This window comes from Rothia sp. HMSC061D12, from assembly GCF_001836735.1.
Taxonomy (GTDB): domain Bacteria; phylum Actinomycetota; class Actinomycetes; order Actinomycetales; family Micrococcaceae; genus Rothia.
Genome location: NZ_KV830305.1, coordinates 1039324 through 1096994, shown reverse-complemented (window position 1 = coordinate 1096994; position 57671 = coordinate 1039324). Strand labels below are relative to the sequence as shown.

Sequence of the window (57671 nt, the reverse complement as noted above, 5' to 3'; positions counted from 1 at the left end):
GACGACCCGTACGAGAACCTGGGCGCCCAGCTGGCGAAGGAAGTCGCCACCAAGACCAACGACGTAGCCGGTGACGGTACCACCACCGCAACCGTGCTCGCACAGGCACTGGTCAACGAGGGCCTGCGCAACGTCACCAGCGGTGCAGCACCCGCCGACGTCAAGCGCGGCATTGAGGCTGCTGTGGAGGCTGTCTCCGCACGCCTGCTCGAGAACGCACGCCCCGTGCAAGGCCCCGAGGTGGCGCACGTTGCCGCTATCTCCGCGCAGTCCGAGCAGATTGGTGAGCTGCTGGCTCGCGCCTTCGAGAAGGTCGGCCAGGACGGCGTCATCACCATCGAAGACGGCTCCTCCACCGAGATTGAGCTGGACATCACCGAAGGTATGCAGTTCGACAAGGGCTACCTCTCGCCCTCCTTCGTGACCGACGCTGAGCGCGGCGAAGCAGTGCTGGAGAACAGCCTCGTGCTGCTCTACCAGGGCAAGATTTCCACCATCGCAGAGATCATGCCCGTGCTCGAGAAGATCGTTCAGGCGAAGAAGCCGCTGACCATCATCGCTGAAGACGTTGACGGCGAGGCGCTCTCCGCACTGGTCGTGAACAAGCTGCGCGGCACCATCAACGTGGTGGCTCTGAAGGCTCCCGGTTTCGGTGACCGCCGCAAGGCAATCATGCAGGACCTGGCAATCCTGACCGGCGGTACCGTCGTGACTGGCGAGCTCGGCATTGACCTGCCGCAGGTCACCCTGGAGCACCTGGGTTCGGCACGCCGCGTGACCGTCACCAAGTCCCACACCACTATTGTGGACGGCGGCGGCGACCCCGAGGCAATCGAGGACCGCGTGCAGCAGCTTCGCCGCGAAATTGAGCGCGTGGATTCCGAATGGGACCGCGAGAAGCTCAAGGAGCGCCTGGCTAAGCTTGCCGGCGGCGTGGGCGTTATCAAGGTCGGTGCCGCAACCGAGGTTGAGGCGAAGGAACGCAAGCACCGCATCGAGGATGCAGTGTCCTCCACCCGTGCCGCTCTGGAAGAAGGCATCGTCTCCGGCGGCGGTTCCGCACTGGTTCACGCGCTGAAGGCACTGGACGGCATGGACCTGGGCAACCACGACGCAAACGTGGGTGTACAGATTGTTCGCCGCGCCCTGGTCCAGCCGCTGCGCTGGATCGCTGAGAATGCCGGCGAGGACGGCTACGTCATCGTCTCCAAGGTCTCCGAGCTGCCCGTGGGTCACGGCTACAACGCCAAGACCGGCGAGTATGGCGACCTGATTGAGGCCGGCGTGATTGACCCGGTGAAGGTGACCCGTTCGGCCCTGCAGAACGCCTCCTCCATCGCGGCTCTGGTGCTGACCACCGAGACCCTGGTGGTTGAGAAGCCCGAAGAAACTGAAGAAGACTAAATAGTGTGTGTGCCCGGTACTGCCCCTCCATCGTGGAGGCGGTACCGGGCACTCGCTGTCGGTAGGCTCGGGTGCGCTCGCGTTCGTGAGTGCGCTAGAACCTACCGGCGGCCTCCCGCTGAGGGGTGCTTACTATGAGTGCTTCTCAGCAAAGAAACCTTTAGCGGTTTACTATAGAAGGTAAGCTGCTCCCGTTTGCGCTCAAACCACCTTGTGGGGTGCGAGCAGGCGGGTCGTACCGCATCTTGACATACGCAACGTATAGGCTGAGCTTCTCACCGATGAAGCCAGCATCCGAAAGGTAGACAATGACCATTCCCACCGCTCTGTCCGAGGATCCCTTCGGCTTCACCGGCCTGACCTACGATGACGTGCTGCTGCTGCCCGGCAACACCGACGTCATTCCCTCCGATGCGGACACCTCCACCCGCCTGTCCAAGCGCATCACCCTGAACACCCCCATCATCTCCGCGGCAATGGACACCGTGACCGATTCCGCTATGGCAATCGCTATGGCACGTCTGGGCGGTATGGGTGTTATCCACCGCAACCTTTCCATCGAGGATCAGGCGGCACACGTTGACCGCGTGAAGCGCTCCGAGTCCGGCATGATTATCAACCCCGTCACCATCGGTGCTGACGCAACCATCGCTGAGTACGACGAGGTCTGCGGCTACTACAAGGTTTCCGGTCTGCCGGTTGTCAGCGAAGAGGGCGTGCTGGAAGGTATCATCACCAACCGCGATATCCGCTACATCTCCCGCTCCGACTACGACGGCATTCGCGTTCGCGACATCATGACCCCCATGCCGCTGGTCACCGCGCACCCCAGCGTCACCAAGGACGAAGCGTTCGCACTGCTGTCCCACAACAAGATTGAGCGTCTGCCCCTGGTCGACGACGCAGGCAAGCTCGCCGGTCTGATTACCCTGAAGGACTTCGTCAAGACCGAGCAGTACCCCAAGGCCACCAAGGACGAGGACGGCCGCCTGCGTGCCGGTGCCGCTATCGGTTTCTTCGGTGACGGCTACGAGCGTGCAATGACCCTGGTCGAGGCTGGCGTCGACGCACTGTTCGTGGATACCGCAAACGGTCACTCCCAGGGCGTGCTCGACATGATCGCCCGCCTGAAGAAGGACCCCGCCGCAGCACACGTGGACGTCATCGGTGGCCAGGCTGCAACCCGCCTGGGCGCACAGGCAATCATTGACGCTGGCGCTGACGGCGTGAAGGTTGGCGTTGGTCCCGGCTCCATCTGCACCACCCGCATTATCGCCGGTGTTGGCGTTCCCCAGGTGACCGCTATCAACGAGTCCGCTAAGGCAGCAATCCCGGCAGGCGTGCCGCTGATCGCTGACGGCGGTATGCAGCACTCCGGCGAGATTGGCAAGGCACTGGTTGCCGGCGCTGACTCCGTGATGCTCGGTTCCCTGCTGGCTGGTACCACCGAGTCTCCCGGCGAGCTGATCTTCATGAACGGTAAGCAGTACAAGGCATACCGCGGCATGGGTTCGCTCGGCGCAATGCAGACCCGCGGCCGCCACAAGTCCTTCTCCAAGGACCGTTACTTCCAGGCTGACGTCTCCAGCGAAGAGAAGCTGATTCCCGAGGGCATTGAGGGTCAGGTTCCCTTCCGCGGCCCGCTCTCCGCAGTGATTCACCAGCTCGAAGGCGGCCTGCGCCAGACCATGTTCTACGTCGGTTCCCGCACCATCGAGGAACTCAAGCACAAGGGTCAGTTCGTGCGCATCACCCCCGCAGGTCTGAAGGAATCGCACCCGCACGACATCATGATGACCGTTGAGGCACCGAACTATCGCCGCTAAAACGCATCACCAACGATGATTCGCCGCATGGTGTGCACACCATGCGCCGTTGAGCCCGCCCCATACCCGCTCGGGTATCGGGGCGGGCATCGGCGCGAATAACGCCCAGCGGCACCCCTCAAACCGAATTCGAAAGGATTCACCCCATGTCTGAAATTCAGATTGGCCTCTCCAAGAACGCCCGCCCCACCTACTCCCTGGATGATGTGGCGCTGGTGCCCACCCGCCGTACCCGCGACCGCCGTGATGTCGACACCTCCTGGCAGATTGATGCCTTCAAGTTTGACACCCCCATCATTGGTGCGCCCATGGACTCGGTCATGTCCCCGGCGACCGCTATTGCCCTGGGTAAGCTGGGCGGTCTGGGTGTGCTGAACCTCGAGGGCCTATGGACCCGCTACGAGGACCCGCAGCCGCTGCTCGACGAGATTGTTGAGCTGCCCGAGGCGGACCCCGCCTCCGCAACTACCCGCATGCAGCAGATTTACTCCGAGCCGATTAAGCCGGAACTGATTACTGCGCGCCTGGAAGAGATTCGTGACTCCGGCGTGGTCGTTGCAGGCTCCCTGAGCCCGCAGAACACCCAGGAGCACTACGAGACCGTAGTGAAGGCGGGCGTTGAGCTGTTCGTCATCCGCGGTGCGTCCGTCTCTGCTGAGCACATTTCCACCTCGCACGAGCCGCTGAACCTGAAGAAGTTCATCTACGAGCTGGACGTTCCCGTCATCGTCGGTGGCGTGGCTGGCTACTCGCAGGCTAAGCACCTGATGCGTACCGGCGCCGCCGGCGTGCTGGTGGGCTTCGGCGGCGGCTCCGCACAGACCACCCGCCAGGGCCTGGGCATCTCCGCACCGATGGCAACCGCTATCGCCGACGTCGCCGCTGCACGTTCCGACTACCTGGACGAGTCCGGTGGCCGCTACGTGCACGTGATTGCTGACGGCTCCCTGGGTCGCTCCGGCGACATGGTGAAGGCGCTCGCACTGGGTGCTGACGCTGTCATGCTGGGCGCTCCGCTGGCTCGCGCATCCGAGGCTCCCGGCCAGGGCTGGTACTGGGGCAACGAGGCGCACTCGCTGGACTTCCCGCGCGGCGTGCGCACCCCGCTGGGTGTTGTCGGCTCCCTGGAGGAGGTCCTGTACGGTCCTTCGCACCACGTGAACGGCACCAGCAACATTGTCGGTGCGCTCAAGCGCGCAATGGCTAACTGCGGTTACCTGGACCTGAAGAAGTTCCAGAAGGCTGACCTGACCGTGGTTCCTGCGTACCGCGGCTAATGTAGCTTCATGAATCACCGCCCGGTGGTTGGTGGGTTTATCCCTCCGACTACCGGGCGGTATTGTTTTGACGTGCTCTTTTAGGTAGGGGTTGAGTCACTGTCTTTGGGAGAATGGAATTTATGCCATGTTGTGAAACTTTCTCATTTTATAGTGACTGGGATTATATTTTCACTGTAGTGTATCTAATAAGGATATGGCTAAGGTCTATATTCTTTGAAAGAACTTCTGCAAAACTGCAAGTTCAATACCATATGGATATACCTATCGAAGGAGATTAGAAATGGGTATCTTCGCTCCCCCTGTTAAGAAGGTTCTTGCTGCTGCCGCGTTGAGCGTGACGGCCCTGACTGCCGTTCCTGCCGCAACTGTCCCGGCTGCGGCGACTGTTGTTGAGGTGCATGGTGGTACTTGGGACTATGGTTCGTCTATCTGGGGTGTGTGGTCTCGTTATTACCACAAAGAAGCACGGCATAGTGCAACCGTTTGGGGAAGTAACTGGGTTTACTCCGGATGTAAGAAGCCCTTTACCACTGCTAGGGCTTCGTCTGGTCATTCTTGGGACCACACTAACGAGGCTTACTATAACAACCATTGTTAGAGATGAGCGCGTTGGATGTTCTATAGCGTATTAGCAATATGGCCCTGCAAATGATGCAGGAAGCTAATATACAAAATATTTGGCGGGCCGTCTGAGTGAATCTATCAGGCGGTCCGCCCATATGACAGAAATGAATCCCCATGCTTAAGTGCCGATTCCGATTTGGCCGGTATGTATCGGCCCTCACCTCAGTTTATCTATGGGCGGCCCTCGCCTCCATTGTGTTCCCTTTCTTCATGCTTCTGAGTATCAACTCGGAGATGTCTCTTGGGCATACCCGTAACCTCCAGATTCCTTCAATCAGCGAAGGCGTAGATACTCGCAAATTTCTAGAGGATATGTGTCAGGAAGCGGAGAAGAACAGTATCGCTATAGCTCGTCGCACCCTTGATGTGTCAGATACTCGGCACGGTATCGTACTCGAATTCTGTGGTGCCGAAAATACTGTACGTGGGTGGGAACAAACAGGATACCCTTCCTATACCCCTGAAGACCGCGTTGAGGTCAAAAGGCTTAATCCGGGCAAGGTTGCAGAAGCGCGAGGTCTCTACAACCTTTATGGCGGTAGTGAGCAACAACGCGCCCAGCTACTCGCTACCCTGCGTGAAAATGGTGCGCATACAACGGAATACGATGTTCTCAATCTCCGAAGTATTGCAGGGTACTACATGGGAACCTCAGGCGGGTATGCCTTTATTGCAACATGCCTAGCCCTTAGTACGGCTCTGATTGGTGCCATATTCCGGCAGACGAAAAAAAGCGCGCGCCTGCGTCTGCATGGGGCATCCTTAAACCGTGTCTACGGTGCACAGCTGCTAGAGTCGGGGCCTGCTATTCTTTGTGGAATTCTGGGCCTCTATGCCCTTTTCTATACATTCCTCGCCCTGTACAATTCGTGGGCTTTTGCAGCTTTGACGCTGAAAGTTCAGCTTATCCTGTTGTGCTGGATGTTGGGCCTTATGCTTCTGCTGCATTATGTGGCTTGTGCACTTACTGTAGCTATACCTATTGGACAAGCCCTTAAAGGAAAGGTACCTACGCGTATTACCTATGCGGCTAGCTGGGCGTGCCGCTCTTTGGCGCTCATTCTTGTTGTTGCTACTCTAATCACTTTGGCTTACACGACTCAGCAAGTTCATGCACTCAATCAAGCCCGCCCCGCGGTGCTTCAGGGTAACGGATATAGTGTGTCCTTTAATGGTTTCCGGTATAAGACTAGTGACATCCAGAACCTTCAGGGCTGGAGTAAAGAACAAGTAGAATCTGATAACGTCATCCTCGCTAGTGCGGAGAACCCTGTCTATACATCCCCTGAATCGATTGAAGCTTATAGAGCCGGAAAGGATGAATCAGCCTCTCTGAAATCTGATCAGAGCTTGGGTCGTACCTTTCTGTACGTGAATCGTGAATACCTGGATAGTAATCCTGAATCCCTGCCAGCAGGTTTACCTCCTCTTGAAGACCTGGAAGGTCGTAGTGGTCTTAGCGTCTACTATCCCCAGGAATTGGAAAAGCACACTGATGATATAAGGCGCCTTGCTTCTAGTACTTTTGACTCGGCTGATAGCTCTTCTTCCTCGAATAATTTAGAAGCTTCACGTGCTGAGCTTTCGGAGTTGAGGGCATATGAGTCTGTAACGAGGTCCTATACATATGGTGACGGTACTAAAGCGAACTACTTTGTGCAGAACCCCATCATTGTGTATGTCCCGAAAACTGTGCTGACTGACAGAATGGAGATGCTCGTTGCCGCCTTCAGTCAGAACGGGGCATTTATTAAGGACCGGCAGAAAGCTCTTGAATCTCTGAAGGGTAGTGCAGCTCGAAGCTACGTAGGTGAAATTCTGCCGGTGAGCGAAAAATATTTTAGTCTCACAAGCAGGATGCAGAGCGAACAACGCATTAGCTTGTATGCGCTCATCATCCTTTCCGTTTTGTGTCTTGTGACCCTTCTGGAGTACGCACGTGTGTACTGCGCAGAACATCAGCAGCGTATCGCTCGTTCCTTTACCTACGGTATGCATCCGACCCGGACTTTCCGTGGGGTTCTCATTGGGGAGGCGGTTTTGACGATTCTTGTCATTAGCTATGGGGTCCTCCAACTAACGAGTTTGGCCCACGAGCAGTATCTCAATGCTGGGGCTGAGACTGCATCTGTTATTGCAGTACTGGCAACGGTACTCTTCACATCCACTGTTATTGTGTCGATTGGTATGAGTTTATGGGCCTTTGGCAGAGGCTACCGAGTTACTGTTGCCAATCATGCGCGAAAGGAAATGTACTGATGACGTCCATCTTAAAAACAGAAAATCTGCTGGCCGTAAGCGGGGGGTCTGTGCGTATTGCAGGACATCCTATTTTTGCTGATGTCCATATTGCCGTAGCTCCAGGACAGATGCTAGCCCTAACTGGTGCCTCAGGAAGTGGCAAGACCACTCTCCTTAACTGTCTAGGGACCCTGACCGACTTTACTGAAGGGGAATATACCTTCCAAGGAACAATGTTGAGCGGCTCATCATCGCGAACCCGCCGTCATTTCCGCCGTGATAGTCTAGGATATCTCTTCCAGAACTATGCCCTGGTAGAAGGGGAGAGTGTTGAAAAGAACGTCCTCGGACCGCTCGCGGTTATGCCGCGTTCGCAGCGTCCGAGCCGCAAAGAGCTAGAGTCCGTCCTCGCCCGGGTCGGTTTGTCTGGGCGAGAGAAGTCTCTTATCTACCAACTCTCGGGTGGTGAGCAGCAGCGCGTGGCGCTTGCTGGGCTTATGTTGAAGCAGCCATCCCTGATTCTGGCAGATGAGCCGACCGGCGCGCTGGACGCCGAGAACGAGGCGCAGGTACTTGATATTCTGCGGGAGCTGGTGAACGCCGGGGCCTGTGCCATTATTGCTACGCACAGCGATGCGGTGGCTGACTTCTGCGACCGGCGTATTGATATGTCTCAGTTCAAGGGATAAACGAAGAGAATTGTTTTTATAATGTACCGCCTGGCTATGGAGACGTTAACTCCGTTGCCGGGCGGTGCTTTCTTATATCGCTGTCTTGATGCGGTGGAATGACCGGCAAAGTGCGGAATAGTTCCCGCGCCGCGGGCATTCAACCCCACAACGCGATAGCGTAAAATAGATATATCCCCGCGCAAGTGCGCGGATTAGTACCAACACGTTGAGGTAATTTTCGTGACCAACTCTGTGAACCTGGACCAGCTCGAAGAGCGTCCCGTCCTGGTGGTAGATTACGGTGCACAGTACGCGCAGCTCATTGCTCGTCGCGTGCGTGAAGCCGGCATCTACTCCGAAATCGTCCCCCACTCCATGAGCACCGAGAAGATGCTCGCCAAGAACCCGGCAGCTATTGTGCTCTCCGGTGGCCCCTCCTCGGTCTACGCCGATGGCGCACCCAAGGGCGACAAAGCCCTGTTCGAAGCTGGCGTGCCGATCTTCGGTATCTGCTACGGCTTCCAGGTGATGGCCCAGACCCTCGGCGGCACCGTCGCCCAGACCGGTCTGCGCGAATACGGCGCAACCGACGCTGTGGTCTGCGCTGAGAACTCCTCCTTCCTCACCGGCACCCCCACCACCCAGAACGTGTGGATGTCTCACGGCGACTCCGTGACCGAAGCCCCCGAAGGCTTCGAGGTGCTGGCAAAGACCCCCGGCGCATCCGTGGCAGCATTCGTGGACGAGTCCCGTAAGCTCGGCGGCGTGCAGTGGCACCCCGAGGTGAAGCACTCCGACTACGGCCAGGTCGCCCTGGAGAACTTCCTCTACAATGTGGCAGGCCTGAAGCCCACCTGGTCCACCAACAACATTATTGAGGAGCAGGTCGCAAAGATCCGCGAGCAGGTCGGTAGCGACCGCGTCATCTGCGCGCTCTCCGGCGGCGTTGACTCCTCCGTGGCAGCTGCACTCGTGCACAAGGCTGTCGGAGACCAGCTCACCTGCTTCTTCATCGACCACGGTCTGCTCCGTGAAGGCGAGCGCGAACAGGTCGAGCAGGACTACGCAGCATCCATGGGCATTAAGGTCATCACCATTGACGAGTCGGAGCGTTTCCTCTCCGCACTCGAGGGTGTCACCGAGCCTGAGGCGAAGCGTAAGGCTATCGGCCGCGAGTTCATCCGCTCCTTCGAAGAGGCACAGCGTAAGCTGATCGCCGAAGCTGGCGAAGAGGGCGCAGACATCAAGTTCCTGGTTCAGGGCACCCTGTACCCGGACGTTGTTGAGTCCGGCGGCGGCGACGGCACCGCAAACATTAAGAGCCACCACAACGTGGGCGGCCTTCCCGACGACCTGACCTTCGAACTGGTTGAGCCGCTGCGCACCCTGTTCAAGGACGAGGTTCGCGCTATCGGTCGTGAGCTCGGCGTTCCCGAGAAGATCGTGGCACGTCAGCCGTTCCCCGGCCCCGGCCTGGGCATCCGCATTGTCGGCGAGGTTAACCGTGAGAACCTGGACACCCTGCGTGCCGCTGACGCTATCGTGCGTGAAGAGCTGACCGCAGCAGGTCAGGACGAGCACATCTGGCAGTGCCCCGTGGTTCTGCTGGCTGGCGTTCGCTCCGTGGGCGTTCAGGGTGACGGCCGTACTTACGGCCACCCGATTGTTCTGCGCCCGGTCTCTTCGGAAGACGCAATGACCGCTGACTGGTCGCGCCTGCCGTACGACCTGCTGGCTAAGATCTCGAACCGTATTACGAACGAGGTCAAGGACGTTAACCGAGTGGTGCTGGACGTTACCTCCAAGCCCCCGGGAACCATTGAGTGGGAGTAATAATCCTTGTGGGAGTAATCCCTACTTTGGGCTGCGTAGCTTTGTAGCTGAGAGCCCGTGAAGAAGCCGCCCGGTGCATCCGAATGTGGATGCGCCGGGCGGCTTCTGGCATCAAGTCGTGTAGAAAAGGGGAGGCGTTTTGGGGCGTATTAAAAAATCCTCATTTATTTTTTAAACGCGGGGTCTAAATAAAAGAAATGCATTCCAAAAATACCCGAAAAACTACGCCTAGAAATAAACCTTTTTAGTGTGGGTGATGCGGGTGACGAATCGAATCACGCCAATGAGCGCTCGACCCCAACCCAAAATGCAAAGCAAAAAACGTACCAAAACAGCAGAAGCCAAACGCGCACGCCATGTACACACCATAGGTCAGCATCACAAACTCAGAATCATGGCTCAGACCCGACGCCACAATCATCGTCAACGAAACAGCCAGAATGATAAGCCACGCAGCGCTCGCAGCCGCAATCACCCACGAGATAGCGCTCAACACCGGGTGAGGAACCCTAAACGTGCGCTCAGGGTCCTCAGAGGCGGGTACAGTCGCTACAGAAGCTGTAGCGGGGGCAGTAAGTGGAGCTGATGAACGCCACGGAATATGCGCATCAGCATGCTGACTGGAAACCTGCGCCGGACGCTGCGGGACGCCTCCAGCATCGGGAGGGGAAGAAAGATACGGTTGCTGCAATGCGGGCTCCTGGATGTGGGACCTTGCAAGAGAAGAAACAGCCTAGTTCCTACTTTCGCAAAAATGAGTATCGGCGATAGATTGAAAAAATAGAGTGAGTAATTATTCTTTCTATAATTCAAGACTAGAAGTGAACCGCATAAAAAACGAGAGCATCAGCAAATAAGATGCAATATGACGCGAAAATTTCGAAAAACACAACGAAAAAGCAGTAAACCTCAACCTGAAGGTTCAGGGTAGGGTTATTAGACAGGGACCTTAGCCGTAAAACAACGGCACAGACACAGCAACAGCGAAAGGAACGAGCATGGGAATCATCCTCCCACTCCTCTACTTAGGGGCAGGATTCGGGCTCGCAATGTTGCTACCCGAGCACTGGGGCAACCGCCTGAAAGAAAGCGCCTCCGCCCTGCTGACCCGCTGGATCATTCCCGCCGTCATCATCTACACCGTCGCCACCAGCCGCCCTGAGCTTTTCTTCGTTGCAGCCTCCACCATGGTGTTGATGCTCCTCGGAGTGCTCTGCGCCGGGCGTATCACCCGCGACCCCGTGCAGAAACTCGCCTTCGTCTATCTGAACGCGGGGCTCTTCGGCATCCCTGTGGTTGCCGGGTTCTGGGGTGAGGAAGCCGTGCGAGTCTACATCGGCGCGTATATCGGCAACTCCATCATGGGTAATATTCTGGGCACCTCGCTACTACGCGGCGGTTTAACAACAGATGCCGGGGAGCGCGCCGCCTCAAGTGCACGAGCCGCACAGAATTCACACACAACACAGGGTGCACGAGCCACTAGGAGCCGTGGCGGAACCCTCCGCACGGTGCTGCGGGGTCTGCGTACCAGCCCGCCCGTTATCGCCGTGGCAGTGGGTCTGCTCTGCCTACCCGCCGGCCCCTTCCTGAGCCAGCACGGGGCGGGCTTCTACCGGGTACTGACCTGGGTTTTCAGCTTTATCGGAATGATCGTTCTGGGCATGTGGCTCGGTGCCGCCAAACTGCACCGCACCGATTTGACCCGAGCTACCGGATGGGCTCTCCTCCGCGCTGTACTCGTGAGCGTCTACAGCGTCGGCGTGCTGGCACTCGCCCGCTGGGCACACGATACGGCGGGCGTGCACTTTGACCAGTTGCTCGCGCATCCGCAGGTGCTTTTTCTTCTGGCTGTTCTGCCGCCAGCAGCTAATATCGTCATTCTGGAAACCCACTACCGGCACGAAGGCACCGCAGCCCCCGTCATTGCCGCAGGGGCAGCCGTCAGCGTAGGAATGATAGCGCTCGCCGTGCCGATCCTGCAGCTCGTCTTCGCCAGCTAAGTAGAGCCGCCAGCTAAATAGAGCCAAGAAAGCACGCCGGGACCACAAAGGGGAGAACGCAGGAGACAACACAAAAGGAGGGCGGGGCATAAGCCTCACCCTCCTTCTGCTGTCTATCACCTTATCGGCACGCGGTAGCACTCAACGAGCTACAGCGCTTAGCGAACGATGTGGTACACCTTCGCCTCGTAGGGGCGCAGGGTCGAACCCGCGTCGTCCTTGTAGTTTGAGCTCACTAGCTCAACACGAGCACCAGCCTCACGAGCCTCAGAAAGTACCGCGAAGTCGCGTTCCTGCTCCTCGGCAGTGAAGTTCGAAACAACCAGCAAAGACTCGTTCGCGGGGCTGCCATCCGCACCACCGGTACGGGTGTACGCGTACACAGCCTCATCCTCGTTGTGCGGAACCTGAACCGAATCGACCGGAGCGAAGGCTGCGTAAACCATCAGATCCTTCAGCTTGCCGCGGCGCAGAGCCACCAGCTGCTGGTAGTGGTAGAAGATCGAATCCTCATCAGCCAGAACAGCCTCAGCGTTAATCGCCGGGTAGTTCGGGTTCACAGCAATCCACGGGGTCACACCCTCGGGGCTGAAACCACCGTTAGCGGAGGCATCCCACTGAACCGGGGTACGAGCGTTGTCGCGGCCCTTAATGTAAATCGCCTGCATCGCCTCTTCGTGGCTTAGACGCTTGTGGTCAACGTGCATGTCCTCGTAGAAGCGGATCGAGTCACCATCGCGGTAATCCTCAATCGAATCAAACTTCACGTTGGTCATGCCCAGCTCTTCACCCTGGTAAATGTACGGGGTGCCCTGCATGAAGTGCAGGGTGGTCGCCAGCTGCTTAGCGGACAGGGTGCGGAACTCATCCGAATCGTTACCGAAGCGGGAGACAACGCGCGGCTGGTCGTGGTTGTTCCAGTACAGCGAACCCCAGGCGTTACCCTCCAGGGTGGTCTGCCAGTCGTTCAGGATGCGCTTGAGCTCGGTCAGCTTGTACGGTGCGTAGGACCACTTGCCGCCCAGATTGCCGTTCGGGTCGTTATCCACGCCCATGTGATCGAAGTGGAAGATCATGTTCAGCTCACCGGTGTGGTAGCCAGCCCACAGCTTAGCGTCCTCGGGGCTGGTCGCGCTGGTCTCGCCCACGGTCATCACGTCGTAGCGGCTGAAGGTCTCGCGGGTCAGTTCCTTCATCCACGGGTGCACCATGGTGCCGTTCGTAATGACGAACGGAATCGAGGAGGTGTGCTTCTCAAAGTCGGTGGAGGGATCATCCGGGAAGCCCTCGGGCTTGGAGATGATGTTGATAGCGTCCAGGCGGAAGCCGTCAACGCCCTTGTCCAGCCACCAGCGAACCATGGAGTACAGGTCCTCGCGAACCTTCTCGTTCTCCCAGTTCAGGTCGGGCTGTTCCTTGAAGAAGATGTGCAGGTAGAACTGGCCGGTCGCCTCGTCCCACTCCCACGCCGGGCCACCGAACTCGGACGCCCAGTTGTTCGGAGGAATCGGGTTGCCGTCCTCGTCGAAGCCCTTCGGGTCCTTCCAGATGTAGTAGTCGCGGTAGGGGTTGTCCTTGGAGGAGCGGGACGCCTTGAACCAGGGGTGCTGGTCGGAGGTGTGGTTTGCGACCAGGTCCATGAGGATCTTGATGCCGTGCTTGTGGGCGGTCTCAAGCATCTCGTCGAAGTCTTCCATGGTGCCGAAGTCACTCATGATGGCGAAGTAATCGGAAATGTCGTAGCCGTTATCCACGTTCGGCGAGTCGAACACAGGGGAGAGCCAGATGACGTTGATACCCAGCTTAGCCAGGTAGGGCAGCTTCTCGGTGATACCCTTCAGGTCACCGATACCGTCGCCGTTCGCGTCGTTGAAGGAACGGGGGTACACCTGGTACACCACGGCTTCCTTCCACCACTGGCGGCCCTCGTAGGAGGGAACCTCGTATGCCTCGGAGTTGCTCATAATTGCCTTTCTGTACCGGCGGTTACGCCGAAGAGGGAAAAGGTGTCTGTGATTGAAGTATAGGGCGAAGGGGGACCGGAATGTCTGTTCCGGATCCCCCTCGCGCATTACATTTTTGGGGCGTGCCTACTCGGCGTTGCCGAAGAGGTAAACCTTCGCCTCGTAGGGGCGCAACAGGGTGCCCTCGTCGGTGAACTCGCGGTTCTCATCGCGATAGTTCGAGCTAATCAGCTTCGGGGTGTTCTCGATTGCCTTCAGCTCAGTCGGAGAGAGTGCCTGCGAGTTGGTCAGCACCACCGAATCCAGGTTGCCGCCCGCGTAGTTCAGCTGAACGGTGTCATCGGTGAAGTTCGCAACGACCAGCAGGGCGCGCTCGCCGGTTGCGGCGGCGTCCTCATCGGAGTTCACGCGCAGGTAGGCGTAAACCTGGTCATCCTCTTCATCCAGCAGGCGGTACTCGCCGGTCAGGACAATCGGGTGCTCGCGGCGCAGGCTAATCAGGTCACGGTAGTGGTAGAACACCGAATCCTGGTCAGCGAGCTCTGCCTCCGCGTTGATTTCGGTGTAGCGCGGGTTCAGCTTCAGCCACGGGGTGCCGGAGGTGAAGCCTGCGTTCTCGCCAGCGGTCCACTGCATGGGGGTGCGGGCGTTATCGCGGCCGGAGGCGCTGATGTAGCGAAGCATGTCCTCCGCGGAGACGCGGCCCGACTCTTCAACGTACTTGCGCCAGGAGTCGTGAATCTCCAGGTCGTTGTAGTCCTTCACATCGTCGAAGAAGACGTTGGTCATGCCCAGCTCTTCACCCTGGTAGATGTAGGGGGTGCCCTGCATCAGGTGTAGCACGGTGCCGAGCATCTTGGCGCTGACGGTGCGGTACTCGGGGGAGTCGTTACCGAAGCGGGAGACGGTGCGCGGCTGGTCGTGGTTGTTCCAGTACAGGGAGTTCCAGCCGCGGCCGTGCAGGCCCTCCTGCCAGTGGGTGAGGACCTTCTTGAGGTCAACCAGGTTGAAGCGGCGGTCGGACCACTTGCCGGTCACGCCACCTTCGGAGGCGTCTACGTCCATGTGCTCGAACTGGAACACCATCTGCAGCTCGTTGCGGTCGAAACCGGTGTAGAGTGCGGCGTCGTCCACGGTCACGCAGGGGGTTTCGCCCACGGTCATGACCGGGTACTTGCTCAGGACCTCGCGGTTCATCTCCTGCAGGAATTCGTGCACGCGCGGGCCGTTCGCTGCGACAGCCAGGCAGTTGTCGAGGCCGCCAGCGAGGACTGCCGGGTCCTCGGGGAAGGAGAGGTCCTTAGAAATTAGGTTGATGACGTCCATGCGGAAGCCGTCCACGCCCTTGTCCAGCCAGAAGCGCATGATGTCGTAGACCTCTTCGCGGACCTTCGGGTTCTCCCAGTTCAGGTCGGGCTGCTTGACGGAGAAGTAGTGCAGGTAGAACTGGCCGGTCGCCTCGTCCCATTCCCACACGGAGGGGCTGAAGCAGGAAATCCAGTTGTTCGGCGGAATCGGCTTGCCGTCCTCATCGAAGCCCTTGGGGTCGCGCCAAATGTAGTAGTCGCGGTAGGGGTTGTCCTTGGAGGAGCGTGCCTGCTTGAACCATTCGTGCTCGTCGGAGGTGTGGTTGACGACCAGGTCCATCATGAGCTTGATGCCGTGCTTGTGCGCGGTTTCGAGCAGCTCATCGAAGTCTTCCATGGTGCCGAACTCGGTCATGATGGCACGGTAGTCGGAGATGTCGTAGCCGTTGTCGTCGTTCGGGGAAGCGTAGATGGGGGAGAGCCACAGCACCTGAACACCCAGATCGGCGAGGTACGGAATCTTCTCGGTGATACCGGGCAGGTCACCGATGCCGTCGCCATTGGAGTCGTTGAAGGAACGGGGGTAAATCTGGTAGACAACGGGTTCCTGCCACCACTGGGTCTGGGTCGTCATTGTTCTTCCTTCCCTTGGTATGGATGAGTGTTGTGTGGTGCCGCTCTGCGGGCGGCTAACGTCTGATGCCCCTTTAGGATTGGCTGGTGAGGGGCGTGAGGATGCTCTCCGGTGCCCAGCTTTCAGGGTCAATCTCTAGCAGCAGGCCGCTGTGGTCGGAGATTGCCTCGGGGGAGTTGTCGCGGAAGACCACCGCGTGCGAGGTGACCGTGAGCAAGCGATCGGCGAAAACGAAGTCGATGCGCTTGGCATCCGTGCTACCTTCCCAGCCGGCAATTTCGCGGTGGACGGTGTTCTCGCCGTCGGTGTGCTCCGCCAGGGAGCGGGTATCAATCATGCCGCTGGAGGTGACCAGCGCGTAGCCTTCATCGCTCAGGTGTGCTGCGGAGTTGAAGTCGCCGCCGAGCAGTACCGGGGCGGTGCGGGCGCACTCGGCAAGCTCCTGCGAGAGATGTGCGTATTCCTTGGCGAAGAGGGGTTCGCCGTCGAAGTCCCACCAGGACATGTGGGTGGTGGCGCACCAGAAGGTGCCCGTCTCAGTTTCGATGAGCGCTGCCTGCGCTGCGCGGCGCTGCACCTGGTGGTAGCCGTAGCCGGGGGACATATCGATGGGCTTGATACCGCGAATCGGCAGGCGCGAGAGGATTGCTACGCATTCGTCGTAACGGTCCCAGCCAATGTGGGTTTCGGTGAGGGTCCACTCGTAGGTGGCACCCATTTCGTTGAGCGCCTGTACGAGCAGCAGGGCGTAGTTGTCTTCGCGGACCGGAATACCCGCGCCGCCGCGGTAGTTGAGGGGCTCCTTCACCACGGGGGTGGAGGTGAGCTGGTTGACTTCCTGCAACGCAATGACGTCCACCTGCTGTTCAATGATGAACTTGGCGAGGGTACGGATCTTGGCAATCTGGTGGATTTCGCACCAGCTGTGCGTATTGAGGGTGAGGAAGCGCATGTATTAAGTCCGGGGTATGTGTGAGGTTGAAGAATGATATGCGCACCGCGTATTGAAGTGGCGAGTGTTTATGCACTCTGACCTATGGGTGCACTGTTTATGCTATCGATTCTGTGGGCTGAGTAATAGGGGAAAAGTCGCATCCGCCCTCAGTATTTTTAACCAGTGCCGGGAGATGTTTCAGGTTCTGAAAAACTCTTTCAAAACTTACAGTTTTGGTACCTGCGGGTAGGTAATACCTGGCATTATTGTTTCTGTCTAAAACACATTCGGCATTTAGCGCACGCAGGATATGTGGCACCCGTCTCATATACTTTCGTTTGGAGGTATAAAGATGCGGCGTGACCATCGCAGGCTGGCAATGATCGCCAACCCCTGCGTCCGCTCACTCGACAACCCGAAAGGGCGTATAGCCTCATGATGGAAAAAGTACAGAGGTTCGGCTCTGCCATGCTGGCACCCGTTCTTCTCTTCGCATTCGCTGGCCTCGCGGTCGGTATTGCGATCATTGCACAGAACGGCGACCTGATCCCCCTCGCTGCTGACAAGGAAAGCGCGTGGAACCACTTCTGGTCCGTTTGGGAGTCCGGCGCATGGACCGTCTTCAACCAGATGGAACTGCTCTTCGTGATTGGTCTACCCATTGCACTGGCAAAGACCGCTAACGCACGTGCAGTGATGGAAGCTGCAATGGTCTACCTGACCTTCAACTACTTCGTCGGCACCATGCTCAAGGTATGGGGCAAGGGCGGCACCGGTTTCTTCGACCTGGACTACACCACCGACATCTCTAAGAGCGCGGCAGGTACCGGTCTGAAGATGATCGCCGGTATCAAGACCATGGACACCGGTATCTTCGGTGCAATCATCATCTCCGCAATCGTGGTGTGGGCACACAACCGCTGGTTCGACAAGAAGCTGCCCGACTTCCTCGGTATCTTCCAGGGTTCCCAGTACGTCTACGGCGTCTGCTTCTTCCTGATGATGCCCGTGGCATTCCTGTTCTCCTGGCTGTGGCCCTACGCTCAGCACGGCATCTCCTCCCTGCAGGGCTTCTTCATCGCATCCGGCGCACTCGGCGTGTGGGTTTACACTTTCCTCGAGCGCTTCCTGATTCCGACCGGTCTGCACCACTTCATCTACTCCCCGTTCGTCTTCGGTAACGTTGTTACCCCGAACGGTATTGCTAAGGACTGGCCGACCCACCTGACCGAGTTCGCAAAGAGCGACAAGCCCCTGAAGGAACTGTTCCCCGGCGGCGGCTTCGCACTGCACGGTAACTCCAAGGTCTTTGCACCCATCGGTATCGCAGCGGCGTTCTACACCACTGCTCGTCCCGAGAAGCGCAAGGAAGTTCTCGCTCTGATGATCCCCGTCTGCCTTACCGCAATCCTGATCGGTATCACCGAGCCCCTCGAGTTCACCTTCCTGTTCCTGGCACCCCCGCTGTTCCTGGTCCACGCAATCCTGGCAGCATCCATGGCAGCAATCATGTACCAGCTGGGTCTGGTTGGTTACATGGGTGGCGGTCTGCTTGACTTCCTGTTCCAGAACTGGATTCCGCTGTGGGCAAACCACTCCGGCACCTACCTCATGCAGATTGGTGTGGGCCTGTGCTTCACCGTCCTGTACTTCCTGATCTTCCGCTTCATGATTCTGAAGTTCGACTTCAAGACCCCCGGTCGTGAAGAAGACGGCGGCGAGACCAAGCTCTACAGCAAGGCAGAGTACAAGGCAGCTAAGGCTGCTGAGAAGAACGGCGGCGCAGCTGCTGAGTCCGCTGACGGCGACCTCTACGCACCCCGTGCAGCTGGCTTCCTCGAACTGCTCGGTGGCGCAGAGAACATCACCACCGTGAACAACTGCGCAACCCGCCTGCGTGTCTCCGTTGCTGATGAGTCCCTCGTCAGCCCCTCGGATGCAGACTTCAAGAATGCAGGCGCTTTGGGTCTGGTCCGCAAGGGCAAGGCATTCCAGGTGATCGTCGGCATGGACGTTCCCCAGGTTCGCGAGCGTTTCGAGACCATGGTGAACGAAGCTAAGACCCTCTCCTAAGAGAGTTCAGCTTTCAACCGTCTGACGGTATGACGCCTCATAAGGTATAGACTTCGCCGGCGGTATCGGATAACACCGATGCCGCCGGCGAAGCTGTACCCGGGCGCGTGCCTGGACTCAAATCTGCACGAGGCACCCACCCAAAGTGAGCGACGACCATCCCCACCCACCCTGGCCGATAACCCTAGAGCGTGTACTATTTATATATTGCTCACCATCGGATTCAGGAGCTTTGAGTGGATTTACAAGACGTCGTGAATGCGAACCAGCACCGATTCAGTGAAACTGAACGGGAAATTTTGGCATTCATGCTAGAAAATGAAGAGTTCGTTGCGGAGTCAACGATCAACTCTTTGGCACATAAAACGTATACTTCGACCAGCTCAATTATTCGCCTGACGAAGAAGCTGAACTTCTCCGGATTTGCTGAGTTGAAGTACTTCATTAAGTCCTCTCTGAACCGCAGCGAACCCTTCAACCCGCGGTTCATTGAGAGCGGCCGCGAAGATATTCAGCGCACCTACGACTACCTCGAGCACATGGAACTGAGCGGACTGCTCAAGCGCATCCATGAGGCTCGTACTGTGTACTGCTTCGGTACCGGCTACGCTCAGCGCAATGCGGTGCAGGAATTTACCAAGTCCATGCAGGTTTGCGGTAAGTTCTGCCAGGTCATCCCGGCACGCAATGAGTTCGAAAGCGCCATGAACAATATGACCCAGGACGACGTGGTCATCATTGTGTCCTTCTCCGGCCAGACCGAGAACATGCGCGAACACATTAAGATGCTGGCGCTGCGCCGCATCCCCATGATTGCGGTGACCGCCATTGGTGTGAACTATATGTCCTCGCACGCCGAGTACTCCCTGCACTACCAGACCACCCCCACCCACATCAGCACCCAGCGCAAGCCCTACTACTCCTTCGTTGCGCTGTCGGTGCTACTGGACTACATCGTGCGCCGCTACATTGAATTCGTTGAGAATGAGCGCCGCGAATCCCTGCAGGACCAGGTGGACGACGCCCTCAACGCTGGGGACGAAACCGACGCCTGACAAGGTATTATTGTGCCCACCTGCTCCTTCACTCACTCCTCCTGAATCCGACCGAATCCCGCCTGAGACCATCTGAAAGAGACACCCTGTGACCGCAATTTTCGCGCTCATCGAAAACACCGAGAAGATGCGTAAGTACCTGTTCTGGTACCTCATGATTATCCCTGCGCTGCTACTGCTGTGGATTGCTCTGGGCGCAGCGAACTCCCAGATGGATTTCCAAGCCGCCCTGAAGATTCCCTTCTTCACCGTGGCGTTCCTGAACGCCTGCCTCAGCCTGCTGCTGGGCGGCACCCTCAAGTTCGCGGGCGCAGAGAACGAACGCACCGAACGAGCCTACGCCCTGTACCTGACCATTCTGCTGGTCATCATCGGTAACCTGCCCGGCGCAATCCTGAGCTTCTTCCTCTTCCGCTCCCTGCGCTTCGGCAACCTGGAAGGCGAGCTGGCGCCCAAGTACCGTTGGGCGCTTCTGCCTGCCCTGGTCTTCTACGTACTGGTGACCGTAGTGCTGCTCGTCGCCAACATCGCAATGTGGTCGAAGTAAGCACCCGGCGTATTAAGCGCACAGGAGCATTGAGCATACGGGCGTGCGCTGATACCCGCCCCGCTTGAAGCACAGCATGAGGCACACCGGGCAGAGGACCCCGGAAGAACCACCATCTTCGGTGTGTACGCGCAAACGTACACCGCATTGACCCACAAGGACACTCACGACGTGAACCAGATTCCCGAGCCTACCGACGCGCAATACGCACCCGGCACCCCGGCTGATACTGCTCAGCCCGCCGCAGCAGCCGCGACCTCAGCAGAGGAAACCCACGAAGTAGCCGACGAAATCAACATCGCCGAGCTGCCCGCACACCTGAACCCCGCCCACGAGGACTTTGACCCCTCGGCGGGGCTTGAACGCTGGGCGGAACAGATGGACGTCTACACCGGCCCCGACGCGATGCTCGACTTCAACCAGGTCGACTACGTGCACATCGACCTGTCGGAGGCGAACCCCTCCGGTCTGGCGCAGCTGCTCGCCGGACGTAAGACCCGCCTCTCCACGATTCTGCGCGACAAGTCGCAGCTGGAGGCGGGCATGCGCTCCGCACGCACCCTGCGCACCAAGATCTACGAACTCGCCACCGACCACGGCCTGGACTCCGGCTACTTCGTGGCGGGTACCGCCTCCTGGCTGTCGCACGACACCCGCGAGGATGCTGCCGCCTACGAGAAGCGCTTCATCGCGCCAATCCTCATGGCGCCGCTGAGCATCACCCCGCACCCGAAGGACGACGACTTCGAGCTGCGCCTCGCCGGTTCCGCGCGCCTGAACCCTGCGATGGTTCGCCAGATCAAGCAGGAGTACGGCATCGACCTGGGCACCATGGACGTGGCGCAGCTGGCGAACTCCATGTCCCGTCTGGATCCCGAGCCGGTCATTGAGCGTATGCGCGCCTCCGCCGGCCGTATTCCGGGCATGACCATCGAGTCGAAGTACTTCATCTCCACCTTCGCTGACCTGAAGGAAAGCCTGGGCGAGCTGCCGCACACCGCCATCACCCCGCTGGTTCGTGACCTGGCGGCGCTGAAGGTACCCGGCGTGAAGCCGCGTGAGCTCAACGCACACAATCTGCAGCAGCCTCTGGATCAGCGCGACCCGGCAGAGGAAATGCTCCTGCTGGACGCTGACGCTAACGCCCAGGAGATTATCGACACCGCGGTCAGCGGCTTCTCCTTCACTATCACTGCGGCACCCGGCACCGAGCCGCTGCGCACCGCCGTGAATATTGCTTCCGCACTGATGGGGCGCGGTAAGTCCGTGCTCGTCGTGGGCGAGAAGCGCTCCACTCTCGCCGAATTCTCTGCGCTACTCAAGCGCACCGGCATCGAGAGCCTGCGCTACGACCTGCTTGCCGAGCACGATTCTGAGGCTCAGCGAGCCGAATTCATTCGCGCGATTGTGCGCAACGAGAGCGCGGAAGAGCCGAACTCCGAGGACCTGAACGAAGAGCTCGTCGCGACTCGCGCCGCCCTGCTCGACCACACCCGCGCCCTGTTGAACAAGGACGCGAACTGGCAGATTTCCGTCTACTCGGCGCTGCAGCGTCTGGCTGAGCTGACCGCCTCCGAGGACGGCCCGGCAACCCGCGTGCGCTTTGACCGTCCCATGCTTGATGCACTCATGGAGCGTGAGCAGGTGCGCGCCGAGCTGGTGCGCCTGGGCGAGATTGACGGTTTTGCGTCGGCCTCGCGTACCTCCCCGTGGTACCGTGCCCGCCTGGTCAATGACGAGGAAGCCGCTGAGGCGTACGCCCTGGTCATTACCCTCAAGTCCTCCCTGCTGAACCTGCGTGAGGCGATGAACCAGACCAGCGCCATGCTGGGTCTGCGCCGCGGCCGCACCATCTCTGAGTGGGAGTCGCAGCTGGCGATTCTGATGCGCATCCGTGAGACGCTCAAGCGTTTCCGCGCAGACGTCTACGACCGTCCAGTGACCGACCTGATTGCGGCGACTGCATCCGGTTCGTGGCGTCGTGAGAACGGCATCGAGATGAGCAGTATGCAGCGTTCCCGCCTGCGCCGCGCGGCAAAGGAGTACATCCTGCCCGGCGTGAATATTGGTGACCTGCACGAGCAGCTGAAGATTGTTCAGGCCGAGCGTGCCGAGTGGATTCGCCACATTGAGGCGCCCCGCACCCCGCAGATTCCTGAGAACCTGGATCAGCTGGCTGCCGCCCTGAACTCCCTGGTGTCTGAACTGGCGGGCCTAGGTATTGTCCTGGCTGACACCGTTGAGGGCACCGACTTTGTACGCACCGACCTGGATGCCCTGGACGCGCGCCTGGACGCCCTCATGGCGGACCGCGTGCTGCTCATGACCCTACCGGAGCGTGACGCCCTGACCCAGAAGCTGCGTGAGCGCGGCCTGTCGGAGCTGCTCGATGACCTGTACGCGCGTCAGGTTCCGACCGAGGTTGTTTCCGCTGAACTGGAGCTTGCCTGGTGGCAGTCTGCCTTGGAGTTCTTGCTGCAGCATCACGAGGGTAAACTGTTGGACGGCGACCGCCTGCGCGATATGGAGTCCCGTTTCCGCCGTGCCGACTACGCCCACATGACTAGCGCCCCGGCGCGTCTGCTGGCGAAGGTTGCTCGCGTGTGGACTGAGCGTATTGAGTCTAAGCATGATCAGGCAGCGTACCTGAAGAGCCAGCTGCGCGGCTACGAGTTCGTGCTCGAGGAGCTGCTGACTCACGCCCCGGTGATGGCACGTACCCTGCTGCCGCTGTGGACTGCGAGCCCCTTCGCCCTGGCGCGTAAGGTTCCCGCCTCCATGCGTTTTGATACGGTGCTGCTGCTGGACTCCGAGTCGACCCCGCTGGCGGCGAACCTGCCCGCGATTACTCGCGCCGACCAGGTGATTGCCCTGGGTGACCCGCATTCGGGTTACCCCTCGCCGTTCATCGTGTCCGCCCCGACCTTTGGGGCGCCGGAACCGGCAGGTGAGCAGCTGGACAGCACCTTCGACGTGCTCGCTACCGTACTGCCCAACCGCACCCTGGCGATGCTGCACCGTAGCATGGACCCGGTGATTCTGGACTACCTGAACCGTGAGTTCTACGGTTCGCAGCTGCATGCGGCTCCGGTGAGCCGCGCCTCCGCCCAGCCCGCCGGTTCGCTGACCGTTGAGTACATTGATACTCGCGGTAAAGTGAGCGATAACGCGAACCTGGATTCGCCCGGTGTTGAGGTGGAGCGCGTGACGAACCTGGTACTGGAGCACGCCTACCGTACCCCAGACCGTTCGCTGGCGGTTGTGACGGCTAGCCCGAAGCACGCTCAGCGTGTGGCTGAGTCGGTGCGTCATGCCTTGAGCCTGTACCCGCAGCTGGCGCCGTTCTTTGCCGCCGGTGAGGAGTCGTTCCGCGTGGTCGATTTGACCCGCGCTGAGACCCTCGAGCGCGATACCGTGATTTTCTCCCTGGGCGTGGGTCGTGCCCGCCTGGGCCAGGCGTCCTACGATTTGGGTCAGCTGTCTGCCGAACACGGTCGTCAGGGCTTTGTGGTGGCGTTGACTCGTGCCCGCCGTGCCCTGCGCATTGTCTCGTGCATTGACCCGTCGGAGCTGGATCCGCAGAAGCTGCATCATGGCGCGGTGGATTTCTACCACCTGCTGCGTGAGCATGCGGAACGTCAGGCGCGTGAAGAGGTGGAGGCGAAGGCACAGCGCGTACCCGAGACCCTGCCGCGTAACGCGTTCTTGGCTGCCGACGACGCGGACACCCCGGATCTGGGCGACTGGCTGCTGAACGATTTGGTGGCGCGCCTGCAGGCTCACGGTGTGCGTGTGACCCGCGGTGAGGGCGACATCGCTCTGATCGCGCACGCCCCGGAGAAGCTGGCTGCTGAGCCGGTGCCCGCGCTGGGTGTGGCTCCCGTGGTCTCTTCGAACCCGAGCGTTCCGGCGGCTATGCCGCTGGTGGCGTGCTCCGATGGCGAGCCGAACTATGCGCGCGCTTCGGTGCGTGAGCGTACCCGCCTGCTGCCGGAGCGTCTGAGCCGCACGGGCTGGAACTACATCACCCTGGGCACCCTGGAGGTGTTCGCCGATCCGGATGCTGTGGTGGCGCGCGTGCTGCACTACCTGGATATGGATGAGGGCGCTGAGGTTCGTGGCTAGTTATTCGTCAACGCCGAAGCCTCGCCGCGGGCACCGCCGTGTGAGCGGCGGCGGCTCGGTGAGCGGGGCTGAGCCTCTGCTGGTGGGTGTGACTACGCCTCCGGTGGTGGCTTCGGGTACCTCGTCTGCCGTGGGTGCTTCCGTGCAGAAGGCTGGTACCAAGAAAGCGGCTACTTCCGCGCAGCCTCTAACCCCGGAGGAGCGTGAGCGTCTGGAATGGATGCGTCAGCAGCGTCCTCCGCACTGGGGTAACAATATCGTGTAGTGTCTTCCCGCGGGGGAGTGCTTCTTAAACGCCGAGGGGCGGGGCAACCTGTGTTGCCCCGCCCCTCGTTTTGGCTGGTGTGGAACCCCGTTTAGGAGTTGCCCTTGTCGGTGCTGTAGAAGCCGGAACCCTTGAAGGTCACGCCGACGGTGTTGTAGCGCTTGCGCAGGGTTTCTTCGCCGCACTGCGGGCAGACGCGCAGTGCATCGTCGCTAAAGGACTGGCGCTGCTCAAAGACGTGGTTGCAATTCTTGCACTGGTAAACGTAGACCGGCATTTTGTCCTTCTGTATCCGTTTTCGCTGGGATGGTTTATTAACGTGGTTTGAGTGTACCGCTTTTGAAACGTTGGGAGCTATTTGCGTTTTCTTCTCAAAAAGCTATTTCTGGTTTCTTTTTGCCTTTTTCCTGGGTGATTTTGTGGGTGTGTCCCGCATATCTTTGTGCTTTTGCATAAAGATTCGGGGTGTCAATCAGGGGTGAAGCGGGTACGAGAGAATTGGGTACTTTTAGACCTGCTAACGGGTGCGGTAGATACCCTGCTCGGTGAGGATGACCGGCAGAATAGCATCCCACTGGTCGTAGGGGACAGCCTCGTAGATTTCGTCGCTGAAGACGATACCGATGCTCTGCTCCTCCAGCTGCTGGTCGCTGAGCAGGGGGATAATGCGGTCATAGTAGCCGCCTCCCTGACCGAGGCGGTGCCCGCCGGCGTCAAAGGCGAGTGCGGGGATGAGGCGCAGGTCGGCATCAACGAAAGCTTGCGAGTCCTGCTCTTCACCTTCGGGTTCCGGGATACCCATGGGGCTGAGCGGGTGCTCAACGGTGGGGTCCCAGTGCACCCAGGCGAGTTTGCGACCGGGGCGTACGACGGGTACGAGGATGCGGTGTCCGTCCTTGTGCAGGCGGGTTAGCGCCTCGATGATGGGCGGTTCGGACTTGGTGGGCAGGTACGCCGCGATGATACCGGGGGAGTGGACCCGCTGTGCGACTGCTTCGAGGATGTGTGCGGTGAAGAGCTCCTCCATCTGCTGCTGGCCGTGTTCGCCGCGGTGGCTGCGTGCGGTGAGGCGGCGCGGGCGGATTTGGGAGCGGAGAATGTCTTTGTCTAGGGAGATATCGTCTGCGCTGGCACCGGCGTCAGAGTTGCTGGTGGCGGGGGTGGTGTTGAGGTGCATGGTGTGTCCCATCGTCGTTGCGGGTCTTGTGTGAAGGGTTGGGGGGAGTGGAGCGTCCCGTAGGAAGTAAGGTGCGTTCACTCTATGCTGAGAGGTATCCGTGGCTGAGAGGTATCCGTGCGCAGGGTAAAACTGCCCTGGTGGGTGGTGAAAATTGACCTATATCTGCGGGGACGTGGATTCCACTTTTTAGTATAGGGTTTGAGAAAAATAGTGCTGAGTTCTGTGGGGTGCATTTTCTTTGCACACCGAAGAATGGGCCGCTGTGGATATGTAGTTAGTCACGTTGAAGATTTTTTCATGTCATAGTGTCTATAAATCGCCTTAAGTACTTTACAACTTAGGGTATTCTTGTGGCATGGCTACTGAAATTAAGTCTGTTACTAAGGCAGTTATTCCTGCTGCTGGTCTGGGCACCCGATTCCTGCCCGCAACGAAGGCAACCCCCAAGGAAATGCTCCCCGTCGTTGATCGCCCCGCGATTCAGTACGTGGTGGAGGAAGCAATCCGTGCCGGTCTGAACGACGTTCTGATGATTACCGGCCGTAACAAGCGCGCTCTCGAGGATCACTTCGACCGCGTTCCCGTTCTGGAGCAGCAGCTCGCTGAGCAGGGTAAGGACGCCCTACTCGCATCCGTGGTAGCTACCAATGAGATGGGTGGCGACCTGCACTACGTGCGTCAGGGCGACCCCAAGGGTCTGGGCCACGCTGTTCTGCGCGCAAAGCGCCACGTTGGTGACGAAGCATTCGCTGTTCTGCTCGGCGATGACCTGATTGACGAGAAGGAAGACCTGCTCGCTCGTATGGTGGAGGTCCAGGAGCGCACCGGCGGTTCCGTCGTTGCTCTGATGGAGGTTCCCCGCGAGGCTATTTCTGCTTACGGCGCAGCTGCTATTGAGGCTGTTGAGGGCGAAGACGGTTTCGTTAAAATCACCGGCCTGGTTGAGAAGCCTGCTGCTGATGAGGCTCCCTCGAACTACGCTGTGATTGGCCGTTACGTTCTGAGCCCGAAGGTCTTCGAAGTTCTGGAGAACACCGCTCCGGGCCGCGGCGGCGAGATTCAGCTGACCGACGCTCTGCAGACTCTGGCTCAGGGTGAGGGTGAAGGCGAAGGTGTCTACGGTGTGGTCTTCTCCGGCCGCCGTTTCGACACCGGTGACAAGCTGTCCTACCTGAAGGCAAACGTTATTCTTGCTGCTGAGCGCCCCGAGTTCGGTGACGACCTGCGCGCATGGCTGAAGGACTTTGTTGCAGAGAACTGCTAATTACTCTGCACCCGCTCTCTAAAGAGGGCAACCGATAAATACCAACCACGCTGAGGAAGGCGTTCTTTCCGGTGGGGCGTTTTAGCCCCAAGGGAGGGCGCCTTCCTTTGCGTCGTATGTGTCTATTATGTGCTTGGGGTGCTACTGGGCGAGGGCCCAGGGTGTGCCTTGTGCAGGGACGCGACGACGTTGTAGTGTGCATATTCCTTCAGGGGTATATGTGCATATCCAGCCCGATTCTTGCCGCTTATGGAAAGCATTGGGAATATAAGGGTATGATTAAAGTCTAGGGATAAAGGGACGATAGAGGGCGACCTGAATATGACGCTTTTGAACACCTCCGGCGTGTTGGTAATTCTGACCGTGATTTTGCTGCTGTGGTTTGTGCCCAGGAGCCTGCGTCGCGCGCCCGCTGGCCCTGTCATGGAGCCTGAACGTCCCCTGATTAGTGCTGAGCGTACCGCGGAGGATATTCTCGCCTCCGCCGGTGTGTTGCTGAACGAGTCGGAGGCATACCAGTCCTCCGATCACGCGGTGGCACCGGGTACTTCTCTGCCGTCTTCTGCTCTTCCGCAGGCTTCTTCCCGTTCCTCCCACACGGTGGAGGAATCCGCCCAGCCTGCGCCCGATACGGCTTCTATTTCGCAGATTCGCGAATCTTCCCCGACTGCCCCTTACACGGATGAGATTCCGGTGGTGGAGGAGTCGAAGCCCTCGCCTCTGTCCTACTTTGATACTTCGAGCCCGAGCGGTATTGCCCTGCTGGTTGCTGCCGGTCTGGGTGTTCTTGCCCTGGTTACCGGTCTTCTGGCGCTCTTTGGTGTGCTGGCGTGGGGCTGGGCTGTTCTCTTGCTGATTCTTGCCGGCGGTGCATGGGCTGTGAGCCGTTTTGGTCTGCTGGAGTCTGTTGCTAACCAGGTCAAGGCGAGCCGCGATGCACGCCAAGCTAAGGCAGAAGATGATGAGGATGACGAAGCTGAGGACGAAGCCTACGAAGAGTCCGATGAACATGAAGAAGCCGGCGATGATGCTTCTGAGCCTGTAGAGGACTCGGCGGCTGAGGGTGTGGAGCCTGAAGTTGCTGAAGAGCCTGCACATCATGCTCGCCCCGCCACCCGTGAGGCTACTACCCGCAAGCCTGTACACGGTGTGAACCGCGAGGCGGCACGCCCGAGCCGCGCGCACATCGCGGTGGAGTCCTCCGATGAGGCTCCCGAGGCGGCTCCTCGTGCGGAAGCGCCTGCTGCGGCACCTGCTCATTCTTCTCGTGCCGTACCTGCCCGTTCTGCCCGCGCGGCGGAGGCGCCCGTCGCACACCGTCAGGAGCGTCGCCAGCAGCGTCCGAGTCGATTCCAACCGATTCGCCGCGGTAGCGTGCTCTTTGATCAGGAGAGCGGTTCTGCTACTTCCTCCGCCTCGCCTCGCACCGCGGGGCAGCCCCAGTCGGCACAGCAGCAGCCCGCTCAGGCACCTGCGGTTCCCGCTCAGCCTGCACAGCCCGTTCAGCCTACTCAGGTTCAGCAGGCCCCCGCTCAGGCACCTGTGCAGCCGGTAGCAGCTCCCGCGCAGCAGTCGGCTATTCAGCCGGCCCAGCCGGTGGCTCGCCAGGCGCTACGTGATGGTTCGCCCGTCCGCCAGGCACCTGCTGCACCTGCTGCTCAGGCTCCCGCTCAGCCGATTCCCGAAGAGATTCCTCTGCCGGACGTCCTGGATGATTCCGAGTTCGATGCACTGGATATCGCCTCGTTGAACAATCCGGCGCTCTCGACCGGCGCTACTGTGACCGGTGGTGTCCGTTCCACGAACCGTCACCCCGGTGCTGGCTCCTCCTTTGAGGCAGTGAGCAACACCTGGAACCCGGTTCAGCTGCCCAAGCCGCTGAGCGCTCTGCACCGCCAGGACAAGAACCAGAGTAAGAAGTAGACCCTGCTCTAGATGTGAATAAAACCCCGACAGTTCGTACTGTCGGGGTTTTGTTTTGCTGGGAATGTGCCTCGGGAAAGGAACGATTAAAAAGAAAAGGAACCCCGTCCATGGGGTTCCCTTTCCAGCATCACACACAGGAAGAAAGTCTTCTAGACCGACTAGGAAGGCCTTCCCACAAGGCCTGCCCTATTCGGTAATAAAAATATATCCTAATTCCCGTGCGGGTGACAAGCTGAAAATAGCGACAGCCTGTCAATAAACTAAGGTTGCCCTAAGTGAAATCCGCGCCATTGCAGGCGACAAGGGGCAATGGCCCCCGACTGAAAAAAGTTTAAAAATTTTTTCTGCCACCTCTATATGTCGAATAAGAAGCCTGAAAGAACCTTCAATCAGACCAATATCGCCCACTCATGAGAGAATAGCCGGGTGAAAGATTGGTTTGACGCACTCCCGATTGAGGTTGCCCTAGCTTTCATGTGGGTGGTCGGTATCGTCCGCACCAGCATCGTGTACGCGCTCGGCGCGCTCGCTGCTGAAGGCGGTGCCCGCCTCGACCGCATCCGCAAGGCCATGGACAGCCCGCTCTACCGTAAAGCGCGCCGCCTGATTAACCGGTGGGGCGTTATTGCCGTGCCCCTCTGCTTTCTCACCGTGGGTCTGCAAACCGCGGTCATCATCACGACCGGCTTCACGAAGATGCCGCTGCGCCGTTGGGTTCCCGCGATGCTGGTCGGCACCTTCATGTGGGCGTGCATCTACACCACGATTGGCTTCGCAATTCTTGCCGCTCTCGGCCTGGAACCGTGGATGTTCCCGCTCGCTCTCGCCATTGTTATTACGGTGCTGGTGGTTGTGGCTCAGCTGCGCGAACGCCGCATCAACCGCGGAACCGTTGAGAATACTGCGGAGAACATCACCGAGAACTAGTCCTTCCTCCAGCAGGGGGGTAGGGGCACTATCTCACCGGGTTGAGGGCGCTCATCTGACCCCGCTCACTTGACCCCGATGCACCCGCCCAAGATGTGCTAGCGTGGAGGGATGACTTCTACCGCATCCTCCACCGCAGGTACCCCCGAAGAGCAGCCCCTCAACGAGCACACTCTCACCGCAATCTATCCCGAGTCGAGCGCGCCCGAAAACACTACCGACGAGGTAGAGAACGAAGCGCCCGCCGAGGCGCCCACCCGCGTGTACCTGCACCCCGAGCAGCTGGCAATGATCCAGACTCCGGAGGCTCTGCCCATTCCCGTGCTTCAGCGTTCCATGCTGCGCATTAGCTACGTGCCCGCGATTATGCCCGGCAAGTGGTTCAACCGTTGGCATGAGCGTTACGGCGACCGCGTGCAGTTGGCGGAGGTGCCCGTGGGTGAGGCACGCGGCCTGGATTCCCTGCACCAGGATTTGTGCCTGATTGATCCTGCCCTTGAAGCGGCGGCAGAGGGAGAAAATACTGCTGAGGCGCCCACCGAGGCTGTCGAGCACGCCCCTGTACCCGTCGTTGAGGTTCCCGAGAACCCCTTTGCGCACATGAGCATTGTGCGCCCGGACCGTGAACCGGCAAGCACCGACGGCGAGAAGTACCACAGCATCCGCCTCTACGAGGAGTTGCCCGTGGTCATTCTGCCCGTGGATCACGTGCTCACCGTGCTCGATGAGGTGCCCGTGGAGGAGCTTGCCGAGGAGTTCCTGCTGCAGCCAGCCTCCGATATTCCCGCCTACGAGGAAGTATCCCGCGCATGGCGTGAGAGCGCTGGCCGCATCGTGCCCGAGGGCCTGACCGATAAGGAAACCATCGAGCTGGTTGCCGCCGGTGTGGGCCTGTACATTGTGCCCATGTCCATTGCACGTTTCTACCATCGCAAGGACCTCACCTACCGCCCCGTTGCGGGTCTAGACACCTACCCGGTGCGCCTGGTGTGGCCGCGCGCCCCCAAGGGCGAGCCGCGCAGTGAAGAGCTCGAGGCGCTCCTGCAGGACTTCATCGGTATTGTGCGCGGACGCACCGCAACCAGCGACCGCGGTAGCGAAACCCGACAGGCACGCGCCGAACGCGTCGCAGCCGAAAAAGCAAAGGCAAAAGCGAAGGCTCGAGCCGCCAACGCACGCCGTGAAGCACGCGATAAGAAGCGTGCCAACGCCAAGAAAAACGGCAACGCACGCCAGCACGCTCGACAGTCCGCCAAAGCCGCCAGCGCACGCCGCGGTAAGAAACGCTAAAGAACGATAGACGGTAAAATCGAACCATGGCATTAGCAATGGAAACCCGACCCGCAGCCTACGCAGTCATCATCGAGCAGGGCAAGCTGCTCATGACTCGTTGGGTGCCCGAAGACCGCGCGCTCAGCCCCCTCTGGTCCCTGCCCGGTGGCGGCATGGAACCCGGCGAGCAGGCTGACGAAACCGCGCTGAGGGAAACCCTCGAAGAGACCGGCTACAGCGTCGCCATTGAAGACATTCTGGGCGTGCACGCCGGACACTTCCCCGTGCGCTCGACCCAGAAGGACCCGCAGGCGCTGCCTTTCTGCGCCCTGCGGGTGGTTTTCCGTGCCCACATTGTCACCGGCGAACTGCGCCACGAGGTCAACGGCTCCTCCGACACGGCACGCTGGGTGCCCATCGCAGAGCTGGATACCATCCGCTACGGCACTCTCATCGATGAGGTCGCCTCCATGATGGGTTACTCCAACGCCGCCAGCTGGGCACGCGAATACCGCGAATTTCTTGCCGACGAAAACGCACGGAAGCTTCCCTAATGAACCGACTGATCCTCACCCGCCGTGCGGCGCTCACCTCCCTGGCGCTCATGCCGCTACTTGCCGCTTGCGGGAATAATGACGCAACCCCGCAGGTGGACCCTTCCGCGTCCAGCTACGGCACTCTGCGCATCGGCTACGGTGCTCTGCGTGAAATGCGCGCCGTAGCGCACGTGTACGCGCGCGCCCTGCGACAGATTGGCTACTCCGTTGAACTTGTTGACACCGACAACAGCCGCGCTACCGCCCTGCGCGGGCTCATGGTTCCTTCGGCTAACTCCGCCACCCCTACCGCTACTCTGCCCGACGATGAGGAAACCGGTAGCACCACTGTCGCCGCCCCTGAAGCGTTGGACCTGGTCATCGACTACAGCGGCGACCTACTGCTCTACCTGACCGACGACGGCAAAATCAGCCCCGCCGCCGCCCATAACGAACGCATCGCCGCCTCCGTGAGCGCCTCCGCTCAAGCGGCAGGCGTGACCCTGCCCCCGGCAGCTACCCCCACCGCGGAGGAGAGCACCGCCTCCGCGCATGCTACGGACGGCACCGCGAGCCCCACCGCAAGCTCCACCCGCTCCGCAGACCCCATCAACCTGCGCGCCATGAGCACCACCGACATGACCAACGCCATCTCGCGCATCCTGCCCGAAGAGCTCATGCTTCTCAACGGTGCTAGCGCCACCAACAAGGATGTGCTGGTCACTACCCGCGCCGTGAGCGCCCGCCACAAGCTCAACTCCCTCGCGAACCTGCGCGATGTGCAGTCTTCCCTGGTGTTCTCCATCCCGACCGGGTACTCCAGCGGCACCTACGGCGTGGATTCTTTGCGTAGCCTCTACCGTTACCGTGTGCACGACCCGAAGATTCAGGACGACCCCGCCGAGCGCGTCAACGCCCTCACCGCAGACACCGTGCAGGTGACCCTGCTGCACAGCAGCGACTCCGCGATTGAAGAGAATCGCCTGGTCACCCTGGAAGACCCCTCGACGGCGCTTTTGCAGCAGCAACTGGTGCCCATTATCCGCCGTACCCTGCCAGATAGCGCCCGGACGGCAATTAACCGCGTATCATCTACATTAGACACGGGTAACCTCTCGTTCCTGTTGCGTCTGACTAGCGGTTCCAACCCCATCGCAGATGATGACGCAGCACAATTCATTTTGGATCACCCTAGAAAGTAAATCATCATGACGAAGTACCGTCAGTCCTCAAAGTTGAGCAACGTCCTGTACGACATCCGCGGCCCTATTCTGGATGAAGCCAATCGCATGGAAGCGATGGGCCACCGCATCCTCAAGCTGAACATTGGTAACCCCGCGCCCTTCGGCTTTGAGGCGCCGGATGCCATCATGATGGATATCATTCGTCACCTGCCCGAAACTCAGGGCTACTCTGATTCCCGCGGTCTCTACTCGGCACGTACCGCCATTGTGCACCACTACCAGAACCGCGGCATCATGAACCTCGACACCGAGTCTATCTACTTGGGTAACGGTGTGTCTGAGCTGATCCCGATGACCTTGCAGGCACTGTGCGAGACCGGCGACGAAATCCTCGTCCCCATGCCCGACTACCCGCTGTGGACCGCAGCCACCGCGCTGGTAGGCGGCAAGCCCGTGCACTACCTCTGCGATGAGGAAAACAACTGGTACCCGGACATCGAAGACATTAAGTCGAAGATTACCGAGCGCACCAAGGGCATCGTGGTTATTAACCCGAACAACCCCACCGGTTCCGTCTACCCGCGTTCCGTGCTTAAGCAGATTGTGGATGTGGCACGCGAACACGGTCTGGTCGTGTTCTCTGATGAGATTTACGAAAAGATTACCTACGATGGTGCAGAGGCCATCAACATGGCAACCCTCACCGGCGACGACGTGCTCTGCCTGACCTTCTCCGGCCTGTCCAAGGCGTACCGCGTCTGTGGTTACCGTGCAGGCTGGGTCGCAATCACCGGCCCGAAGAAGGACGCCGCAAGCTACCTTGAGGGCATTCACCTGCTTGCCTCCATGCGCCTGTGCTCCAACGTTCCGGCGCAGCACGCAATCCAGACCGCGCTCGGCGGCTACCAGTCCATTAACGAGCTGATTGTTCCCGGCGGCCGCCTGTACGAGCAGCGCACCCTGGCGCACAAGATGCTTAACGAGATTGACGGCATCAGCTGCACCAGCGCGGACGGCGCGCTCTACCTGTTCCCGAAGATTGATGTTGAGCGCTTCGACATTACCGACGATGAACAGTTCGCCCTGGACCTGCTCAAGAGCCAGAAGATTCTCTTCAGCCACGGCCGCGCGTTCAACTGGAAGGACCCGGACCACTTCCGCCTGGTGTTCCTGCCCGATACGCAGACCCTCACCAGTGCCCTGGAGCGTCTGGGTAACTTCATGGCTGACTACAAGCAGAAGCACTAGCCCTGCTGTCTCTGCCTTGTGACAGATAGAAATAGCCTGCCCCGCAGTTCTGATGAGCTGCGGGGCAGGCTATTTTTAGCGGCTTCGCGAATGCTCGATGCGCCAGATGACGGAGCAACGCGCCGGGGGGGGGAGAGAGAGAGAGGCATACTAGTTTGCCGCAGGCTCCTGACCACCCTGCTGTGCACCTGCCTGTGCGCCGCGTGCCGCGTTCAGGCGCTCCTGCGCGCCCTGCAGCCACGCCTCGCAGCGGGCGGCAAGCGCCTCGCCACGCTCCCACAGGGCGATAGAGGTCTCCAGGTCGCTGGCGCCGGACTCCAGCTGGCGCACGACCTGCTCCAGCTCGGCACGCGCCTGCTCGTAGCCGAGAGTTTCGACGGGTGCGCCCAACTCGGCGCTGTTGAAGCTAATGTTCTCGCTCATTGAGGAACCTTTCAGAGGTAAAAACTAGGGATAAAACGTAGGGGTATCGAGGTTTAGGAGATGTTTGAGGGACCCGTAGAAGTCACGGCCGCCTGCGCCGAACCGGTTGCCGCACGCACCGTAATCTGCTCGCCCTCACTCAGCGCCGAAGCGTCACGCACAATAGCGCCCGCGGCATCCTGAACGATGGAGTAGCCGCGGTTGAGCGTCTGCGCAGGCGAGAGCGAACGCACCCGCGCCAACGTATGCGACAGAGTCGCCGACTCACGCTCCAGACGGTGCTGCACCGAACGGTGAGCGCGCTCGCGTAGCTGGCTCAGCTCCTCCACACGCATGAGCAGGGAGGACTCCGGGTGGGTGAGCACCGGGCGGCTCCGCAGCTGCGCAATGTAGTTCATCTGCATGCCCACGTAGCCGAGTACCGCGCGGTCCAGACGGGCGCGAGCCTCGGTGATGCGGGCGGTTTCCTCCGAAATATCGGGCACGATGCGCTTACCCGCATCGGTGGGGGTGGAGGCGCGCAGATCGGCGACCGCATCGAGGATGGGGGAGTCCGCCTCGTGACCGATTGCCGAGACCACCGGGGTGGTGGCTGCCGCGACGGCGCGGATGAGCGCTTCCTCAGAGAAAGGCAGCAGGTCTTCGAAGGAGCCGCCGCCTCGGGCGATGACGATGACGTCCACCTCCGGGTGGGCGTCCAGCTCGGCGAGAGCCGCAATGACCTCAGCCGCCGCGCCCTCACCCTGAACGCGGGTATTGCGCACCTCGAAGACCACGCCGGGCCAGCGCAGGGAGGCGTTGCGGATAACGTCCTTCTCCGCGTCAGAATCGCGACCGGTAATCAGACCCACACGATTCGGCAGCATGGGCAGCGGCTTCTTCCGCGCGTCAGAGAACAGCCCCTCGGCGGCGAGAGCCTCACGCAGACGCTGCAACTGCTCGTGCAGGTTGCCGGTACCGACCGCATACACTTCCTTGCCGATGAGGGAGAGCTTGCCGTTCTTCCACAGGCTCGGCTTGGCGCGAGTGACAATGCGAGCGCCCACGGTCACATCAGCCGCCAGGCCGCTACCGGCACGCCCGAAAAGCGCGAGGGTGAAGGAGAAGTCTTCGTTGAGGTCCTTGAGCTCCATGAAGACGTTGCCGCCGCGGCCGTTGAGGGAGGCGACCTGCGCCTCCACCCACAGTTCGGGAACCTTGTCTACGTAGTTTTTGAGGTTCTGCGCGAGCAAGGCGAGGGGCCAGGGGTTGGTTGCGGTGGTTTCCTGAGACTTCCCGGGAAGCTGCCGCTCGTGCACGGGCGGCACCACTAGCGGCTGCTGCGCTGCGGAGGGGTTGTAGAAGTTCATACCCTCTATTGTCCCTGATTGGTCGGTTATGCGCCCGCTCACAGGTCAGCCGGGCGAATCGGGGAGCTTGCACGGAGTGCAGACGGAACTTAGCTTCTGGCGCATTCGGCGGGTCTGAATCGGCTTTGAACAGTGTGAGCGGGTACCCTAGGCACATGCGCTCACCCGATCAGTCAGCACATCAGAACAACGCCCTCAATACCGCCGCCGCTTCGTCAGCGGCGGGTACTGGCGCGCAAAACTACCCGGCGGACGCGACCCGAGTCGTCGACACCCGGATTACCCATACGGACGGCTACTATACGGCGGATGAAGACACCACTCTGCTACAGCCCACGCGTACGCTCGGCCACGCTGCAGCCCCCACCAAGGCTGAACTGCAGGCCGCCCCGGAGCCTCCCTTCGCGGCGGGTTTGCGGAGGTTCCTAACCGTTGTGCTGTGCGCCCTTGCCCTGGTGACCGGACTGGGTGCAACCGCGGGTGCCTGGGTGAACTCTAAGCTCATGTCAGAGCGTGGTTTCTCGCAGATTTCCTCCAACCTGGCGGAGGATTCGCAGCTCGCCTCGCGCATCGCGGACGGTGCGGTCGAAGACCTCATGAAGTCCGAGGCTATGACAACCTTCCTCGACGGCACCAAAGAAAGCGGCTTATACTCCATTCTTGTAAAGCCGACACAAGACGGCATACGTTCCATGCTCAACCGTTCCGCGGCTGAGCTGTCAAAAACTGAAGAATATCGAAGCCTCTGGAAGGAAATAGCCGAGGAAACTCGCCGCTACAACCTTGAACACCAGGACGGCCCCGCCGTCATTGTGCTCACCCCCTTCTACCGTGCGCTGGATGCGAAGGTCGGCTCTATCGGCTCCTTCGACCCGGACCTGACGAAGCTCGGCCCTGAAACCCTCAACATTGACCGGGTAAAGGACGGCAACAACCAGCAGGAGCAACAGGAGTGGTTCCTGCACGCCGGCATTAACCGTGCCGCCGCGCTGGGCAAATCCACCGTGCCGCTGACCATCATCTCGGTGCTGAGCCTGCTGCTGGCTACGTTGCTGGCGCCCAGGCACCGCATCCTGGTGCCGGTGGTCACGGCCCTGCTCTACGCCCTGCTGGGCTGGGGCGCCGCAGCCTGGTTTGGCGACCAAACCCCTGAAACCCTGGGAATTACCAGCCACAGCACCGCCGGAACGGCACTGATTACCGGGGCATGGAACCAGCTTGCACCGTCACTGACCGGGCACTTGCAGGCGGCGGCAAGCTACGGGCTGGTCCTGGCAATCCTCGCCCTGCTGCTCGGTATTCTGATTCGCCTCATCGCCCTGGGACGTAGCCCTGCGAGCGGTGCCACAGTCATCACACACTAAAAGTCCGAACAACGTAGGATAGTAACCATGTCCACTGAAACTATTGCCCTGGGCCTGCCGCCCGTACCCCGCGAGCGCCGCAGCCGCGCCGACGTTGAAGCCGCCGCACCCGTCACCGGTGAGAAGAAAGTCCTGCTCGCCACCCCGCGCGGTTACTGCGCTGGCGTTGACCGTGCCGTGATTGCTGTCGAGAAGGCGCTGGAGCACTACGGTGCGCCCGTCTACGTGCGTAAGCAGATTGTTCACAACCGCCACGTGGTGGAGACCCTGGAAAAGCAGGGCGCTATCTTCGTTGATGAAGTGGACGAAGTTCCCGAAGGTTCTGTGACCGTGTTCTCGGCGCACGGCGTGTCCCCGGCGGTGGTTTCCGCAGCCGGCGACCGCTCCCTGAACACCATTGACGCGACCTGCCCGCTGGTGAACAAGGTGCACCGCGAGGCTGTGCGCTTCGCCAAGCAGGACTACGACATCCTGCTCATCGGCCACACCGGCCACGAAGAGGTCGAGGGTACCGCCGGTGAGGCGCCCGAGCACATCCAGATCGTGAACTCGCCCGACGAGGTGGACCAGGTGACCGTTCGCAACCCGGAGAAGGTCGTCTGGATTTCTCAGACCACCCTGTCCGTGGATGAGACCCTGGAAACCGTGGCGCGTCTGCGTGAGCGTTTCCCGTCCCTGCAGGATCCGCCCTCGGACGACATCTGCTACGCAACCTCCAACCGCCAGGGCGCTATCAAGGAGATCGCTCCGCGCGCAGACCTGGTGATTGTGGTCGGTTCGGCGAACTCCTCGAACTCCGTGCGCCTGAAGGAAGTAGCACTCGAATACGGCGCTAAGCGTGCCGAGCGTGTGGACTTCGCACACCAGGTGGACGAGTCCTGGTTCGAGGGTGTGGCAACCGTGGGCCTGACCTCCGGCGCGTCCGTGCCCGAGGTTCTGGTTCAGGAGGTGCTGGCTCTGCTCGCCGAGTACGGCTACAGCACCATCGAAGAGGTGGAGACCGCGAAGGAAGACATTCTCTTCTCCCTACCGAAGGAACTGCGTTCCGCCCTGAAGAATGACGAGAACGTAGGCCGCCAGCTTGGTGGCCGCGGCGCTAAGCCCACTCGCTAAGACTTTTAGCTTATGACCCCGTGTCCTCTTCCCCATGTGGGGAGAAGACGCGGGGTTTTTGCGTCTGATGTGCGGGATGCACGGGTAAGGACGCTTGCGCAGCTTCGCGTTCACGCTACGCGGGGGAGTGCCCCCTCTTCAGCGCCTGGGGGCGCTTCGAGGACGGAGCCCCCGCTTCGCGTGACCGCCTCCGCTGCGGAGATTACCTCGTCGCCACGCTCTATTACCGCTGAAAAACCCTCGTTAGAACAGCCACTGCACGAACTCATGACATTTGTCATGTGCAGGTCATGACACTCTGTACCGCAGCGGCGCGAAAACCGGCGGTGTAATAGAAACATGAACACCGCAGCACTTCAGAACAGCAAGCACAACACCGCAGAAACCGTTATTTCCGCCCGCTCCCTCCGCCAGGTTTTCTCCACCCGTGCGGCAGGCACCGTGGTCGCCGTCGACTCGATTGACCTGACCGTCAAGCGCGGCGAAATCATCGCCCTACTCGGCCCCAACGGTGCAGGCAAGACCACCCTCATCGACATGATTCTTGGCCTGACCCAGCCCAGCGGCGGCGAGTTGAGCGTCTTCGGTCGTAACGCTTCCGAGGCGGCACGCGCCGGTCTGCTCGGTGCGGTTCAGCAGACCGGTGGCCTGCTCAAGGACCTGACGATCCGCGCCACGGTCGAGATGATTGCGGCGCTGTACCCCAAGCCCATCGACGTGGATGAGGTACTCGCCGGCGCCGACCTGACCGATATCGCTAAGCGTAAGGTCGGCAAGTGCTCGGGCGGTCAGCAGCAGCGTCTGCGTTACGCCCTGGCGACCATGCACTCGCCGGAACTGCTGATTCTGGACGAGCCGACCGCCGGCATGGACGTGAATGCACGCCGCACCTTCTGGGAGCGTATGGAAGCCATCGCAGAACGTGGAACGACCATTCTTTTTGCAACGCACTACCTGGAAGAAGCACAGAACTTCGCCCAGCGCATCGTGCTCATGGAATCCGGCTCCATCATCGCTGACGGCTCCTCCGATGAGATTCGCGCCCTGACCGGCCACCGCCACCTTTCCTTCCTCGCACCCGCGCCCATCACCGACCTGGATGTGCCGGTCGAGGTGACCGAAGAGTCCGGAGGGTACCGCCACCGCATCTCCGTGCTAGAGATTGAGCAGGTACTGCGCACTCTGCTGAACAACTACAGCATCAGCGACCTGGAGGTCACCAAGCCCTCCCTGGACGAGTCCTTCACCCTGCTGACCGAGCAGGCCGCCGCCTCCAAGGCATCCGACGCCTAAACATTCAGACTGCCTAAACACCACACCATCTAAACGCTACGCCACCGTTACACACCTCAAGGAAAACATCATGCTCCGCTACGCACTCTACGACATCCGCGCTTCTATTCTCTCGACCGACCGTTTCTTCTTCGGCGTGGCACTGCCCATCGTCTTCTTCCTGCTCTTTGGCGCGATGCAGGACTACTCCTCCCAGCAGATGGGCGACGGCAACGTAGCGGCCTACGTCATGATTGGCATGGCGCTGTACGGTGCCGTGCAGAACACCGTGGCGATTAGCGGCAGCACCGTCACCGAGCTCTCCAGCGGCTGGAACCGCCAGCTGGCGCTGACCCCGCTGACCACCGGCAAATACCTGGGTGCGAAGGCTCTGACCGCTCTGGTGATTTCTGCGCTGCCGGTGATTGCGGTGAACATTGTGGGCATGTTTACCGGTGTTGAGATTCCTGTGAACCAGCAGCTTGCCGCTGGTGCGCTGACGGTGCTGTGCGGTCTGGTGTTCGCCTTCTACGGCATCATGATGGGTCTGCTGATTCGTAACGAGAACGCCGTGTCCATTGCGAACGGTCTGCTGGTGATTATGAGCTTCTTCGGTACCGTGTTCTCCCCGCTGAGCACCGACCTGCTGAAGTACGCCCGCTTCACCCCGCTGTACGGTGCCGCCGAGATTGCCCGCTACCCCTTCGCCGCAGGTCAGACCATTATTTCGGGCGGTGAGGACTGGTTCGTGACCGAGCCGCTCTGGTACGCCGTGGTGAGCCTGGTTGTGTGGGCGGCTATCTTCCTGGGTGTTTCTGCCCTGCTGATGCGCCGCGCAACCCGCCGCTAAATGTTTCTTCCCGCCGCAGCCTTGAATCCCGAGGCTGCGGCGGAAGCCGTATCCACTCGCACCGAACCCACGCTGTACCCGTTGAAGCCGCCGCACCGGTGATATCTGCACCCGCGGTATTCGCACGTTAGGCTAGAACCATGACCGAAACCCACACCCACCCGAACGAACACCCCCACGCAGAGAACGAGACGGCACCCTCCGCTGCGAAGCGCACCCTGGGCAAGAACCGCTTCCGCTTCCTCTACCGCGAGCGCCGCGGCAGCGTGAACTGGCTGGCGTTGGGCTTTAGCGCTCCGTGGCTGGTATTCCTGCTCATGCCGCTGGACAGCTTCCTCACCGCCCCGGAACCGGCGCAGGTGCGTTGGACGGGCGTGGCGCTAATTGCGGTGTTCGCGGTGGTGAACTGCTCGGCGTACGCGGTGCCGTGGCTGGTGCCGGTCGCCTCCACGGTGCGCCGAAGCGTCATCTGGACGGCACTGATGATTCTGCCGTTGGTAGGTATGGCGGTGCTGACCCCGAGTGACATACACGTAATTCTGCTGGGCTTCGGTATGTACTTTGTGGCGTTCTGGATTTTTGGCACGATTGCCCCGTACCGTCTGCGACTGACCGTCGCGGCGTCGATGGGCGCAATCTGCTGGTTGACATTCGTTACTGTGAGCGGTTTCGATTTCTCCTCTCACGGAGGCATTGCTCTCTTTATCGGCGCGCCGCTGCTGGGTCTTCTGGGCTTCTCCTACCTGATTGAGCTCGGCGAACGTGCGGACGTAGCGCGTGCATCCCTGGCGCTCTCCGAGGAACGTGAAGAGATCGCCCGCGACGTGCACGACGTGCTGGGTCACTCCCTGACCGTCATCACCCTCAAAGCGGAGCTGGCGCAGCGCCTGCTAGAGATTGACCCCGCCCGCGCTGGTGCCGAGATGGAGGCGATCGCGCAGCTGTCCCGCGCATCCCTGGCGGAGGTCCGCTCGACCGTGACGCGCCTGCGCGTGCCCGATTTCTCGGGTGAGATTGAGGGCGCGGGTCGTGCCCTGCAGACCGCCGGTATCCGCGCCGAACTGCCGGATGCTCAGAGTGCGCTCGCGGTGGCTGGCGTGAACGCGAAGCTGTTCTCCTGGGTTCTGCGTGAGGCGGTCACGAACATGGTGCGCCACTCGGGTGCGAATGCGGCGCGGGTGCGTCTGAGCGCAACCGGCCTGGACATCCTCGACAACGGCGTGGGTGCGGGTGATGCGCGCGGTAACGGCCTGACGGGCATGGCTCAGCGTGTGGCGGCATCTGGCGGTAGCGTGGTCATTGAGCCGGCACCCGAGCAGTGGCTGGCGGAGAACCCTGGCGGTGGGGTGGGTACGCGCATCCGCGTGAGCATGGACGGCGACACCTCGCTGCTATAGATTGTGGAACATGGCGCCGCGCCCTGGACGGAGGAGCTACCCGCCCCTGTATGGTGGTGGTAGACAACCTCACTCGGTTGTTCCGCTCGCTATTTTCTGCCCCGTATCCACCCCAGGGAGGCTCCTATGATTCGTGTTCTGCTCGCTGACGATCAGCAGCTCATCCGTGAGGCTCTTGCCGCCCTGCTGGGCCTGGAGGTTGACCTGCAGATTGTGGGTCAGGTCGGTAGCGGTGACGAGGTGTTGGGCGCGGTTGCTCTGTTGAAGCCGGACGTGGTGCTGCTGGATGTGCAGATGCCCGGTACTTTGCTGGCTGATGGTATTGAGGCGGCTGCGGCGCTGCGTGATGCGGGTGCGGTGAGCGAGTCGGGTGAGCCGGTGCGTACGCTGATTGTGACGACTTTTGGCCGCCCGGGCTATGTGCGCCGTACGTTGGAGGCTGGTGCGAGTGGTTTTGTTGTGAAGGATACGGGTGCTCGCCAGTTGGCGGAGGCGATTCGTCGTGTGCATGCGGGGTTGCGTGTGGTGGATCCGTCGTTGGCGGCGGATTCTTTGGTGACGGGTGCTTCTCCGTTGACGGAGCGTGAGGCGCAGGTGCTGCGTGAGGCGGCGTCGGGTGGTACGGCTCAGCAGATTGCGTCGGCGTTGTTTTTGTCGGCGGGTACGGTGCGTAATTATTTGTCGGCGGCGATGGCGAAGACGGGTGCGTCGACTCGCCAGGATGCGGTGCGTATCGCCACGGAGAACGGCTGGCTCTAGCTCGCATTTCTGGTCCGTTCCGAGATGCTCAGAGATACTTTGAAATAAAGAAATGCTCGTGCACTGTGTAGAGTGCACGAGCATTTCTTGTTAAAACGACCCTCAAAACAGGGGCATCTAGGTACCGCTTTTAGATATTGGCGGTGTTCTGAATCCAAGCTGCTTCTTCGGCGTCGAGGGACGCGAAAATAAGCTGACCACTCGCGTTATCGATGGATGAAATTACCCCGGAAAGAACGCCATCACATACGACCGGTCCGCCGGAATCACCGGAAGACAGGGAGCCGTTGAGCCCACGACCGTGCAGGTTACCAAGAGCGGTGCTATCAATCGTGGTGCCGTCGGTCTCAGCGGAGGTCATACGCACCGAGACGGACTTGAGGCGCTCGCCAACCTTACGGGGCTTCTGACGTACGGGGGTCTGATCGCCGTAACCGTAAGCAGTGCAGGTTTTGGCGATGAGCTGCTGGGCGGTGCCTTCGGTACGAATCGGCATTGCGGGAACCTGTGCGGTTTCGAGCTCGGGGGAGTGGATGAGCATCATGTCAACGCGGTAGTCGTCCGGGTATTCTGCGCGGTCGGCGGTGCCTTCTACGCCATAGGTTCGTGCATCGGTGCTGGTCTGTCCGCGTTCGGGGTTGTAGGCGCCGGTTCGGGGGTCGCCCCATCCGACGCGGAGGGTTTTGTGGTGCATGTGCATGCCACAGTGTGCGGCGGTAAGCACCCAACCGTTACCGACGTGGGTGCCAGTGCAGACCTTGGTGCCGTCGTGTTCGCCCTGGAGCCAGATCTTTACGACGGCGGGGTTATCGGCGTTCTTGCCGCGTACGACTGCCTGGGATGCGGGAGCGTTCAGTCCGACGGCTGCGATAGCGAGCGCGCTGGAGGCGGTGAGGAGCTTCTTGAAACTAGTCATTGTTTCTCCATGATGCAAATATTGTGTGGTTGGTGCCTACTGTTTTCAGTAGGTATTAAATACTCTACATTTACCTTTAAGTTTTAAGTGAAACTTGAAGGAATTTCTGGGCTCTAAATTTCTGGTGCTCTGCATTTCATCTGTTTCATTCCAGCCCAGTAACCCCATTTCTAGACCCCAGGGCGGCTCCTGCGCGAACACGGTAGAATGGTAGTGTCTATGCCCGCAGGCGCCCCGCACCCGTTTCTTCTTGAGACTGGCGGTGTCGCGCTTGGAAGCGGGCACCATTTTCGCCCTGTGCCCGCCCGCACCCGCCGCATCACGTACGCGGCGCATCCTGAGTGTTTGGCGGGGTACATGATTCGAAGGAAAACTTGTGGCTCTAACTATCGGCATTGTTGGCCTGCCTAACGTGGGCAAGTCCACCCTGTTCAACGCTCTGACCGGCAACACTGTGCTGGCGGCTAACTACCCGTTCGCGACCATTGACCCGAACGTGGGCGTGGTGAACCTGCCGGATGCGCGTCTGAACCGTCTGGCTGAGATTTTTGGTTCGGAGCGTATTCTGCCTGCGACTGTTTCGTTCGTTGATATTGCGGGTATTGTGAAGGGCGCTTCTGAGGGTGAGGGCCTGGGTAACAAGTTCCTCGCGAACATTCGTGAGGCGCACGCTATCGCCCAGGTGGTGCGTGCGTTTGATGACCCGGACGTCATTCACGTGGACGGCAAGGTCGACCCCGCCTCCGATATGGAGACCATCAATACTGAGCTGATTCTGGCTGACCTGCAGACTCTGGAGAACGCTATTCCGCGTCTGGAGAAGGCTGTGAAGATTAAGAAGGGTGACGCCGCTCAGCTGGAGACTTATAAGGCTGCGCAGAAGATCCTGGAGGATGGCGAAACCATCATTTCTCGTGCGAAGGACGCGAAGCTGGAGCTGGCTCACCTGAAGGAGCTGAACCTGCTGACTGCTAAGCCGTTCATTTACGTGTTCAACGCGGATGAGGGCATTCTGGCGTCTGAGGAGAAGCAGCAGGAGCTGCGCGACATGGTGGCGCCGGCTGAGGCTGTGTTCTTGGATGCGAAGCTGGAGGCTGATCTGGTGGAGCTGTCTGAGGAGGAGGCTCGCGAGATGCTGGAGATGAACGGTCAGGATGAGTCCGGCCTGGACCAGCTGGCTCGCGTGGGCTTCTCGACTCTGGGCCTGCAGACTTACCTGACTGCTGGCCCGAAGGAGGCTCGCGCCTGGACTATTTATAAGGGTGATACTGCGCCGCAGGCTGCTGGCGTGATTCACTCTGATTTTGAGCGCGGCTTCATTAAGGCTGAGGTTGTGTCTTTCAAGGACCTGGACGAGGCTGGCTCCATGGCGGAGGCGAAGGCTCGCGGTAAGGTCCGTATGGAGGGCAAGGACTACATCATGCAGGACGGCGACGTGGTCGAGTTCCGCTTCAACGTCTAAATCTGATGATGGGTCGATAGGACTTTGAGAATCCGGTGACGGAGGGATGACGAAATTCATCTCACTGTCACCGGATTTTCTGTACCCTAGAAATGCAAAACGAACATGCAACATACCTTAATTTAGAAGGTAGGAAGGGTGACATGACTATGAATAATGAACCGATCGAAAAGAACCGTAAGCCTGCTGTATCGGATAAATCAAAAACTGATGTAACGAGGAGCGGATTAGCGAAGATTCATATCTCGTCAGAGCTATTGAGAACGTCTAATCGTATATCTGAGCTTTTTTATGCTCGGAAAATTCCTGTGCTACGGGAAGCTCTGAAACCGTTGCAGGGGCAATACGCAACTTATTTTGGGGAAGCTCTGAAACCGTTGCAGGGGCAATACTCAACTCATTTTGAGGAAGCTCTGAAACCGTTTCGGGAGCAGAATGCTGCTCGGTGTAGAGAATTACTCGAAGTAGTTCAGGGACAGAACCCGTTCATCGATTCAATTCATTTTGAAATTCCTGTCTTTAACGATCAATTTTCTGCAAGTCTTGAACTAATAGGCGAAGCAATTGAGAACCTTTTGGGGTCTGTAAATAAAACTATTCCCCTAGAGGCATTTAATTTATTTAAGGATGCACCTAAAAAATTCCCCGAAAATCTTATGGGAGTTGGTAATAGTCTAACTATAGAACAGGCGTTTAAAATGGCTAAGAGGGATGGGATTCCTTTGTATTGTGTGCCTGGAAAGAGCGTTATTCTTGAGCTGGTGGAAGCAGGTAGTAGGGTGAGCCGAAGGAAGATACTAGTGAAATACCAAAAATCGATTTTTGAAGACTGTAAGACTGTTCTAAATAAAATTTCTTCTGAATATGCATTGGAAAAGAAGTTTTTTATTCTGGCTGGTTTGAATGCTTTGGAAAACGGGCATGTTGAGGCGGCGCAGGCACTATTCACAAATACTCTAGATACTGTACATCAGAATTTTTGGGGATTGGATAGGCAATCACGTACTGCGATTTCTAATCATGCGGAAGGTGACGAACTGCCCCAGCTTATCAAAAATATGGATTTCTTGGATATATTTGTGTTTGCCCCAATCTGGAATAGTCATATGAAATTTTTTGGTCATGCAGGCGAGGAACCTCCAACAGAATACTCACGTCATGCGAGTGTTCATGGCGTCTCGCGTCGGCAGTATAAATTGGAAAATTGTATTCAAGCACTCATGCTTGTTACAAGTCTTCTGATCTACGTTGAGGAGAATGGAAAAATTCTGATTCATGATAGTGAATCGTAATGTCAGAACCGAAATAATATCTTCAGCGAAAAAGCAATACTGGCTTATGGCTGTGAAGTCGTGGATTGTCGCTTCAATGTTTAGGAGGCAAAAATGGTAGACGAATGGTGGCGTTCCCTTTTAAGTAAATGGTCGTGGGACGACCCGATGCTTCTCTTGGGTTTAGCATCCTTTATAGCCACTGCAATCATCCCCATTGTGTTATGGAGGGTAGGAGCGAAACAAGCAAAACGTGACAGCGAATTGCAAGCCAAAATCCTCGCTCGTCAAACGTTAGTCTCTCAACTCCAGCGACGCGATGCACTACTGGGAATTGTCACTCAAGCCTCAGACGCCAGGTATCTGGAAGTGCTATGGAAGGAGATTCTTGAGTACAAGGAAGAGGACCGGGACTTCCTCCTCGCTCATCTCCGCGCCAATCCTGCTCTTGCGCTTCCGGGAACGTCCACCGGTGCGAAAGTGCAAGATAACCTGACTGATGCCGCTGTGAGTAATTATGTTGACGGGTTCGAGCGTCGCTATGCAGAAAGTGACGGATACGCGCCATATCCCGGATTGCTCAAATTCATTGAGGAAGCAAAAAGACAGGGAAGAAAGATCGAGGACTTGCGCATCATCGCCCTTGTTACGGGACCGACTGCAGAAAAACAACCTCAAAATCACTACTTCTACCGGGATCTGGTTAATCTCATTCCCTCTGCAACGGGCGGTCTTCTTCACGCGGTTGAGAGGATTAATCCTCAGGCTCCCGGTGGTCTTAAGCTGAATGTTCTGACAGGTGCCCTTCTCGCGGTCAAAGACTTGGAAATGGGACGCCGGGGTGCGACGTCGAATGAGGATAAGGATAAGGATAAGGCGGAAAAGCTAAGGGGTGGAATTGCCCAAGCTCTCGCCTATCTACTGCATCGAGGTGTCTTGCGCTCGTTTGATCAGTGGGATATTAAGGGCTCGACCGACAGTGTCACGTCTGCAGCTGCCTGGCTCATCAGGGCGGTTGGATGGGCTGCCGATGATGATAGCCATCTAGCGATGCGGATGATTCAAAACCTAGCTCCCGCAATTGAATCAGTACCTGAATCGGAAGGAAACTGGGGAATTGATGATGTCGATGTCCGTCAGGGTTTCGAATGGATTAGTGAAAAGTGTCCTGAATTGTGGGAAACCTACGGGGAAGGATTGGAAGCGGCTGCCACAAAAATTGGCCCGTGGAAGGAAGACCTCTCTTCGTAAAATATCGCTTACCCGGAAACGCTGATTTACGCCGTAACGTAGTCGAGTTCCGCTTCAACGTCTAAGCGATAAAAACATAACAGTGGAGCCCCGCACTACCACCCGTAGTGCGGGGCCCCGCTTTATTCGCCCTTACGAGCTGCCTAGGCAGCTACCGGACATAAGTCTTGTTGACCGGGATTAGTGGTCAGCACCAACCATCACGTTGGAAGCCTTAATCACTGCGTAAGCGGTCTCGCCCACCTTCAGGCCCAGCTCCTTGATGGACTCGTTGGTGATGGAAGCAGAGATAACAACCTCCGGAGCAATCTCAATCTTAACGATGCCGTTAGTCGCACCCTCAGTAATCTCAACAACCTTGCCAGCGAACTGGTTACGTGCAGAAAGCTTCATGAAGCCGTGCCTTTCACTACTCAAAACGTACAAATGCTCTAGATACTTTACACGCCTTATCTTCTGCGTAATGAGCAAAAACCCGAATTTTCGTAAATATTACGCACAAACCAGGCAAATTTTATTTTCGGCTTCACCCACGCCCCGAACCCACCCCAAAAGACCGGCAAAAACCAGCCCCACACATGCGGTTCACACCCGCCAAATGGTATAGTCAGCACGAACGCGAGAATCCTCGCACCCTCCACCGTCGCACCCCGCCCTCGCTGACGCGCGCCCACACGCCGCAGCACCACCGCAGTAACACCGCGGAAACAGGGGAGCGGCCCATCCGCACAGACAGAAGAAGGAACCATGAGCGAAAACCTCAACGAAATCGAAGCACCCGCCTGCCCCGAATGCAACGAAAACTACACCTACGAAATGGGCGAACTCTGGGCATGCCCCATGTGCGGCCACGAATGGGAACGCACTGCAGCAGGCGAAACCGAAGAAGAAGCAGGCACCAAGGTTCTCGACTCCGTCGGTAACGAGCTCGTCGACGGCGACTCCGTCACCATCGTCAAGGGCCTGAAGGTCAAGGGTGGCGCAGACATCAAGGCAGGCACCAAGGTGCGCGGCATCCGTCTGCTCGAATCCCCCGTCAACGGCCACGACATTGAGGCGAAGGTCCCCGGCGCAGGCCAGATGTATCTGAAGTCCTCCGTCGTGAAGAAAGCATAAGCCAAGGCGATATAAGCCAAGAAGACGTAACGCCTCCTGCGAGGCGCAGAAAAGACGGCACCTCCCACACTAGCTCACGCTAGGGGAGGTGCCGCCTTTGTGTATGAGGGGCTCATCTGAGAAAAGCTCAGCGCACCCTCAATAGGTCGGAATGTTTTACTTCCTGCCGGTAAGGCCCAGGTAGACGGAAATAGTCAGCATTGCTGCGAAAATCGAAATAATCCAGCGAATCCAGTCGATACCTGCAGTTGCGGCAACGCCCAGCTGGGTCGCTGCCCAGGTACCGATAGCCGCGCCGACAGCACCGCAGATAATGGTCCAGAGCATCGAAATGTTCTGACGGCCTCGCATGAAGAAACGTGCGATCGCGCCAATAATTGCGCCGGTAATAATGGTGCCAATAATAGTACCCATTGTTCTCTCCAAAGGTTGTACACCTGCCGCTGTGACAGGTGGTGTGTTACATCTAGTGTAGGCAATGCTGGTTACGGAAAGCTTAATAACGGGTATGTTAAGGTAAACGGCACCTCAATGTTTTACGTGTAAAACACTGAGGTGCCGTTCCTAATGAACGAAGCGACTACTTCGACTTACGCCAAATCTTCAGAGCGCTACAAATCATCGGTAGCTGCAGGGGCAGGCGACCATACGCAATAGCCTTACGCTGAGTGGACTGGTTACGCGCATCCAGAGCCATCTGAATGTTCGCGGGGAACACCGCAACAAACAGCAGAGCCGCAAGCAGACCACCGGCGCGGCGGGTCTTATCATTAGCCAGCAGGGCAGCGGTGCCCAGCTCAGCTACACCCGAACCGTGAGTGTACGCGTGGGCAGGACCCGGCAGGTACTTCGGCACAATCGAGTCGAAGGGATCCGGGATGATGAAGTGCAGCGCACCCATCACAGCGAGGGCGCGAGCCATGCGAGTAGCCGAGCGCTCAGCGCTGTACTCTTTCTTCTTAAAAATACTCATGCTCCCATTATGCGCCCGTCAGAGGCTTATTCCCCGCCTCAACGATGCGCTGAACCGCTGAGTGTTTGACTGTCTAAAATGCGGACTTGGCACGTCAAACAGAAAACGTTGTTCAAAAGCAGGTAAGATAGGGAGCAACGGCACCACGTGCGGATGACACCCCGCCTGCCCTCACCTTCAGGTGAGTCGCCAGACGGAGTAAAACACCGGGTGCCCTTCAGAACAATCAAAGGAGTACATCATGAAGAAGATTCTGTTCATCGCTATCCTGGCAGGCGCTGCATACTTCGGTTACAAGAAGTTCGTTGCCTAAATAGCTAGCCCTCGGGCACTCTACATATCCTTAAGCAACGGAAAACCCGCCGTCTCACATATGCACCATATGCGAGACGGCGGGTTTCTCGTATGCCCAACCTCCTGGGCTTCAAACACGTAGCCTATAAGGTGAACCGGCTATTCGCTCGGTCTAGTAGCTCGGCGGAACCTCACCGGTCATCACAACCTTGTTCTGCGAAGAGCTCCAGCTGAACTCAGCAGTCGTGCGACCGCTCGCGCTGGCGGAACTCTCATCGCCCTTCACGTAACGGTAGGTCACGCTAATCGAGCTGTCCGAGGTACGGGTAATCACCGGAGAGAACGAGTACGGCTCATAGGTTGCGGTACCAATGAACTTGCCGCGGTGGAACAGCAGAATGTGGTGCGCCATCGAGGAGATGCAGCAATCAGACGGGGAAGAACCCGGAATCGCGTCAATCCACGACAGCTCAGCACAGGGGTCGTAACCCTCGTACGTGCGCGAAACGTTCGTCCACTGATCCCACTTGCTCTTATTCTTCAGCTCGCGCAGAGCCTTAGACACCACGGTCGATGCAGAATCAGACGCGCAGGTGGAATCCTTCTTAGACTCAGACTTAGCCTCAGACTTGGAATCCGACTTCGACTCGGATGCGGTCGGCTCAGCATGAACCGTAATCGTCACCACCGACGGCACCGGAGCAGGCGACGAAGCACTCGGGGTAGCGCTCGCGGATGCACTCGGGCTCGCCGACGGGGTCGGGAACAGTGCCTGAGTGGAGGTCGCGCTCGCGGAGGCAGAAGCGCTACCAGAAGAAGACACCACGGTACCCGAAACAGCAGAATCAGTGCTTGCCGAGCAGGAAGTGACAACAAGAGCTAGAGCGGCGCCCAACGCAGGTAGAGCCAAAGCGGTACGGCCGGTGAAACGGCGGCGATTAGAAGACATGAATACTCCTGAAGATGCGCGGCAACGCGCATCGGTGCTGGTCAAGAAGTGAATAGTGTGAACTCGTCCAGTATAGGGAAAAAGAGGCGAGCACGCGGTGCGTGCAGTCAGTGCCGTTCGTTACCGTAGAGTCACAGACCAGGATTACCGCTAGACAGCCGCTACAGCAGGGCCAGAAGAAGTGAAGCAACGTAGCAGAAAATCAGCTATGCGGAAACTCCGCCCGCTAGTGCCTGTGTCCCCTTGCACACCCGCCGCATCCAAGGGACAATGAAAGCATGGCTGAAGTAACTCTACAGAACGAACTCGTAATCCACACCAACGGTGACCTGCCCGCAGTCGGCGCAAAGCTGCCCGAATTCTCGGTTCTCGCGGCTGATCTCTCCGAGATTTCCTCCGCAGATTTCGCAGGTAAGAACCTGGTGCTGAACATCTTCCCCTCCGTCGACACCGGTGTCTGCGCAAACAGCGTCCGCACCTTCAACAAGCAGGCTGCAGGCCTGGAGAACACCGTCGTGCTGTGCGTCTCCAACGACCTGCCCTTCGCAATCGGCCGCTTCTGCGCAGCCGAGGGCATTGAAAACGTCGTCACCTCCTCCGCTTTCCGCTCCTCCTTCGGTGAGGACTTCGGCGTGAAGCTGATTGACGGCCCCCTGGCGGGTCTGCTGGCACGCTCTGTGGTCGTCGTGAACCCCGCCGGTGAGGTTGTCTACACCGAGCTGGTCCCCGAAACCACCAACGAGCCCAACTACGAAGCAGCCCTGGCAGCTATCAAGTAAGCTAAGCTTGGTACGGGAGCTGGATACAATCCCGGCACCCGCACATACTTCCGTCAGGGTTACCTGGCGGTACACAGCACAGCAGATACTGAACGTCTACAGCGCATGGGTTCACCCACACATGCGGCTGGCGACAGCATAACGCCCCGCCCACCCGGTATTTCGGGTGGGCGGGGCGCTTTACTATATCCAGACTTAGTGCGCGATCCAGACTTAGTGTGCAGAGGCGCCGGGATTGCCGGGAGCGTCGGCTTCGGCGGGCTCCTCATCCGCGACCAGCATATGCTCCGGCAGGGTGCCGCGGCGCTTAGCCACCACAAAACGCGACACCAGCAGCAGAATGTACACCACCATCGAAATCAGTAGCATTGACTGCGGCGACACCACCAAACCAATCGCCGCAGACACACCTGCGATAGCCGCAGTGGTATGGTCTTTTGAGCTCTGATAAGCATCGATGGCGAGCACCGCAAAGAGTGCCGTCATCACAAAATCCACGCCCTTGAGCTCACTCAAGAAACTTGCACCCAGCACGTAGCCGAGCGTAGCGCTCGCCAGAACACTCAGATGCAGGCCCGCATGAATCCACAGGATGCGGGAACCACGCAGCTTATGGCGGTCCGGGCCCGTATTCAGTGCATACGCCTCATCGATGAGGGTGTACACGGTGTAGAATTTCGCCAAACCACCACGCACACGCTCAATCGGGTACGACAGACCGTACATGAGGTGGCGGGAATTAATGAGCAGAGTCATCACGGCAATAGAGAACAGTGACGCATGATTCGACATCATGTCAATCAGCACGAACTCTACCGAACCGGCAAACACCAGCACCGGCAGCAGGGGAGCCACCCAGAACGGCAGATGGTAGCTGTGGACAAGCACACCCAAACCAATACCGACAAAGAACAGACCCAGCATAATCACACCGGCGACACGCATCGCCTCTGCGAAGCCGCTCTCTCGCGGTTGCTGAGGGCCTTGTGCATCGGGGGAGGTAGGCGCCTCCACCACGGGAAGCATGCCGGTCAGCGGAAGAGCGGAGGCAATAACCTGCTCAACCTGCTGCTGGGTTGCCTGCTGAGGCGCGGGCTGAGAAGAAGCAGAATTCTTAGAGATGCTCATCATGACCCCCTAGAAAACCCAGTTAGCCAGCACAACACAGGTGACGGTACCCGCCACCATGCTCAGCACCATGTTCTTACGCCACAGGTGCACGCCCACGGTCACCACCAGGCCCGCCAGATAGGGTGCCGCCGTAGCGAACGTGGAGTAATTAATCTTCGCCACCGCATAGATGGCAAGCAGCGCGACCGCGCCGAGGGGAATCCAGTGGCTGAGCGCATCCAAAAGTTCGGAGCCAGCCAGAGCCTTTTTCAGACCGAAGGGGAGCAGGCGCAACAGAAAAGTAATGCCAGCAGCAACGAACACCGCAGCAAGAATATATCCGGTGGTTACTTCACTGTTCATGAAGATTTTCTCTTTCTGCACATACTCAGCGAAAGACCCTGAAAGAGTGAAAGAACCCTGAACGGAGGCGTGCGGGTGAAGCCGTGAAAACATCCGCGAAAGAAAAGGGTAGGGAGAGCCCACTCATAGAGAAGGCGCTAAGTAGTGCGGTAGGTACGTGAGTTGATGAAAGCCGCGAAACATAGAGGCGGAGGGTCGTTCCTCCTACACGAGTTTTCTGCGTGGATAGTTGCGCGCGTCAGTAGTTCTCGTGTGTGGCCTCGGGTGATGCCGCTCCCGGTGCGGTGTTACTCCGGGGCGGCACAGCGTTCTGCGTCGCTAGTTTCCTTAGCGGTGTCTTTCATCTGAGTCATGGGGTACCTTCACCTCTGGGAGCCTCCGCGCAGGTTCGCGCGGGAGGCATCGTAGTAATCCTAGAAATAGAAAGAGGGGGGAGCGAAGCTCCACTCATCTATCCTAACCGGTTTCGAACACGTATGTAACGTTCTTATCGCTGTGTGGAAGCGGGAGCATCAGCGGATGCGGTGGTGCCTGAGCTCTCTGCGGCAGTGCCTGGGGTCTCCGCGGCGCTTTCAGCCTCAGCCGCTACCTCATGCACAGTACGATGCGGCAGCGTACCGCGGCGCTTCGCCACCGGGAAGCGCGCCAACAGCAGCACCACATACGAACCCAACGCCACCACCAGGAACGAGGACGGCGCAAAAATCAGCGCAACCGCTGCCGAAACCGCCACAAAGAGCGCCGTCACACGATCCGGGTTGGCGCGGTAGCCGTCCATCGCAAGAACCGTGAAGATGGCTACCATCACGAAGTCCACGCCCTTCAGGCTGCTGAGGAAGCTTGCGCCCAGCACATACCCGAGGACTACGCTCAGAACCCACGACACGTAAATCAGCACGTTCACCCACAGAATGCGCACCCCCGAACGCTCATTACGGTCGGGACCGGAGTTAACCGCGAACGCCTCATCGCAAAGAGTGTGAATCGCCAGAGCCTTAGCCCAGAAACCCTTCACCCTGTGCAGCGGGTAGGAAAGGCCGTACACCAGATGACGCGCATTCACCAGGAACACCGTCAACGCAATCGACGCCAGAGACGCGCCACCACTGACCATGCCCACCATCAAAAACTCCACCGAACCGGCAAAAACTAGGGCAGATAGCAGCGGCGCAGTCCAGATCGGCAGGCCGTGCGCGTTGAGGATAATACCCAAACCCAAACCCAGCACAGCGATACCGAGCATCACCACGGAAGAATCGGCAACAGCCAAGCGGAAATCACTCTGCGTGCTCGTACGCCCAGTGTCGGGATGCTCAGCGCCGGGGGTCTGTGCCATAAAAGAGTTCCTTGTGCCTGTTGTGCTCTTCAAAAAATCTACTGTGTGCGGGGGACTTCGAAGCTTCACCGCGGTTTTCCAGTGTATAGGAGCAAGCGGTTGACCGACGAGAAAAAGAGTCCGGGAATAAAATATGAGAAACACGCTTATAGTGAGTGACACTAAACAAAGAGCCACCCGAAAGGGTACCCCTGAAAGGAACCTCAATGGCTGATCAGAACGCCTCCCAGAACACCGCAGAAGAGCAGAAGAAGGTGTACTCGCGCCAGCAGGAACGCCGCGAACTCGACAACTACCGCCAGACCAAGATCGAGCGCATCGACCGCCTGCGCTACCGTGCCTACGGTGCTAACGGCGCAACCCTCGACTTCGGTGTGGGCGAGGGCCTGCTGACCCCGGTCGAGCTGCTGCTCGCCGCGATTGCCGGCTGCTCCTCCGTGGACGTGGACGCGGGCACCTCCCGCCGCTCCACCCCCGAGGTGTTCGAGGTGCTCGCCTCGGCGCTGAAGCAGACCGAAGACGGCGCGGTGCGCCTCGACGACGTTGAGGTGGACTTTGATGTGCGATTCCCCGAGGATGAGCAGGGCGCCAAGGCGCAGAAGATGGTGGACCGTCTGATTCAGCTCAGTGAGCAGAAGGACTGCACTGTTTCTCGTACCGTGGAGCACCCCACGAACGTTTCGTTCCACAATCTGGCTGACTAAAGCCGGGTGAGCTGAATAAATCGGGTGAATTAGCCTGATAGGGAACCCTCCCGTACCGCTTATACATGAGCGGTGCGGGAGGGTTTTTCTGTGTTTTTGTGGTTTTGGGTGGAAAAGAGCGAAGAAAGCGGGTAGGATTGACCCTCAGATTAGGAAAACTTACGGTACGTAAGAAATCCTTATGATTAAAGAATTTCTTGACCCAGGCACAAACCTTCGGCGGCACCACCAGCAGCAGGACTAGACTGGACACCACAGACTAGACCGCTAGCAAACGCACGAAGCAATAGCCTCAGAAAGAAGACCTGACATGGCACAGCCTACAGAGACTTCCGGCGCTGCATCGGAAGCCACCCCCGCAGAGGGTGAACTGAAGCGAGGCCTCTCCGCCCGCCACATGCAGATGATTGCAATCGGCGGCGCAATCGGCACCGGCCTCTTCGTCGCCTCCGGTAAGACCATCTCCACCGCAGGCCCCGGCGGCGCAATCCTCGCCTACGCCCTCATCGGCATCATGGTGCTCTTCCTCATGCAGTCCCTCGGCGAGATGGCTGCGCACCTGCCCGTCCCCGGCGCATTCCAGACCTACGCGGCACGCTACGTGTCCCCGTCCTTCGGCTTCGCCATGGGTTGGAACTACTGGTTCAACTGGGCGATTACCGTCGCCGCCGAACTCGTCGCCGTCGGCGAGGTGATGAGGTACTGGTTCCCGGATATCCCATCCTGGGTGTGGGCGGCAGGATTCCTCGTGCTGCTGACCGGCATCAACGCCCTCTCGGCACGCTCCTACGGTGAAAGCGAATTCTGGCTCGCCACCATCAAGGTCGTCACCGTGGTCGTCTTCCTCATCGCAGGTATCGCCATGATTTTCGGCATCCTGGGCGGTAGCTCCCCGGGCGTCTCCAACTGGACCGTCGGTGAGGCACCCTTCGTCGGCGGCGCACCCGCCGTACTCGCCATCTTCATGGTGGCAGGCTTCTCCTTCCAGGGCACCGAAATGATCGGTGTGGCTGCCGGCGAATCTGAGAACCCCCGCCGCGACGTGCCCCGCGCACTGACCAGCGTGTTCTGGCGCATCATGCTCTTCTACATCGGTGCGATGGTCGTTATCGGCTTCCTGATTCCTTACTCCGACCCGAACCTGCTCACCGCAGCGGACGGCAACATCAACATCTCCCCGTTCACCCTCATCTTCGAGCGTGCGGGCATCGCCTTCGCGGCAGCCATCATGAACGCCGTGATCCTTTCCGCAGTGCTCTCTGCAGGTAACTCGGGCCTGTACGTTTCGGCTCGTATGCTCTTCGCGCTCGCCCAGGAGGGTAAGGCACCGAAGATGTTCACCCACATCAACTCCGGCGGCGTGCCCATGAACGCGCTGCTGGCAACCGCAGCTATCGGCGCGGTCGGCTTCATCGCCGCACTGCTCTCGCCCGATGGTGCGTACCTGTGGCTGGTGAACGTGTCCGGTCTGGCTGGCTTCATCACCTGGGTGGGTATCGCCGTGGCTCACTACCGTTTCCGCCGCGCATACCTGAAGCAGGGCAACAGCCTGAAGGACCTGCCCTACGTGGCACCGTTCTTCCCCGCAGGCCCGATTATCGCCTTCCTCATGTGCCTGGTCGTTATCGGTGGCCAGAACTACGAGGCGTTCCTGAGCGGCGACTGGGCTGGCGTGCTCAGCTCCTACATCGGTCTGCCCGTGATTATCGCGGTCTGGCTGGTACACCGCGTGGTCACTCGTGACCGCCTGATTCCGCTGGAACAGATTGACGTGAGCGGCATCGAGGTTAAGGCTTCGAAGTAACGCGAACGATTGCGCCAGCTGATTGAATGAGCTGATACGTGATGAGCCGCCGGTTCCCCTGACTGAGGGGAGCCGGCGGCTCTTTGCTATCTGCAGTTTATTCCGCACGGGAGAGCTAGGCTGTATGCCCTGCAGCTCTTAGGAGTGGCGGCGCGAGCGCAGAACGCTCAACCCCAGACCCGCGCAAATCGCGACAACGCCAATACCAACAATCACGCCAACACTGGATGCGCCGGTGTTCGCCAGGGTAGCCTTCTTGGGGCTGCTCTCCTTAGCAAGGCTGTCCTTTGCCGGGGTGTTCTTTGCCAGGGTGTCCTTAGCCGAGCGGGCGGCGGTCACCGGAGCCTCCTGAGAGGGCTTGCTCTGAGCTGGCTTACTCTTGGGATGCGCCACGGTTGCGTCCTCCAGCTTGTCAGCGTTCGAGGTCTTATCGGCAACCGGCGCCTCCGGTAGCGCAGGCACCGTGGGTGCGTCGGTCGGGTTCACGCCCACG

50 protein-coding genes (1 of these 50 running past the window's edge) are annotated in these 57671 nt (G+C 59.1%); 33 read left to right on the top strand and 17 right to left on the bottom strand.

What is annotated here, in order from left to right:
- From groL to guaA, 7 genes are all read left to right on the top strand, one after another.
- On the top strand, window positions 1-1404 hold the 3' portion of the coding sequence (gene groL, locus HMPREF2682_RS04235; protein ID WP_070831722.1) for a chaperonin GroEL. The gene continues 183 nt to the left of window position 1, outside the view; the window shows 1404 of its 1587 coding nt (coding positions 184-1587); the start codon falls outside the window, past its left edge; the stop codon is at window positions 1402-1404.
- Between the two features lie 308 nt (window positions 1405-1712).
- Entirely contained in the window at window positions 1713-3230 is a 1518-nt protein-coding gene (guaB, locus tag HMPREF2682_RS04230; protein ID WP_070831719.1) for an IMP dehydrogenase, read from the top strand.
- A gap of 146 nt (window positions 3231-3376) precedes the next feature.
- Entirely contained in the window at window positions 3377-4507 is a 1131-nt protein-coding gene (locus HMPREF2682_RS04225; RefSeq protein WP_005505070.1) for a GuaB3 family IMP dehydrogenase-related protein, read from the top strand.
- A 283-nt stretch (window positions 4508-4790) separates the two neighbouring features.
- The gene (locus tag HMPREF2682_RS09645) at window positions 4791-5108 is read left to right on the top strand and encodes a lactococcin 972 family bacteriocin (protein WP_083311161.1); all 318 of its coding nucleotides are present in this window, start codon (window positions 4791-4793) and stop codon (window positions 5106-5108) included.
- A gap of 140 nt (window positions 5109-5248) precedes the next feature.
- Window positions 5249-7393 carry a hypothetical protein gene (locus tag HMPREF2682_RS04220; RefSeq protein WP_070690992.1) on the top strand — a complete coding sequence of 715 codons (2145 nt, stop codon included), beginning with the start codon at window positions 5249-5251 and terminating at the stop codon, window positions 7391-7393.
- Window positions 7393-8064, top strand: coding sequence for an ABC transporter ATP-binding protein (locus HMPREF2682_RS04215; protein ID WP_083311159.1), 672 nt, complete (start codon window positions 7393-7395; stop codon window positions 8062-8064). The genes HMPREF2682_RS04220 and HMPREF2682_RS04215 overlap by 1 nt, the downstream gene beginning before the upstream one ends.
- Before the next feature lie 222 nt (window positions 8065-8286).
- The gene (gene guaA / locus HMPREF2682_RS04210; protein WP_070819414.1) at window positions 8287-9879 is read left to right on the top strand and encodes a glutamine-hydrolyzing GMP synthase; all 1593 of its coding nucleotides are present in this window, start codon (window positions 8287-8289) and stop codon (window positions 9877-9879) included.
- 244 nt (window positions 9880-10123) lie between these two features.
- Here guaA and HMPREF2682_RS09465 read toward each other — a convergent pair whose 3' ends face one another.
- Window positions 10124-10375: a hypothetical protein gene (locus HMPREF2682_RS09465; RefSeq protein ID WP_168165530.1), complete on the bottom strand. Its 252-nt coding sequence runs from the start codon at window positions 10373-10375 to the stop codon at window positions 10124-10126.
- Window positions 10376-10877: 502 nt separating this feature from the next.
- Here HMPREF2682_RS09465 and HMPREF2682_RS04205 point away from each other — a divergent pair.
- A complete protein-coding gene (locus tag HMPREF2682_RS04205; protein ID WP_070831716.1) occupies window positions 10878-11882 on the top strand; it encodes an AEC family transporter in 1005 nt (334 codons plus the stop codon).
- Between the two features lie 158 nt (window positions 11883-12040).
- Here the strand turns inward: HMPREF2682_RS04205 and HMPREF2682_RS04200 are convergent, their stop codons facing one another.
- The 3 genes from HMPREF2682_RS04200 to HMPREF2682_RS04190 form a co-directional block, all read right to left on the bottom strand.
- Window positions 12041-13846: a glycoside hydrolase family 13 protein gene (locus HMPREF2682_RS04200; RefSeq protein WP_070831713.1), complete on the bottom strand. Its 1806-nt coding sequence runs from the start codon at window positions 13844-13846 to the stop codon at window positions 12041-12043.
- Between the two features lie 126 nt (window positions 13847-13972).
- Window positions 13973-15787, bottom strand: coding sequence for an alpha-glucosidase (locus HMPREF2682_RS04195; RefSeq protein ID WP_070831710.1), 1815 nt, complete (start codon window positions 15785-15787; stop codon window positions 13973-13975).
- Between the two features lie 73 nt (window positions 15788-15860).
- Window positions 15861-16739, bottom strand: coding sequence for an endonuclease/exonuclease/phosphatase family protein (locus HMPREF2682_RS04190; RefSeq protein WP_070831707.1), 879 nt, complete (start codon window positions 16737-16739; stop codon window positions 15861-15863).
- Window positions 16740-17156: 417 nt separating this feature from the next.
- On the opposite strand from HMPREF2682_RS04190, the gene HMPREF2682_RS04185 reads away from it, so the two are divergent.
- The 5 genes from HMPREF2682_RS04185 (at window position 17157) to HMPREF2682_RS04165 (ending at window position 24786) form a co-directional block, all read left to right on the top strand.
- The gene (locus HMPREF2682_RS04185; RefSeq protein ID WP_049353733.1) at window positions 17157-18794 is read left to right on the top strand and encodes an alpha-glucoside-specific PTS transporter subunit IIBC; all 1638 of its coding nucleotides are present in this window, start codon (window positions 17157-17159) and stop codon (window positions 18792-18794) included.
- A gap of 308 nt (window positions 18795-19102) precedes the next feature.
- Complete coding sequence (locus tag HMPREF2682_RS04180; RefSeq protein ID WP_246827250.1) at window positions 19103-19849, top strand: MurR/RpiR family transcriptional regulator; 747 nt, start codon at window positions 19103-19105, stop codon at window positions 19847-19849.
- Between the two features lie 88 nt (window positions 19850-19937).
- Entirely contained in the window at window positions 19938-20396 is a 459-nt protein-coding gene (locus HMPREF2682_RS04175) for a cell shape determination protein CcmA (RefSeq protein WP_070642894.1), read from the top strand.
- A gap of 123 nt (window positions 20397-20519) precedes the next feature.
- A complete protein-coding gene (locus HMPREF2682_RS04170) occupies window positions 20520-24521 on the top strand; it encodes a DEAD/DEAH box helicase (RefSeq protein WP_070831701.1) in 4002 nt (1333 codons plus the stop codon).
- Window positions 24514-24786, top strand: a complete 273-nt coding sequence (locus HMPREF2682_RS04165; protein ID WP_141762262.1) for a hypothetical protein — start codon at window positions 24514-24516, stop codon at window positions 24784-24786. The genes HMPREF2682_RS04170 and HMPREF2682_RS04165 overlap by 8 nt, the downstream gene beginning before the upstream one ends.
- Before the next feature lie 91 nt (window positions 24787-24877).
- Here the strand turns inward: HMPREF2682_RS04165 and HMPREF2682_RS04160 are convergent, their stop codons facing one another.
- Both HMPREF2682_RS04160 and HMPREF2682_RS04155 read right to left on the bottom strand, forming a co-directional pair.
- Complete coding sequence (locus HMPREF2682_RS04160; protein ID WP_005505091.1) at window positions 24878-25063, bottom strand: FmdB family zinc ribbon protein; 186 nt, start codon at window positions 25061-25063, stop codon at window positions 24878-24880.
- A 240-nt stretch (window positions 25064-25303) separates the two neighbouring features.
- Window positions 25304-25963 (bottom strand): 5-formyltetrahydrofolate cyclo-ligase, encoded by a 660-nt coding sequence (locus HMPREF2682_RS04155; protein ID WP_246827248.1) that lies wholly within the window; start codon window positions 25961-25963, stop codon window positions 25304-25306.
- 358 nt (window positions 25964-26321) lie between these two features.
- Here HMPREF2682_RS04155 and galU point away from each other — a divergent pair, with 358 nt between their 5' ends.
- From galU to HMPREF2682_RS04120, 7 genes are all read left to right on the top strand, one after another.
- Window positions 26322-27230 carry a UTP--glucose-1-phosphate uridylyltransferase GalU gene (galU, locus tag HMPREF2682_RS04150; RefSeq protein ID WP_005508447.1) on the top strand — a complete coding sequence of 303 codons (909 nt, stop codon included), beginning with the start codon at window positions 26322-26324 and terminating at the stop codon, window positions 27228-27230.
- Window positions 27231-27551: 321 nt separating this feature from the next.
- Complete coding sequence (locus HMPREF2682_RS04145; protein WP_070831691.1) at window positions 27552-29153, top strand: hypothetical protein; 1602 nt, start codon at window positions 27552-27554, stop codon at window positions 29151-29153.
- Between the two features lie 429 nt (window positions 29154-29582).
- Window positions 29583-30083 (top strand): DedA family protein, encoded by a 501-nt coding sequence (locus HMPREF2682_RS04140; RefSeq protein WP_049353724.1) that lies wholly within the window; start codon window positions 29583-29585, stop codon window positions 30081-30083.
- Window positions 30084-30194: 111 nt separating this feature from the next.
- Window positions 30195-31373: a LysR substrate-binding domain-containing protein gene (locus HMPREF2682_RS04135; protein WP_070831688.1), complete on the top strand. Its 1179-nt coding sequence runs from the start codon at window positions 30195-30197 to the stop codon at window positions 31371-31373.
- Between the two features lie 26 nt (window positions 31374-31399).
- Window positions 31400-31909, top strand: coding sequence for an NUDIX domain-containing protein (locus tag HMPREF2682_RS04130; RefSeq protein WP_012903109.1), 510 nt, complete (start codon window positions 31400-31402; stop codon window positions 31907-31909).
- Window positions 31909-33093 (top strand): glycine betaine ABC transporter substrate-binding protein, encoded by a 1185-nt coding sequence (locus HMPREF2682_RS04125; protein WP_070831686.1) that lies wholly within the window; start codon window positions 31909-31911, stop codon window positions 33091-33093. The genes HMPREF2682_RS04130 and HMPREF2682_RS04125 overlap by 1 nt, the downstream gene beginning before the upstream one ends.
- Before the next feature lie 6 nt (window positions 33094-33099).
- Complete coding sequence (locus tag HMPREF2682_RS04120) at window positions 33100-34323, top strand: pyridoxal phosphate-dependent aminotransferase (protein ID WP_005505099.1); 1224 nt, start codon at window positions 33100-33102, stop codon at window positions 34321-34323.
- Between the two features lie 150 nt (window positions 34324-34473).
- Here HMPREF2682_RS04120 and HMPREF2682_RS04115 read toward each other — a convergent pair whose 3' ends face one another.
- Together HMPREF2682_RS04115 and xseA are read right to left on the bottom strand one after the other, a co-directional pair.
- Window positions 34474-34746 carry an exodeoxyribonuclease VII small subunit gene (locus HMPREF2682_RS04115; protein WP_070831683.1) on the bottom strand — a complete coding sequence of 91 codons (273 nt, stop codon included), beginning with the start codon at window positions 34744-34746 and terminating at the stop codon, window positions 34474-34476.
- A gap of 53 nt (window positions 34747-34799) precedes the next feature.
- Window positions 34800-36095, bottom strand: a complete 1296-nt coding sequence (gene xseA, locus HMPREF2682_RS04110) for an exodeoxyribonuclease VII large subunit (protein ID WP_070831680.1) — start codon at window positions 36093-36095, stop codon at window positions 34800-34802.
- A 155-nt stretch (window positions 36096-36250) separates the two neighbouring features.
- On the opposite strand from xseA, the gene HMPREF2682_RS04105 reads away from it, so the two are divergent.
- The 6 genes from HMPREF2682_RS04105 to HMPREF2682_RS04080 all read left to right on the top strand — a co-directional run bounded on the left by HMPREF2682_RS04105 (window position 36251) and on the right by HMPREF2682_RS04080 (window position 42850).
- Window positions 36251-37459: a dehydrogenase gene (locus HMPREF2682_RS04105; RefSeq protein ID WP_070831666.1), complete on the top strand. Its 1209-nt coding sequence runs from the start codon at window positions 36251-36253 to the stop codon at window positions 37457-37459.
- Between the two features lie 27 nt (window positions 37460-37486).
- On the top strand, window positions 37487-38572 hold the full coding sequence (locus tag HMPREF2682_RS04100) for a 4-hydroxy-3-methylbut-2-enyl diphosphate reductase (protein ID WP_070675815.1): 1086 nt from the start codon (window positions 37487-37489) through the stop codon (window positions 38570-38572).
- A 339-nt stretch (window positions 38573-38911) separates the two neighbouring features.
- Complete coding sequence (locus tag HMPREF2682_RS04095; RefSeq protein ID WP_070688556.1) at window positions 38912-39865, top strand: ABC transporter ATP-binding protein; 954 nt, start codon at window positions 38912-38914, stop codon at window positions 39863-39865.
- Window positions 39866-39935: 70 nt separating this feature from the next.
- Window positions 39936-40694 carry an ABC transporter permease gene (locus tag HMPREF2682_RS04090; protein ID WP_049338124.1) on the top strand — a complete coding sequence of 253 codons (759 nt, stop codon included), beginning with the start codon at window positions 39936-39938 and terminating at the stop codon, window positions 40692-40694.
- Between the two features lie 140 nt (window positions 40695-40834).
- Window positions 40835-42091 carry a histidine kinase gene (locus HMPREF2682_RS04085; protein ID WP_070831663.1) on the top strand — a complete coding sequence of 419 codons (1257 nt, stop codon included), beginning with the start codon at window positions 40835-40837 and terminating at the stop codon, window positions 42089-42091.
- A gap of 126 nt (window positions 42092-42217) precedes the next feature.
- Window positions 42218-42850, top strand: coding sequence for a response regulator transcription factor (locus HMPREF2682_RS04080; protein ID WP_070831660.1), 633 nt, complete (start codon window positions 42218-42220; stop codon window positions 42848-42850).
- A 130-nt stretch (window positions 42851-42980) separates the two neighbouring features.
- Here HMPREF2682_RS04080 and HMPREF2682_RS04075 read toward each other — a convergent pair whose 3' ends face one another.
- Window positions 42981-43766, bottom strand: a complete 786-nt coding sequence (locus HMPREF2682_RS04075; RefSeq protein WP_049338126.1) for a trypsin-like serine protease — start codon at window positions 43764-43766, stop codon at window positions 42981-42983.
- A gap of 376 nt (window positions 43767-44142) precedes the next feature.
- Between HMPREF2682_RS04075 and ychF the strand changes: the two genes are divergently transcribed.
- The 3 genes from ychF to HMPREF2682_RS04060 all read left to right on the top strand — a co-directional run bounded on the left by ychF (window position 44143) and on the right by HMPREF2682_RS04060 (window position 47750).
- Complete coding sequence (ychF, locus tag HMPREF2682_RS04070) at window positions 44143-45228, top strand: redox-regulated ATPase YchF (protein WP_049354184.1); 1086 nt, start codon at window positions 44143-44145, stop codon at window positions 45226-45228.
- A gap of 143 nt (window positions 45229-45371) precedes the next feature.
- On the top strand, window positions 45372-46520 hold the full coding sequence (locus HMPREF2682_RS04065) for a hypothetical protein (RefSeq protein WP_070831657.1): 1149 nt from the start codon (window positions 45372-45374) through the stop codon (window positions 46518-46520).
- A 93-nt stretch (window positions 46521-46613) separates the two neighbouring features.
- Window positions 46614-47750, top strand: coding sequence for a hypothetical protein (locus HMPREF2682_RS04060; RefSeq protein ID WP_246827247.1), 1137 nt, complete (start codon window positions 46614-46616; stop codon window positions 47748-47750).
- 180 nt (window positions 47751-47930) lie between these two features.
- Here HMPREF2682_RS04060 and HMPREF2682_RS04055 read toward each other — a convergent pair whose 3' ends face one another.
- Window positions 47931-48143: a TOBE domain-containing protein gene (locus tag HMPREF2682_RS04055; RefSeq protein WP_005505155.1), complete on the bottom strand. Its 213-nt coding sequence runs from the start codon at window positions 48141-48143 to the stop codon at window positions 47931-47933.
- Between the two features lie 354 nt (window positions 48144-48497).
- Here HMPREF2682_RS04055 and HMPREF2682_RS04050 point away from each other — a divergent pair, with 354 nt between their 5' ends.
- Window positions 48498-48866 carry a zinc ribbon domain-containing protein YjdM gene (locus tag HMPREF2682_RS04050; RefSeq protein ID WP_070690950.1) on the top strand — a complete coding sequence of 123 codons (369 nt, stop codon included), beginning with the start codon at window positions 48498-48500 and terminating at the stop codon, window positions 48864-48866.
- A 156-nt stretch (window positions 48867-49022) separates the two neighbouring features.
- On the opposite strand, the gene HMPREF2682_RS04045 is transcribed toward HMPREF2682_RS04050, so the two are convergent.
- From HMPREF2682_RS04045 to HMPREF2682_RS04035, 3 genes are all read right to left on the bottom strand, one after another.
- Entirely contained in the window at window positions 49023-49280 is a 258-nt protein-coding gene (locus HMPREF2682_RS04045; RefSeq protein WP_070831654.1) for a GlsB/YeaQ/YmgE family stress response membrane protein, read from the bottom strand.
- Between the two features lie 166 nt (window positions 49281-49446).
- Complete coding sequence (locus HMPREF2682_RS04040) at window positions 49447-49839, bottom strand: DoxX family protein (RefSeq protein ID WP_005505158.1); 393 nt, start codon at window positions 49837-49839, stop codon at window positions 49447-49449.
- Window positions 49840-50305: 466 nt separating this feature from the next.
- Window positions 50306-51082, bottom strand: coding sequence for an LppP/LprE family lipoprotein (locus HMPREF2682_RS04035; RefSeq protein ID WP_070831651.1), 777 nt, complete (start codon window positions 51080-51082; stop codon window positions 50306-50308).
- Between the two features lie 278 nt (window positions 51083-51360).
- On the opposite strand from HMPREF2682_RS04035, the gene tpx reads away from it, so the two are divergent.
- Window positions 51361-51861: a thiol peroxidase gene (gene tpx / locus HMPREF2682_RS04030; protein ID WP_070831649.1), complete on the top strand. Its 501-nt coding sequence runs from the start codon at window positions 51361-51363 to the stop codon at window positions 51859-51861.
- Window positions 51862-52074: 213 nt separating this feature from the next.
- Here the strand turns inward: tpx and HMPREF2682_RS04025 are convergent, their stop codons facing one another.
- The 3 genes from HMPREF2682_RS04025 to HMPREF2682_RS04015 form a co-directional block, all read right to left on the bottom strand.
- The gene (locus HMPREF2682_RS04025; protein ID WP_070832614.1) at window positions 52075-52989 is read right to left on the bottom strand and encodes an AzlC family ABC transporter permease; all 915 of its coding nucleotides are present in this window, start codon (window positions 52987-52989) and stop codon (window positions 52075-52077) included.
- 9 nt (window positions 52990-52998) lie between these two features.
- A complete protein-coding gene (locus tag HMPREF2682_RS04020) occupies window positions 52999-53334 on the bottom strand; it encodes a branched-chain amino acid transporter permease (protein WP_049356425.1) in 336 nt (111 codons plus the stop codon).
- Window positions 53335-53821: 487 nt separating this feature from the next.
- Window positions 53822-54670 (bottom strand): AzlC family ABC transporter permease, encoded by an 849-nt coding sequence (locus tag HMPREF2682_RS04015; RefSeq protein WP_070831646.1) that lies wholly within the window; start codon window positions 54668-54670, stop codon window positions 53822-53824.
- A gap of 206 nt (window positions 54671-54876) precedes the next feature.
- On the opposite strand from HMPREF2682_RS04015, the gene HMPREF2682_RS04010 reads away from it, so the two are divergent.
- The gene (locus tag HMPREF2682_RS04010) at window positions 54877-55374 is read left to right on the top strand and encodes an OsmC family protein (protein WP_210400854.1); all 498 of its coding nucleotides are present in this window, start codon (window positions 54877-54879) and stop codon (window positions 55372-55374) included.
- 310 nt (window positions 55375-55684) lie between these two features.
- A complete protein-coding gene (locus HMPREF2682_RS04005) occupies window positions 55685-57178 on the top strand; it encodes an amino acid permease (protein ID WP_049354198.1) in 1494 nt (497 codons plus the stop codon).
- Between the two features lie 138 nt (window positions 57179-57316).
- On the opposite strand, the gene HMPREF2682_RS04000 is transcribed toward HMPREF2682_RS04005, so the two are convergent.
- A partial coding sequence (locus tag HMPREF2682_RS04000; RefSeq protein ID WP_141762614.1) for an LPXTG cell wall anchor domain-containing protein occupies window positions 57317-57671 on the bottom strand: 355 nt, incomplete at its 5' end.

Bases quoted from the DNA above. Each gene is read 5' to 3' on its own strand.
- HMPREF2682_RS04180 (WP_246827250.1), top strand. From the start codon at position 19,103: ATGCTAGAAAATGAAGAGTTCGTTGCGGAGTCAACGATCAACTCTTTG.
- HMPREF2682_RS04025 (WP_070832614.1), bottom strand. From the start codon at position 52,989: ATGAGCATCTCTAAGAATTCTGCTTCTTCTCAGCCCGCGCCTCAGCAG.
- HMPREF2682_RS04055 (WP_005505155.1), bottom strand. From the start codon at position 48,143: ATGAAGCTTTCTGCACGTAACCAGTTCGCTGGCAAGGTTGTTGAGATT.
- HMPREF2682_RS04080 (WP_070831660.1), top strand. From the start codon at position 42,218: ATGATTCGTGTTCTGCTCGCTGACGATCAGCAGCTCATCCGTGAGGCT.
- HMPREF2682_RS04215 (WP_083311159.1), top strand. From the start codon at position 7,393: ATGACGTCCATCTTAAAAACAGAAAATCTGCTGGCCGTAAGCGGGGGG.
- galU (WP_005508447.1), top strand. From the start codon at position 26,322: ATGGCTACTGAAATTAAGTCTGTTACTAAGGCAGTTATTCCTGCTGCT.
- HMPREF2682_RS04015 (WP_070831646.1), bottom strand. From the start codon at position 54,670: ATGGCACAGACCCCCGGCGCTGAGCATCCCGACACTGGGCGTACGAGC.
- HMPREF2682_RS04065 (WP_070831657.1), top strand. From the start codon at position 45,372: ATGACTATGAATAATGAACCGATCGAAAAGAACCGTAAGCCTGCTGTA.
- HMPREF2682_RS04220 (WP_070690992.1), top strand. From the start codon at position 5,249: ATGCTTAAGTGCCGATTCCGATTTGGCCGGTATGTATCGGCCCTCACC.
- HMPREF2682_RS04160 (WP_005505091.1), bottom strand. From the start codon at position 25,063: ATGCCGGTCTACGTTTACCAGTGCAAGAATTGCAACCACGTCTTTGAG.
- HMPREF2682_RS04185 (WP_049353733.1), top strand. From the start codon at position 17,157: ATGATGGAAAAAGTACAGAGGTTCGGCTCTGCCATGCTGGCACCCGTT.
- HMPREF2682_RS04040 (WP_005505158.1), bottom strand. From the start codon at position 49,839: ATGAGTATTTTTAAGAAGAAAGAGTACAGCGCTGAGCGCTCGGCTACT.
- HMPREF2682_RS04120 (WP_005505099.1), top strand. From the start codon at position 33,100: ATGACGAAGTACCGTCAGTCCTCAAAGTTGAGCAACGTCCTGTACGAC.
- HMPREF2682_RS04060 (WP_246827247.1), top strand. From the start codon at position 46,614: ATGGTAGACGAATGGTGGCGTTCCCTTTTAAGTAAATGGTCGTGGGAC.
- HMPREF2682_RS04090 (WP_049338124.1), top strand. From the start codon at position 39,936: ATGCTCCGCTACGCACTCTACGACATCCGCGCTTCTATTCTCTCGACC.
- HMPREF2682_RS04105 (WP_070831666.1), top strand. From the start codon at position 36,251: ATGCGCTCACCCGATCAGTCAGCACATCAGAACAACGCCCTCAATACC.
- guaB (WP_070831719.1), top strand. From the start codon at position 1,713: ATGACCATTCCCACCGCTCTGTCCGAGGATCCCTTCGGCTTCACCGGC.
- HMPREF2682_RS04115 (WP_070831683.1), bottom strand. From the start codon at position 34,746: ATGAGCGAGAACATTAGCTTCAACAGCGCCGAGTTGGGCGCACCCGTC.
- HMPREF2682_RS04195 (WP_070831710.1), bottom strand. From the start codon at position 15,787: ATGACGACCCAGACCCAGTGGTGGCAGGAACCCGTTGTCTACCAGATT.
- HMPREF2682_RS04075 (WP_049338126.1), bottom strand. From the start codon at position 43,766: ATGACTAGTTTCAAGAAGCTCCTCACCGCCTCCAGCGCGCTCGCTATC.
- HMPREF2682_RS04125 (WP_070831686.1), top strand. From the start codon at position 31,909: ATGAACCGACTGATCCTCACCCGCCGTGCGGCGCTCACCTCCCTGGCG.
- HMPREF2682_RS04050 (WP_070690950.1), top strand. From the start codon at position 48,498: ATGAGCGAAAACCTCAACGAAATCGAAGCACCCGCCTGCCCCGAATGC.
- HMPREF2682_RS04085 (WP_070831663.1), top strand. From the start codon at position 40,835: ATGACCGAAACCCACACCCACCCGAACGAACACCCCCACGCAGAGAAC.
- HMPREF2682_RS04155 (WP_246827248.1), bottom strand. From the start codon at position 25,963: ATGCACCTCAACACCACCCCCGCCACCAGCAACTCTGACGCCGGTGCC.
- HMPREF2682_RS04205 (WP_070831716.1), top strand. From the start codon at position 10,878: ATGGGAATCATCCTCCCACTCCTCTACTTAGGGGCAGGATTCGGGCTC.
- xseA (WP_070831680.1), bottom strand. From the start codon at position 36,095: ATGAACTTCTACAACCCCTCCGCAGCGCAGCAGCCGCTAGTGGTGCCG.
- HMPREF2682_RS04135 (WP_070831688.1), top strand. From the start codon at position 30,195: ATGACTTCTACCGCATCCTCCACCGCAGGTACCCCCGAAGAGCAGCCC.
- HMPREF2682_RS04225 (WP_005505070.1), top strand. From the start codon at position 3,377: ATGTCTGAAATTCAGATTGGCCTCTCCAAGAACGCCCGCCCCACCTAC.
- HMPREF2682_RS04020 (WP_049356425.1), bottom strand. From the start codon at position 53,334: ATGAACAGTGAAGTAACCACCGGATATATTCTTGCTGCGGTGTTCGTT.
- HMPREF2682_RS04035 (WP_070831651.1), bottom strand. From the start codon at position 51,082: ATGTCTTCTAATCGCCGCCGTTTCACCGGCCGTACCGCTTTGGCTCTA.
- HMPREF2682_RS04095 (WP_070688556.1), top strand. From the start codon at position 38,912: ATGAACACCGCAGCACTTCAGAACAGCAAGCACAACACCGCAGAAACC.
- HMPREF2682_RS04145 (WP_070831691.1), top strand. From the start codon at position 27,552: ATGACGCTTTTGAACACCTCCGGCGTGTTGGTAATTCTGACCGTGATT.
- HMPREF2682_RS09645 (WP_083311161.1), top strand. From the start codon at position 4,791: ATGGGTATCTTCGCTCCCCCTGTTAAGAAGGTTCTTGCTGCTGCCGCG.
- HMPREF2682_RS04130 (WP_012903109.1), top strand. From the start codon at position 31,400: ATGGCATTAGCAATGGAAACCCGACCCGCAGCCTACGCAGTCATCATC.
- HMPREF2682_RS04005 (WP_049354198.1), top strand. From the start codon at position 55,685: ATGGCACAGCCTACAGAGACTTCCGGCGCTGCATCGGAAGCCACCCCC.
- tpx (WP_070831649.1), top strand. From the start codon at position 51,361: ATGGCTGAAGTAACTCTACAGAACGAACTCGTAATCCACACCAACGGT.
- HMPREF2682_RS04100 (WP_070675815.1), top strand. From the start codon at position 37,487: ATGTCCACTGAAACTATTGCCCTGGGCCTGCCGCCCGTACCCCGCGAG.
- HMPREF2682_RS04010 (WP_210400854.1), top strand. From the start codon at position 54,877: ATGGCTGATCAGAACGCCTCCCAGAACACCGCAGAAGAGCAGAAGAAG.
- HMPREF2682_RS04200 (WP_070831713.1), bottom strand. From the start codon at position 13,846: ATGAGCAACTCCGAGGCATACGAGGTTCCCTCCTACGAGGGCCGCCAG.
- HMPREF2682_RS04045 (WP_070831654.1), bottom strand. From the start codon at position 49,280: ATGGGTACTATTATTGGCACCATTATTACCGGCGCAATTATTGGCGCG.
- HMPREF2682_RS04190 (WP_070831707.1), bottom strand. From the start codon at position 16,739: ATGCGCTTCCTCACCCTCAATACGCACAGCTGGTGCGAAATCCACCAG.